Annotated in this window: 49 protein-coding genes (1 of these 49 running past the window's edge); 33 read left to right on the forward strand and 16 right to left on the reverse strand. The window is 59.6% G+C overall.

Annotated elements, in window-relative coordinates:
* Nucleotides 1-163 precede the first annotated feature (163 nt).
* On the reverse strand, nt 164-931 hold the full coding sequence (locus tag AC05K6_RS08890; protein WP_476728353.1) for a hypothetical protein: 768 nt from the start codon (nt 929-931) through the stop codon (nt 164-166).
* 151 nt (nt 932-1082) lie between these two features.
* Here AC05K6_RS08890 and AC05K6_RS08895 point away from each other — a divergent pair, with 151 nt between their 5' ends.
* The 3 genes from AC05K6_RS08895 (at nt 1083) to rpmA (ending at nt 5290) form a co-directional block, all read left to right on the forward strand.
* Nucleotides 1083-4367, forward strand: a complete 3285-nt coding sequence (locus AC05K6_RS08895; RefSeq protein ID WP_476728354.1) for an Rne/Rng family ribonuclease — start codon at nt 1083-1085, stop codon at nt 4365-4367.
* Between the two features lie 308 nt (nt 4368-4675).
* Entirely contained in the window at nt 4676-4978 is a 303-nt protein-coding gene (rplU, locus tag AC05K6_RS08900; protein WP_273353719.1) for a 50S ribosomal protein L21, read from the forward strand.
* Nucleotides 4979-5023: 45 nt separating this feature from the next.
* On the forward strand, nt 5024-5290 hold the full coding sequence (rpmA, locus tag AC05K6_RS08905; protein WP_005296479.1) for a 50S ribosomal protein L27: 267 nt from the start codon (nt 5024-5026) through the stop codon (nt 5288-5290).
* Nucleotides 5291-5473: 183 nt separating this feature from the next.
* Here the strand turns inward: rpmA and AC05K6_RS08910 are convergent, their stop codons facing one another.
* The 3 genes from AC05K6_RS08910 to AC05K6_RS08920 are packed head-to-tail and all read right to left on the reverse strand — an operon-like array spanning nt 5474 to nt 8615.
* Nucleotides 5474-6259, reverse strand: coding sequence for an ABC transporter ATP-binding protein (locus AC05K6_RS08910; RefSeq protein ID WP_448307349.1), 786 nt, complete (start codon nt 6257-6259; stop codon nt 5474-5476).
* A gap of 3 nt (nt 6260-6262) precedes the next feature.
* On the reverse strand, nt 6263-7429 hold the full coding sequence (locus AC05K6_RS08915) for a FecCD family ABC transporter permease (RefSeq protein WP_476728355.1): 1167 nt from the start codon (nt 7427-7429) through the stop codon (nt 6263-6265).
* A 4-nt stretch (nt 7430-7433) separates the two neighbouring features.
* A complete protein-coding gene (locus tag AC05K6_RS08920; protein ID WP_476728356.1) occupies nt 7434-8615 on the reverse strand; it encodes an ABC transporter substrate-binding protein in 1182 nt (393 codons plus the stop codon).
* Between the two features lie 200 nt (nt 8616-8815).
* Between AC05K6_RS08920 and obgE the strand changes: the two genes are divergently transcribed.
* From obgE to AC05K6_RS08935, 3 genes are read left to right on the forward strand one after another with little or no spacing between them, the layout of a single operon-like run.
* Nucleotides 8816-10327, forward strand: a complete 1512-nt coding sequence (obgE, locus tag AC05K6_RS08925) for a GTPase ObgE (RefSeq protein WP_476728357.1) — start codon at nt 8816-8818, stop codon at nt 10325-10327.
* A gap of 55 nt (nt 10328-10382) precedes the next feature.
* Nucleotides 10383-11726: a glutamate 5-kinase gene (gene proB / locus AC05K6_RS08930; protein WP_476728358.1), complete on the forward strand. Its 1344-nt coding sequence runs from the start codon at nt 10383-10385 to the stop codon at nt 11724-11726.
* A gap of 19 nt (nt 11727-11745) precedes the next feature.
* Complete coding sequence (locus AC05K6_RS08935) at nt 11746-13050, forward strand: glutamate-5-semialdehyde dehydrogenase (protein ID WP_476728359.1); 1305 nt, start codon at nt 11746-11748, stop codon at nt 13048-13050.
* Between the two features lie 57 nt (nt 13051-13107).
* Here the strand turns inward: AC05K6_RS08935 and AC05K6_RS08940 are convergent, their stop codons facing one another.
* Nucleotides 13108-13950: a YwiC-like family protein gene (locus AC05K6_RS08940; protein WP_448307338.1), complete on the reverse strand. Its 843-nt coding sequence runs from the start codon at nt 13948-13950 to the stop codon at nt 13108-13110.
* Between the two features lie 132 nt (nt 13951-14082).
* Between AC05K6_RS08940 and nadD the strand changes: the two genes are divergently transcribed.
* The 7 genes from nadD to holA all read left to right on the forward strand — a co-directional run bounded on the left by nadD (nt 14083) and on the right by holA (nt 21133).
* Nucleotides 14083-14721, forward strand: coding sequence for a nicotinate-nucleotide adenylyltransferase (gene nadD, locus AC05K6_RS08945; protein WP_293791467.1), 639 nt, complete (start codon nt 14083-14085; stop codon nt 14719-14721).
* 54 nt (nt 14722-14775) lie between these two features.
* Nucleotides 14776-15249 carry a ribosome silencing factor gene (gene rsfS / locus AC05K6_RS08950; RefSeq protein ID WP_293791415.1) on the forward strand — a complete coding sequence of 158 codons (474 nt, stop codon included), beginning with the start codon at nt 14776-14778 and terminating at the stop codon, nt 15247-15249.
* A 14-nt stretch (nt 15250-15263) separates the two neighbouring features.
* Nucleotides 15264-16073 carry a histidine phosphatase family protein gene (locus AC05K6_RS08955; protein WP_293791414.1) on the forward strand — a complete coding sequence of 270 codons (810 nt, stop codon included), beginning with the start codon at nt 15264-15266 and terminating at the stop codon, nt 16071-16073.
* A 3-nt stretch (nt 16074-16076) separates the two neighbouring features.
* On the forward strand, nt 16077-17069 hold the full coding sequence (locus AC05K6_RS08960) for a DegV family protein (protein WP_476728360.1): 993 nt from the start codon (nt 16077-16079) through the stop codon (nt 17067-17069).
* A gap of 134 nt (nt 17070-17203) precedes the next feature.
* Entirely contained in the window at nt 17204-18124 is a 921-nt protein-coding gene (locus AC05K6_RS08965) for a ComEA family DNA-binding protein (protein WP_293791412.1), read from the forward strand.
* Between the two features lie 133 nt (nt 18125-18257).
* Nucleotides 18258-20108 carry a ComEC/Rec2 family competence protein gene (locus AC05K6_RS08970; protein ID WP_476728361.1) on the forward strand — a complete coding sequence of 617 codons (1851 nt, stop codon included), beginning with the start codon at nt 18258-18260 and terminating at the stop codon, nt 20106-20108.
* Nucleotides 20109-20143: 35 nt separating this feature from the next.
* Nucleotides 20144-21133, forward strand: a complete 990-nt coding sequence (holA, locus tag AC05K6_RS08975) for a DNA polymerase III subunit delta (RefSeq protein WP_476728362.1) — start codon at nt 20144-20146, stop codon at nt 21131-21133.
* Nucleotides 21134-21151: 18 nt separating this feature from the next.
* Here the strand turns inward: holA and AC05K6_RS08980 are convergent, their stop codons facing one another.
* The 3 genes from AC05K6_RS08980 to AC05K6_RS08990 all read right to left on the reverse strand — a co-directional run bounded on the left by AC05K6_RS08980 (nt 21152) and on the right by AC05K6_RS08990 (nt 23461).
* Nucleotides 21152-22189, reverse strand: coding sequence for an ADP-ribosylglycohydrolase family protein (locus AC05K6_RS08980; protein ID WP_476728363.1), 1038 nt, complete (start codon nt 22187-22189; stop codon nt 21152-21154).
* Nucleotides 22190-22390: 201 nt separating this feature from the next.
* A complete protein-coding gene (gene rpsT, locus AC05K6_RS08985) occupies nt 22391-22654 on the reverse strand; it encodes a 30S ribosomal protein S20 (protein ID WP_005296442.1) in 264 nt (87 codons plus the stop codon).
* Between the two features lie 231 nt (nt 22655-22885).
* Nucleotides 22886-23461 (reverse strand): type II toxin-antitoxin system PemK/MazF family toxin, encoded by a 576-nt coding sequence (locus AC05K6_RS08990; RefSeq protein WP_476728376.1) that lies wholly within the window; start codon nt 23459-23461, stop codon nt 22886-22888.
* Nucleotides 23462-23601: 140 nt separating this feature from the next.
* Here AC05K6_RS08990 and lepA point away from each other — a divergent pair, with 140 nt between their 5' ends.
* Nucleotides 23602-25452, forward strand: a complete 1851-nt coding sequence (gene lepA / locus AC05K6_RS08995) for a translation elongation factor 4 (RefSeq protein ID WP_293791407.1) — start codon at nt 23602-23604, stop codon at nt 25450-25452.
* A 2-nt stretch (nt 25453-25454) separates the two neighbouring features.
* Here the strand turns inward: lepA and AC05K6_RS09000 are convergent, their stop codons facing one another.
* A complete protein-coding gene (locus AC05K6_RS09000; protein ID WP_473964046.1) occupies nt 25455-27194 on the reverse strand; it encodes an FUSC family protein in 1740 nt (579 codons plus the stop codon).
* A 112-nt stretch (nt 27195-27306) separates the two neighbouring features.
* On the opposite strand from AC05K6_RS09000, the gene AC05K6_RS09005 reads away from it, so the two are divergent.
* Nucleotides 27307-27864 (forward strand): hypothetical protein, encoded by a 558-nt coding sequence (locus tag AC05K6_RS09005; RefSeq protein WP_473964047.1) that lies wholly within the window; start codon nt 27307-27309, stop codon nt 27862-27864.
* Nucleotides 27865-27920: 56 nt separating this feature from the next.
* On the opposite strand, the gene AC05K6_RS09010 is transcribed toward AC05K6_RS09005, so the two are convergent.
* Both AC05K6_RS09010 and AC05K6_RS09015 read right to left on the reverse strand, forming a co-directional pair.
* Nucleotides 27921-28850 (reverse strand): NADP-dependent oxidoreductase, encoded by a 930-nt coding sequence (locus AC05K6_RS09010; protein ID WP_473964048.1) that lies wholly within the window; start codon nt 28848-28850, stop codon nt 27921-27923.
* A gap of 37 nt (nt 28851-28887) precedes the next feature.
* Nucleotides 28888-29853 carry a bile acid:sodium symporter family protein gene (locus AC05K6_RS09015; protein ID WP_473964049.1) on the reverse strand — a complete coding sequence of 322 codons (966 nt, stop codon included), beginning with the start codon at nt 29851-29853 and terminating at the stop codon, nt 28888-28890.
* Between the two features lie 135 nt (nt 29854-29988).
* Here AC05K6_RS09015 and AC05K6_RS09020 point away from each other — a divergent pair, with 135 nt between their 5' ends.
* The 6 genes from AC05K6_RS09020 to AC05K6_RS09045 all read left to right on the forward strand — a co-directional run bounded on the left by AC05K6_RS09020 (nt 29989) and on the right by AC05K6_RS09045 (nt 36252).
* The gene (locus AC05K6_RS09020; RefSeq protein ID WP_293791402.1) at nt 29989-30645 is read left to right on the forward strand and encodes a metallophosphoesterase; all 657 of its coding nucleotides are present in this window, start codon (nt 29989-29991) and stop codon (nt 30643-30645) included.
* A 130-nt stretch (nt 30646-30775) separates the two neighbouring features.
* Entirely contained in the window at nt 30776-31732 is a 957-nt protein-coding gene (locus AC05K6_RS09025) for a hypothetical protein (protein WP_293791401.1), read from the forward strand.
* A 96-nt stretch (nt 31733-31828) separates the two neighbouring features.
* Nucleotides 31829-32728 carry a hypothetical protein gene (locus AC05K6_RS09030; protein WP_293791400.1) on the forward strand — a complete coding sequence of 300 codons (900 nt, stop codon included), beginning with the start codon at nt 31829-31831 and terminating at the stop codon, nt 32726-32728.
* Nucleotides 32729-33100: 372 nt separating this feature from the next.
* Nucleotides 33101-35008, forward strand: coding sequence for a BCCT family transporter (locus AC05K6_RS09035; protein WP_473964050.1), 1908 nt, complete (start codon nt 33101-33103; stop codon nt 35006-35008).
* 100 nt (nt 35009-35108) lie between these two features.
* Nucleotides 35109-35963, forward strand: coding sequence for a 3-hydroxybutyryl-CoA dehydrogenase (locus tag AC05K6_RS09040; RefSeq protein WP_293791398.1), 855 nt, complete (start codon nt 35109-35111; stop codon nt 35961-35963).
* A gap of 91 nt (nt 35964-36054) precedes the next feature.
* On the forward strand, nt 36055-36252 hold the full coding sequence (locus AC05K6_RS09045; RefSeq protein WP_448307478.1) for a CsbD family protein: 198 nt from the start codon (nt 36055-36057) through the stop codon (nt 36250-36252).
* Between the two features lie 98 nt (nt 36253-36350).
* Here AC05K6_RS09045 and AC05K6_RS09050 read toward each other — a convergent pair whose 3' ends face one another.
* From AC05K6_RS09050 to AC05K6_RS09065, 4 genes are all read right to left on the reverse strand, one after another.
* The gene (locus AC05K6_RS09050; protein WP_476728364.1) at nt 36351-37739 is read right to left on the reverse strand and encodes an aminotransferase class III-fold pyridoxal phosphate-dependent enzyme; all 1389 of its coding nucleotides are present in this window, start codon (nt 37737-37739) and stop codon (nt 36351-36353) included.
* Nucleotides 37740-37748: 9 nt separating this feature from the next.
* Nucleotides 37749-39656: an ABC transporter ATP-binding protein gene (locus tag AC05K6_RS09055; RefSeq protein ID WP_476728365.1), complete on the reverse strand. Its 1908-nt coding sequence runs from the start codon at nt 39654-39656 to the stop codon at nt 37749-37751.
* An 11-nt stretch (nt 39657-39667) separates the two neighbouring features.
* Nucleotides 39668-40834: a MalY/PatB family protein gene (locus AC05K6_RS09060; protein ID WP_476728377.1), complete on the reverse strand. Its 1167-nt coding sequence runs from the start codon at nt 40832-40834 to the stop codon at nt 39668-39670.
* A 168-nt stretch (nt 40835-41002) separates the two neighbouring features.
* Nucleotides 41003-42430 (reverse strand): carboxylesterase family protein, encoded by a 1428-nt coding sequence (locus AC05K6_RS09065; RefSeq protein ID WP_476728366.1) that lies wholly within the window; start codon nt 42428-42430, stop codon nt 41003-41005.
* On the opposite strand from AC05K6_RS09065, the gene AC05K6_RS09070 reads away from it, so the two are divergent.
* Together AC05K6_RS09070 and AC05K6_RS09075 are read left to right on the forward strand one after the other, a co-directional pair.
* The gene (locus AC05K6_RS09070; protein WP_476728367.1) at nt 42429-44609 is read left to right on the forward strand and encodes a M3 family metallopeptidase; all 2181 of its coding nucleotides are present in this window, start codon (nt 42429-42431) and stop codon (nt 44607-44609) included. The genes AC05K6_RS09065 and AC05K6_RS09070 overlap by 2 nt on opposite strands.
* 9 nt (nt 44610-44618) lie before the next feature.
* On the forward strand, nt 44619-44876 hold the full coding sequence (locus tag AC05K6_RS09075; RefSeq protein ID WP_476728368.1) for a hypothetical protein: 258 nt from the start codon (nt 44619-44621) through the stop codon (nt 44874-44876).
* A gap of 89 nt (nt 44877-44965) precedes the next feature.
* Here AC05K6_RS09075 and AC05K6_RS09080 read toward each other — a convergent pair whose 3' ends face one another.
* Complete coding sequence (locus AC05K6_RS09080; RefSeq protein WP_448307293.1) at nt 44966-47134, reverse strand: 4-alpha-glucanotransferase; 2169 nt, start codon at nt 47132-47134, stop codon at nt 44966-44968.
* A 323-nt stretch (nt 47135-47457) separates the two neighbouring features.
* Between AC05K6_RS09080 and AC05K6_RS09085 the strand changes: the two genes are divergently transcribed.
* The 10 genes from AC05K6_RS09085 to era form a co-directional block, all read left to right on the forward strand.
* Nucleotides 47458-49296, forward strand: coding sequence for an AMP-dependent synthetase/ligase (locus tag AC05K6_RS09085; RefSeq protein WP_293791390.1), 1839 nt, complete (start codon nt 47458-47460; stop codon nt 49294-49296).
* A 122-nt stretch (nt 49297-49418) separates the two neighbouring features.
* Nucleotides 49419-50225: a hypothetical protein gene (locus AC05K6_RS09090; RefSeq protein ID WP_448307290.1), complete on the forward strand. Its 807-nt coding sequence runs from the start codon at nt 49419-49421 to the stop codon at nt 50223-50225.
* A 50-nt stretch (nt 50226-50275) separates the two neighbouring features.
* A complete protein-coding gene (gene hemW / locus AC05K6_RS09095; protein ID WP_476728369.1) occupies nt 50276-51499 on the forward strand; it encodes a radical SAM family heme chaperone HemW in 1224 nt (407 codons plus the stop codon).
* Nucleotides 51500-51532: 33 nt separating this feature from the next.
* A complete protein-coding gene (gene hrcA / locus AC05K6_RS09100; RefSeq protein ID WP_476728370.1) occupies nt 51533-52558 on the forward strand; it encodes a heat-inducible transcriptional repressor HrcA in 1026 nt (341 codons plus the stop codon).
* Nucleotides 52559-52627: 69 nt separating this feature from the next.
* Nucleotides 52628-53770 (forward strand): molecular chaperone DnaJ, encoded by a 1143-nt coding sequence (gene dnaJ / locus AC05K6_RS09105; RefSeq protein ID WP_293791386.1) that lies wholly within the window; start codon nt 52628-52630, stop codon nt 53768-53770.
* Nucleotides 53771-53773: 3 nt separating this feature from the next.
* On the forward strand, nt 53774-54586 hold the full coding sequence (locus AC05K6_RS09110; protein ID WP_476728371.1) for a 16S rRNA (uracil(1498)-N(3))-methyltransferase: 813 nt from the start codon (nt 53774-53776) through the stop codon (nt 54584-54586).
* Between the two features lie 11 nt (nt 54587-54597).
* Nucleotides 54598-55593 carry a PhoH family protein gene (locus tag AC05K6_RS09115; protein WP_448307284.1) on the forward strand — a complete coding sequence of 332 codons (996 nt, stop codon included), beginning with the start codon at nt 54598-54600 and terminating at the stop codon, nt 55591-55593.
* A 35-nt stretch (nt 55594-55628) separates the two neighbouring features.
* Nucleotides 55629-56177 (forward strand): rRNA maturation RNase YbeY, encoded by a 549-nt coding sequence (ybeY, locus tag AC05K6_RS09120; protein ID WP_293791383.1) that lies wholly within the window; start codon nt 55629-55631, stop codon nt 56175-56177.
* Between the two features lie 22 nt (nt 56178-56199).
* Complete coding sequence (locus tag AC05K6_RS09125) at nt 56200-57591, forward strand: hemolysin family protein (protein WP_476728372.1); 1392 nt, start codon at nt 56200-56202, stop codon at nt 57589-57591.
* 64 nt (nt 57592-57655) lie between these two features.
* Nucleotides 57656-57671 carry the start of a GTPase Era gene (era, locus tag AC05K6_RS09130; RefSeq protein WP_476728378.1) on the forward strand. Its footprint extends 941 nt past the window's final position, so 16 of the gene's 957 nt are visible here — the first part of the coding sequence; it begins with the start codon at nt 57656-57658; its stop codon lies off the right edge, out of view.

Raw genomic sequence — 57671 nt, forward strand, 5'->3', positions numbered from 1 at the left:
ATCCTTTAATCCAACCGGTGTGCGGTTAGCACAAATGTGGCCGGAGGTGCGGGATGGTGTGGGTAATAGCTTTCGGGGAGCTATTCTTTGGTGATTTGTGGTGTGTGGTCTGGGGTTATGGTGGCATACGGACACACTTTTCTTTACTTAACCCTAGATTGTTTTAGCTTGCCTGGTAGCGCTTTTGAAACTCCCGCGAACCTTCCTCAGTCAGCGTTAGCCAATTCTGCGTCCCGTCGGTAGAGCGGAGTTCGCGGATCTTTACTGCGTTGCCCTGCTTAACCAGCTTGTTTAGCGCAGTGTCTACGTCGCTAGCAGTCCAACCGTAGTGCGCGAGATCGCGTTTCAGCGTATCGCTGAGGATCTGCAGCCCACCGGGCACACAGCGGCGGCAGTACAGGAACGCCTGCAACCATTCGGCGGGCTTCTCGACCCGGATTCCCTGGTCTAGCTTCTCTGGGATGGTGTAGTGGGCTGGGCGCCAGGCGTCAAAAGTAATGATCCAGTACGTCAACCCCACTGTGAGGAGCGCGACAACTCCGGCATAGGCCAGCCCAATGTGGTCGGAAAAAAGCGGTGCGAACTGCGCTGCACCGAAAAAGATGGCAAGGACCACAATGAGGCGGCCTTCCTCTTTCCAGCTGAACGGGGTGCGGGCGGCTTCTGCGTCCGTCTTTAGAGGGGAGTAGTCGTTGCCGCGGACGCCGTTGCGTCGCAGATAGCGCCACCAAAGAATTCCGGCGACGATAGCAGACACCGCTATGCCCGCCGCTGGTAGCGGGCCGGAAACGGGCGAGCACAGAATAAACATCATGATGCCGAATGCGACTGCAACGGCCAATTGCGCACCCTTGCTTGGGCGAGTGCTGCTGGCAACGTCTAGAAGTACTGTGCTGTCGAAAGGTACAGAAGGCTGTGCAGGGGTGGCCATAGCGTAAAGCGTAACAGTCCGGCTTTGCTTCGCTCGTGCTTGTTCACTGCATGAGCGGGTGGATGTGAGACAATGGGGATGGATCGAATGCCCACAACGACGATGCGGCACAACGATCAGGCAAACTTTGAAGACTTTATAAGGAGATTTCGTGGCGACTACTAGCCCGGAAATTGCAGTGCAGGCTGCGAAAATTGATCGAGAAAGTGTGGGGGAGAAGGTTCGCGTCCACACCGTTGCCAAGCAGTTGGGGATCCGGGCGACGGACTTCCTGACTGTACTTGCGGATCACGGTATTGAGGGGAAAAAGACCGCTTCGACGTTGACGAAGGCACAGGTCTTTTCTGTTCTGGACGCCCTTAGCTCCAGCGGACAGTCCTCTCAGCCGGATGAGAAGGTTGCGGAAACGGAGGTTTCTGAAGCCTCCGAAGAGCCGAAGGGACCTGCCAAGAAGACCACGGCCAAAAAAGCTACCAAGGACGCAGCCAAGAAAACCGCCAAGAAGACTGCAAAAAAGTCGGTTGCGAAGAAGGCCGCCAAAAAGTCGACCGAAAAGCAGGCGGAAGAGGTCGCTGAGCAGAAGCCTGCAAAGAAGAGCACGAAGAAGACCGCTAAGAGGACCACGAAGAAGTCTGTAAATAAGCCAGCTGAAAAGGCAGTTGAGAAGCCTAACCCCGTTCAGCAGGAAAGCCCGGATGCTGTGGCGGATACCGCGCCGGAAGAAGCGGCAGTAGTTGCGGCTAGTGCAGCAGCTGAAGATAAGTCGGAAAACCGCGATGAAGACGCAGGAAAGAAGTCGTCCAAGCGCCCCGCGAAGCGCACAGCAAAGCGCACTGCCAAGCGCGTAGTGAAGAAGTCGACGCAGAGAAAGGCGGAGGAGCCGGCGAAGACTGCGGAGCCTGAGCAGGTAGAGCCTGAGGTGTCCGTAGGAGACGCTAAGGCGCCAGTGCCCGAAGGGGACGATAAGGCGCCAGTGTCCGCAGAGAATACCGAGCAGCCGACTCGTCGCCGTCGAGTCCGGCGCGTCGTTCGTCGCGTGGGAAGCGTGCGCCAAGCGGAGATGCGGGCGTCGAAAAACAAGAACGATGCGAAGCGAGACGGCAAGAAGCAAAACAAGGCCGAAGAGGTAGCAAAGGTCACTGCACCTGAGGATCTGCACCCCGCCGAGCGCTCCACCGAAGACATGGTGGACGAGCCGGTGAAGCTCAAGGGCTCCACGCGTCTTGAGTCGCAGCGACGCTGGCGCGCGAAGAACCGTGACAAGAACTACAAGGCCATCACCCGGGCGGAATTCCTGGCACGACGCGAGTCGGTCGAGCGCACGATGATCGTCCGCGATTCGCAGCGCACCGACCACAAGGGCATGATGACGCAGGTCGGCGTGGTAGAAGACGGCCAGCTGGTTGAACACTTCGTGGCGGATGCTACACACCAGTCGTTGATCGGCAATGTGTACCTCGGTCGTGTGCAAAACGTCCTGGGCAGCATGGAAGCTGCCTTCGTGGATATTGGTACAGGGCGTAATGCCGTGCTGTATGCGGGCGAGATGGATTGGCGCTCGCCGCACCTGCATTCTAAGAACCGCAAGATCGATCAAGCTCTGCGTCCGGGAGACCAGATTCTGGTCCAGGTGCTGAAGGACCCAATCGGGCATAAGGGTGCACGTCTGACCAACCGCATTAGTTTTGCGGGCCGCTACCTGGTGTTCTTCCCAGCGGGTACCACTGCCGGAATTTCGCGCAAGCTGCCTGTTGGCGAGCGCAAGCGCCTCAAGGACATTTTGGGTGAGGTTATCGCCGGTGATGGCGGCGCGATCATCCGCACTGCCGCGGAAAATGCGACCGAAGAGCAGATCACTGAGGACGTTCAGCGTTTGCAGAAGCGCTGGGAGGAAATCCGCAACCTGGAGAATAAGGAGCGCGAGTCCAAGGGCGCGAAGCCTGTGACGCTCTATGAAGAGCCGAACATGCTTATCCAAGTGGTACGCGATGTCTTCAATGCAGACTTCTCCGAGCTCGTCATCGACGGCGACAAGTCTTGGAAGGCCGTGCGCGACTATCTGGGACGAACTTCCCCGGAGCTGATGGAGCGAGTTCACAAGTGGAACCGTGGGCAGCATGACGGTCAGGACGCCTTCGCACCGCTGGACCTGGATCAGCAGCTGGAAAAGGCAATGGCCCGCAAGGTGTGGCTGCCGTCGGGCGGCTATCTGGTAATCGACCACACCGAGGCGATGACGGTCATTGACGTCAACACGGGATCGTTTGTCGGTTCGGGCGGAAATCTGGAGGCCACCGTCACCGAGAACAACTTGGAGGCGGCTGAGGAAATTGTGCGCCAGCTGCGCCTGCGCGACATCGGCGGCATGATCGTGGTGGACTTCATCGACATGCTCCTGCAGCAAAACCAGGATCTGGTGCTGCGTCGCTTGTCTGAGTTCCTGGGACGCGACCGTACTCGTCACAAGCTGGGGGAGGTGACGTCGCTGGGGCTGGTGCAGCTGACCCGTAAGCGTCTGGGCACCGGCCTGCTGGAGACGTTCGCTACCCCATGTGAGGCCTGTGATGGTCGCGGGTTCATCATGCACCCGGATCCTGTGGAGCAGAAGGATCCGGAGCCGCGCCGGGATCACGGGCACCGCAAGGAGCGCCAACAGGCCAAGAACCAAGGTAAGCACCAAGACAAACACCAGGACAAGCAGCAAAGCAAGCACCAAGACAACGCGAAAAAGCAGCAAAAGCAAGATCGACAAGATCGCAAACAGCGCCAGCAGCAGGAACAGCACGAGCAGCAGGTTCCGCAAGAAGCTCAAGAGTCGCAGGAGCCACAGGATCAGCGTGAGACCGTCTCGCAGAGCACTCGCCGGCGAGTACGCCGTCGCGTAGTTCGCCGTGGCCAGCCTCGAAGCGCTGGTCGTACTGGAAGCACCGGCGATATTGAGAGCATTGTGGCTGGTGCTCGGAAGCGTTCTGCCCAGGCGGATCCAGACGAGCCTTCGGCTGCCGACAATGCTGCGCCTAACACCGCGCCTAACTCTGCGCACAATGCTGCGCCTGATAGCTCGGCCAGTGAAAGTTCAGCAAAGGACAGTGGGACTACCGACCGTGCATCTGCGTCGGGTCGTCGTCGCCGTCGTCGTGTAGTGCGCTCGCGCCAGGCAACTGCCCAGAACGCCCGCGTAGCTCGTACTGATCGCGCTGCTCGTTCTTCTGTGGATGACGCCGACAAATCCGCTAGCCGACCTTCCAACTATGAGGAAGCCAAGCGCGAGTTCGACGAATCTCCACGCCGTAAGCGCCGGACACGTGGCAACTCTAAGTCTGATGTTGCTCCACGGCCGGAGGACTTCGGCGTCGAGAAAGAAAGCACCGAAAGTGCCTCGAAGAACACCCGTTCGCGGGGGCGCCGCCGTCGAGTGGTGCGTAAGAAGAATTAGTTTCGAGCGAAAGCAAAGGGATTTGGTTTTTACCCCTCTGACCGGGTAGTCTTAACCAGTCGCTGTTCGTTCCGCCGGTGACCAGCTTTAACGCGCGCGTCGTCGGGGACTATGCGAATGTACTCGCTATCCAGCTTGGTGCGTTCGCATGGTGTGCTCCGATTTTCGGGGGAACGGACGCAGCTAAGCAAAAGTAACAGTCAGGATGCTTCCTTTAAGGGTGAAGGGATCCATCGCGTGCACGATGGCCTTCGGCTTAAGAAGGAGGCTGCCTGAGCCGATAAGAGAAATTAAAGGGGTAGCCCTACATGTACGCGATCGTCAAGACCGGCGGAAAGCAGTACAAGGTTGCCGAAGGTGACCTCGTCAAGGTCGAGAAGATCGAGGGTGAGCCGGGTTCGTCCGTGGCTCTCACCCCGGTTCTCGTCGTCGATGGCGCAAACGTCACCACCGGTGACAAGCTGGCATCTGTCAACGTCAACGCTGAGATCGTAGAGCACGTCCGCGGACCGAAGATCCGTGGTATGCACTACCGCAACAAGACCGGTTACAAGCGCCGTTTCGGCCACCGTCAGACCCTCACGGTTCTGAAGGTCACCGGTATCAAGTAAACTACCGAGACACTTCAATAATCTTCCTTAAGGAGGGAGAGACAAATGGCACACAAGAAGGGTGCATCTAGCTCCAACAACGGCCGTGACTCCGAGTCCAAGCGTCTCGGTGTAAAGCGCTTCGGCGGCCAGCAGGTCAAGGCCGGCGAGATCCTGATCCGTCAGCGTGGTACCTCTTTCCACCCGGGTGAGAACGTCGGTCGCGGTGGCGACGACACTCTGTTCGCTCTGAAGGCCGGCGCCGTACAGTTCGCTACCAAGCGTCGTCGTCGCGTGGTGAACATCGTCGAGAACGAGGCAGTCGAGGCCTAGACCTGACGCGCCTAAGGCAAAAGCCTTATAACGCCAAAGAAGTCCAGTGGACGCACAAGATGCGTGCACTGGACTTTTTGCATCCGTAATCAGGCCGTTGAGGAAAGAACAGTGCAATGAAAAAGCCCCGTTGCACCGGGGCTTTTGGGGGTAGATATGGGGAGCCTGCTAGGCAGGGCGGTATTACTCTTCGACGGGGCAAATGACGGGCGTGCTGTCATCATCCAGCACCTTCGCCCGCAGCCCGTATACTTCCTCTAGCAAACCTGGGGTAAGCACCTCGGAAGGCCGGCCCTGCGCCATGAGACGTCCCTGGTGGAGCACGATCAGACGATCACAGTAGCGTGCGGCGAGGTTGAGGTCGTGAATCGCAATCAGAGCCACGGAATCATTCCGGCTTACTTCACGGCGGATGAGCTTCAACAGCTCCACCTGGTGCCGCAGGTCCAATGCGGACGTTGGCTCGTCAAGAAGAAGCACCTCTGGCTCACGCACCAGCATCTGCCCAACGGCAACCAGCTGCCGCTGACCGCCAGAGAGCTCATGAACATGGCGTGATGCCAGGTGTGTAATGCCGAGGCGCTCCATCACCGAGGCTGCGAGCTCCTGGGCACGAGCGGCAGAGCTGCTTCCAGCGCCGCTGTGTGCAAACGCGCGCGACGAACGGCGAGTGGCCACGAGGATCGACTCGAAAGCCGTCAGGGTAGCGCTGGACAGCAAGTCCTGCGGCACATAGCCGATCGCCTCGCGCCGCGCGCCGCCAGTGAGTTCTTTGCCGTCGACGGTGATGCTACAGGTGCCTTGTGACGCCTTCTGTATCCCTGCGATCGTTTTCACCAGGGTGGACTTGCCAGCGGCGTTAGGCCCCAAGAGGCCCGTAATCGTTCTCGGCTCGAAGCCGGAAGCCGATACTCCCTTCAGCACAGGGCGTTTGCCATAACGGACATGAATGTCGTCGAGAGTGAGCATGGATTAAGACCCCCAGAGAGTGCGTCGGCGAGCAAAGATCAGCACGAGGAAGAAGGGCACGCCAACCAGGGAAGTGATGATCCCGATCGGTACGGCAACACCCGGAACGATCGTAATGGAGACTGCGTGGGCGGCTGCCAGCAGTAGAGCACCGGCGGCCATAGAGGCAGGAGCGAAGTAACGTTGATCCTCGCCTACAAGCATGCGTGCTACGTGTGGGCCAACCAGGCCGATGAAGCCGATCACGCCAGCAAAAGCCACCGCGCTGGCTGCCAACAGTGAAGACACGACCAGGGTGGAGACGCGCAGGCGCTGGACGTTGATTCCCAGTGCAGCCGCTCGGTCGTCGCCCAACCGCAATGCGGTGAGCTTCCACGAGTTAAAGATTGTGAACGGGATTGCAATTGCCAGGGATCCCAGGATGATCGCGTTAGAGGTCCAGGTAGCGCGCTGCAAAGAGCCCATTGTCCAAAAAACGATCTGCTGCAAAGCCTCAGTGGTCGCGCGGTACTGCATTAAGGAGAGCAGTGCCTGGAACAGGAAAACAAGGGCAATGCCTAAGAGGATCATCGATTCGGCGCTGGCTCCGCGCCAGACGGCGGCGCCAGCTACGACGAAGACCGCGATCAGCGAAGTTACCCACGCCACGGCGGCGAGGTTGAATTGCGGGTTTGCCAGTACGGTCCAGCCCATAACGATCGATGCCGCACCACCAAAAGCCGCCGCCGCGGAGATTCCCAGGGTGAACGGCTCGGCAAGCGGGTTATCCAGAATGGTCTGCATATGTGCCCCAGAAAGCGACAGTGAAGCTCCGATGAGCACTGCCATAACTGCAGCTGGCAGTCGTAGGTTCCACAGCACTGTGCGGGTGGTCTCGTCTACGCCATCGGGATTAAAAAGCCCATTCCACAGCTCGGAGAGGCTGAGGTCGATAGGGCCAACAATGGTGGCGATGGCAAAAGCCACGAGCGCTGCGATCGTCAACGCGACGATCGCTAGAATCTTGCGCCGTGACTGACGGCGATAGTGCTGGATAACCTCGCTGGCTGCGGGGGAAGCGCCGGATTCCGCATCGTCGTTTGCATTTGCAACCGGGGTTACGTCTGACGATTCGGTGGCTTGGGCGGCTTGCGCTGCCGTTTCTTCTTCTGAGGTAACAAGGTGAGACATGGCGTTAGCTCTTGATTGACGTGAAGAACGTTCCGGAATATTCAAACGGGAGCCACTCCTTGTGGAAGTCAGCGAAGTCGCGCTGTGGATCGAGATCCTTGAAGGTCTCCGGCTGGAGCCACTTGGCGAATTGCTCGAGAGCGAACACGTTCAGCGGGGAATCGTAGAACTGGTGATAAACCCCGTGTAGCTTGCCTTCCTTAGGAGCCTTTAGAGCTGTGAAGCCTGGAGTTTCCAGAAGACCTTGGAGCGTCTTCTCGGAGACGTTGGGCTTAGCTTTGTAGCCGAGCTCCACGTGGGGGAGGACCTCCGGCTTCTCCGGGTCCTTAGCCCAGTCGCCGCCGGTGGCGATGATCTGCTCGGGCTGTTCAGAAATGATCTTCTCTGCGGTCAGGTCACCAGATTCGGACTCCAGCAGGCTGTCGCCCAGGTTTTCGCCACCGGCGGCGTTCACGAGGTCGCCGAGGTTGGATTCCTTCACCGTGGCGCAGCAATCCTTCATTCCTGCCGCCTGCCACACCAGTGTCTTTGGTTTGTTCTTTGCGGCGCTGGCGCGGTCGGTGATGTCCTTGACCTTGGCGCTGTAGAAGTCGTTGAACTCCTTGGCCTTGTCTTCCTTGCCAAAGAGCTGACCGTAGAGATCCATAGTCTTCGTGGTGTTCTCCAGTGGCTTTTGGCGGAAGTCGGTGAACACATACTTCAGGCCGGCCTGGTCCATTTTTGTCAGCAGGCCGGATTCTTCGGCAGCTTTCTTGTGATCCAGGGTGAGCACGGTGACATCTGGTTTGTGGGATAGCAGACTTTCTACGCTCACGTCGCCCTGTGCGATATTGCCCACCGTCGGTAGATCCTTTAAATCTTTATGTGTTGCAGCAAGTTTCTCCTCATAGGAGGAGGCAGCCTTGTGCAGGTCGGAGCCGATCGCCACGACTTTTTCCATGGGATCCTCCTTATTGAGGATGGAGGTGGCGAACAGGCCGCGGCCTTCTGCGAGAAGGATTCTTTCTGGTTTGTGGTCGAAGCTGACCTGGCGGCCAGTGACGTCAGTGACCGTGACTGATCCACCAGCTCCATTCGCGTCAGAGTTAGAATCAACTACTCCTGACGCACCGCAGGCTGCGAGTCCCAGTGCGAGGGTAGCTCCAATGACTCCTGCGCAGAGCTTGCGCAGAGGAGAAAAACGCATAGTGAGTCCTTTACGTGGGGGTGAGTAGGCCAACAAGAACATAAAGTTAGCCAACCCTTACTGAATGCAAGGGTAGGATAACTATAGGTCATGATCGTGTCAAGGAAAAATAGAAAGCCGCGGAGACTGTTCTTTAGGTTGATGTTGAAATCCCCTATAGACTCGGAGCTCGAAGATTTAATTGGGGTGAAAGGAACGTCATGCCACAATTCGTTGATCGCGTAGTGCTGCACCTGCAGGCCGGTGACGGCGGCCATGGCTGTGCCTCCGTTCACCGTGAAAAGTTCGTGCCCCTTGGAGGCCCCGATGGCGGCAACGGTGGCCACGGCGGGGACATCATTTTGGAAGTCTCTCCCCAGGTCCATACCCTCCTGGACTTTCACTTCCACCCCCATATCAAGGCTCCGCGCGGAAACAACGGCGCCGGTGATCATCGACACGGCGCCCGCGGTGAAGATCTTGTGCTTCAGGTTCCCGAAGGAACAGTCGTACTGAACTCAGACGGGGAAGCAATTGCGGACCTGACTGGCAGGGGAACGCGGATGATCGTCGCCGCGGGTGGGCACGGTGGACTGGGAAACGCGGCGTTGGCGTCCAAAAGCAGAAAAGCCCCAGGATTCGCGCTACTCGGTGAGCCTGGCGAGACCAAAGACATCACCCTAGAGCTTAAGTCCATGGCCGACGTCGGACTGGTGGGTTTTCCCTCGGCGGGTAAGAGTTCACTGATTTCCGTGCTCTCCGCAGCTAAGCCAAAGATCGCGGACTACCCATTTACGACTCTGGTTCCCAACCTGGGTGTGGTGAACCTCGGCCACGAGGTTTTCACCATCGCCGACGTTCCGGGCCTTATCCCCGGCGCCAGCGAAGGCAAGGGACTGGGGCTGGACTTCTTGCGCCACATCGAGCGCACCGCGGTTCTGGCTCATGTTGTCGACGCCGCCTCGCTCGAAGCAGACCGCAATCCCGTAGCTGACATCAAGGCGCTGGAAAAAGAACTGGCGAACTATCAGGAGGAGCTGGCGAGCGACTCCGGGTTGGGTGACCTGCGTGAGCGTCCCCGCGTCATCATCCTCAACAAGATGGACGTGCCAGATGCTTCGGACATGGCCGACCTACAGGAAGAAGAGCTTAAAGAGTTCGGTTGGCCGATCTTCCGCATTTCCACCGTTGCGCATCAAGGACTTGATGCACTGAAGTATGCGCTGATGGATATTGTGAAGGCCCATCGCAAGGCGCATCCCGTGGAGGAGAAGCCGGCACAGGTCATTACCCCGAAGGGGCTGCGAAAGCGCAGCGGTGGACGCTTTGCCGAGTTCGAGGTCGAAGTCGATCCATCCGCCGAAGATGCCTACATTGTGCGCGGCGAGAAGATTGAGCGGTGGATCCGCCAAACCGACTTCGAAAACGACGAAGCCGTCGGCTACCTAGCCGACCGTTTGGCGAAGGCAGGAGTGGAGCAGGAACTCTACAAGGCTGGCGCCGATGCCGGCAGCGAGGTCACGATCGGCGAGATCACGTTCGAATGGGATCCGCAGACCGCCGCTGGTGTGGACGTTATGCGCAGTGGGCGTGGCACCGATGCACGCCTTGAGCAGACCACCCGCGCTACTCCGGAAGAGCGCAAGCGTGCTTCCCAGGCCCGTCGTGGCCTCATCGATGAGAATGATTTTGGTGATGGGGAAGTCGCAGAGCGCGAGCGTTGGCAGGGGTAGTCGCCTTGCGCTAATCCGCACAAGGTGCGAGCGGGGGGCTGGCATACTGGGTTGTATGTCATCCTCCGATTCCGACTTTGAAGCCGAAAAAGAGTTCAGTTCAGCCCAGTCCGCGTTTAGTTACGCCGGACCGGGGGAGGTGACCCCCGAACCCGTGGCGCCTGTGCCCACCTACGGTCAGAGGCCGGTGCACGAACCGGGGCCGGTGGTTCCTGCGACGTCGATCGAGTTTCCCGAGCCAGAGGCCGATGAAGATGACCCGGCGATGGGCCACAATTCCGATGTCCGTAGCGACATCGCTCATGCCCGCCGCCTCGTGGTAAAGATTGGCTCCTCCTCGCTGACCGATGATGAGGGTCGGGTTGACCCGAATCAGATCGACATGATCGCCGATGCACTGGAAGCGCGAATGGCGCGCGATACGGACGTCATTGTCGTATCCTCTGGCGCGGTGGCCTGCGGAATGGGGCCGCTGGAACTCTCACAACGCCCCACCGACTTGGCTACAAAACAGGCAGCCGCATCCGTCGGCCAAGTGCTGCTGGCTCAGGAATGGGCGCGAAGCTTCGCCCGTTACGGCCGAACTATCGGCCAGGTTCTTCTTACTGCTTCCGACGCCGCAGAGCGCGACCGTGCCCGTAATGCCCAGCGCACCATTGACCGCTTGCGCCAGCTCAAGGCTGTGCCGATTGTCAACGAGAACGATACGGTTGCGACGTCCGAAATGCGCTTCGGCGATAACGACCGCCTGGCTGCGCTCGTGAGCCACTTGGCCTTCGCGGATGCCTGCGTTCTGCTATCCGATGTGGATGGCCTTTATGATCGCAACCCAGCCGAGCCAGGCGCGCAGTTTATCGCTGAAGTGAGGACTTCCAAGGATCTTAAAGGCGTAGCGGCTGGCGATGGTGGGCGACTGGGAACCGGCGGTATGACCGCGAAGGTATCTGCAGCTCGCCTTGCCTCCCGCGCAGGCGTGCCTGTGTTGCTAACCTCGACGGAAAACATCGGTGCCGCACTGGATACTGCAGAGGTTGGAACTTGCTTCTGGCCGGATCAGGATCGCCTGAGTGCCTGGAAGTTCTGGGTGCTCTACGCAGCGGATTCCCATGGTCAGCTACACCTGGACGCCGGCGCGGTACGTGCCGTAACAGAGCGCCACAAGTCCCTGCTTTCCGTGGGAATTACCAAGGTCGATGGTGACTTCTCGCAGCGGGATGTGGTGGATCTGGTCGGCCCGGACGGCAAGATCGTTGGCCGTGGCGAAGTTGCCTACGATTCCGCCATGCTGCACGACTTGATCGGCCAGTCAACCTCCGACCTGCCGGAGTTCGCCCGCAGGCCGGTGGTACACGCCGACTACATGTCCCATTATTCGAACCGAGCGCAGCTCAAGGGCTAGTTCGCTAGCATGGGTTGGTATGACAAACTCCAACGACGCTAAAGAGAACACTCTGTCCCCGGAACGTCAGGCAGAACGTGACGAAGTTCTAGCCAAGGCCAAGAAGGCCAAGGAGGTTAGCTCCCAGCTGCTGCTCAATACCCAGCAGAAGAACGATCTGCTGGCCGCAGCTGCTGACGCGCTGGAGGCCAACGCGGCGGATATCATCGCCGCCAACGAGAAGGACATCGAAGCCGGCAAGGAGCGCGGCTTTGCCGACTCCCTGCTGGATCGTCTGACTCTGGATACCGAGCGTATTGCCGGCATCGCCGGAGGATTGCGACAGGTCATCGGCTTGTCCGACCCGGTGGGCGAGATCGTCCGCGGACACACCCGCCCCAACGGCCTGCGTATGAAGCAGGTGCGCGTACCTCTCGGCGTGATGGGCATGGTCTACGAGGCTCGCCCCAACGTCACCGTTGATGCTTTCGGCCTGGCCATCAAGTCCGGTAACGTGCCACTGCTGCGCGGCTCCAAGTCTGCTCGCCACACCAATGAAAAGCTGGTGCAGATCCTGCAGGACGTCGCAGAGGCCCACGACCTGCCTCGCGAGCTGGTGCAGCTGCTGCCGTGTGACACTCACGATTCGGTGCAGGATCTCATTACCGCTCGGGGTCTGGTGGATCTCGTCATTCCGCGTGGTGGAGCCGGGCTAATTAACGCGGTTGTGCTGGGTGCGACAGTCCCGACCATTGAAACCGGCACCGGAAACTGCCACTTCTACATCGACTCCTCGGCGGATATCGAGGAGGCGACGAAGCTCGTCATCAACGGCAAGACCCGTCGCTGCTCCGTGTGCAACGCCACCGAGGTTCTGCTGCTGGATTCCGCCCTGCCGGATCCGGATAAGATCTATGTTCTGGAAGAGCTGCAGAAGGCAGGCGTAACCCTGCACGGCGAGAAGAAGCAGCTGGATCCGTTGATCAACGATGTTGTCCAGGCCGAGGAGAGCGACTGGACCGACGAATACCTCAGCTTCGATATCGCCGTTGCCATCGTCGATGGTGTAGAGGAAGCCGTAACGCACATCAATCGCTTCGGTACCAGCCACACGGAGGGCATTGCTGCCCGCGATTACAAGACCACCTGCTACTTCGAGCAGTACGTCGACGCAGCTGCTGTTTCTATCAACACTTCTACCGCCTGGACGGATGGAGAGATGTTCGGCTTCGGCGCGGAGATCGGCATTTCCACCCAAAAGCTGCACGCCCGCGGTCCGATGGGGCTGCCGGAACTCACGAGCACCAAGTGGATCATCAACGGCGAAGGCCAGGTACGCCCATAGCCGTCTGGTTGTGACGCCTACTTTTCCGTTTGAGAAGTGGGCGTCACAAAAAGACAGCTACACCACGAGCGTTAAGCTCGCGCCGAGAGCCAGAACCAGACACAGCGGAACCTCCCACATGCCAACCTTCTTAGGCGTCCACTCGCGGGGGTTAGCCTTCGCGATCGGTGGCACAAGCTTGGCGCGTAGGGTAGCTGCGGCCATGAGCAGGATCATCAGCGGTGCGCTGGCCGTATAGCCACCGTCCAACGCCGCTGCGGTGGCAGTGATCAGCGTGACCAGCAACGCGATACGGTGATAGCGCAGGGAAATGCGCTCGAAGGGGGCATTATCGCGCTCGCGGATGATCGTCTTGACGTAGAAGATCGTGCCAGTGAAATAAAGGCCAATGGTCAATGTGGTTACCCAGACCGCCACTGGAGCTTCGCTGAAGAACCACGGCAGGATGGAAAAGCCACTGGCAGAGACTGCAACGATGTACATCAATGCGCTCGCGATCGTGGTGGCTATGCCGGACATGAGGCTGCGGGGGCGCCGTCGAAAAACCTCCATGAGGGCAATGGCGATCAACGGCACGAAGGCAACTGTCCACCACAGCAGCCGTGGCTGCAGATAGAGAACGATTGCGGCGAACGTGGCCGTCAGCGCGCCGTAGGTCAGAGTCGGCCACAGATAAGCACGACGTCGCGTCGGGTTGCGAGTCTTGAACCACAAACCAAAGGCGAAATAGGTGAAGTACCCGAAGATCCAGGCCAGTGGCATGAAAGTTAGCGCCAACCACTGGACGGGATTGCCATAGGACGGTGCAATGACGTCAGCGGTGATTAGCCCCGTGACAATAGGAAGGAAAAGCATTGCCCACGCGCCGTGCTGGTTCGGAACCCAAGGATTGGTTCTCATCGCTAGATCGGACACTCCTTGCGCTTTGACCTATAATTTTGGGCAATCGTTCGCCCGTACCCCTCCAGATTAGAATCTTCCGAACGGAAAGAAAAAGACCTGGTGAAGGAAGTTGAGAAGGTAGAAACAACAGTGCAAAAGACCACCACACAGCCCACCCGGGTCGGCATCATGGGTGGCACGTTCGACCCGATCCACAATGGGCACCTGGTTGCTGGTAGCGAGGTTGCGGACCTTTTCGACCTGGATGTGGTGGTTTTTGTACCGACCGGACAGCCATGGCAGAAAAGGCACAAGCGGGTATCTGCGGCCGAGGACCGATACCTCATGACCGTCATTGCGACGGCCTCCAACCCGCGCTTCCTGGTATCCCGTGTGGATATCGACCGTGGCGGGGATACGTACACCGTGGACACCCTTGCTGATATTCGCGCCCAATACCCTGAAGCCGAGCTGTTCTTTATTACCGGTGCAGATGCGCTGCAGAAGATCGTCACATGGCGGGACTGGGAGAAGATCTTCGATCTAGCGCACTTCGTGGGAGTGACTCGCCCCGGCTACGAACTACCCAAGGGTGATGACGATAGCGATGACCCGCTGTCGAAGGAAGTATCGGCGGGGCGCCTGTCCTTGGTCGAGATTCCTGCGATGGCCATTAGCTCCACCGACGTGCGGGAGCGGGCTACCAGTGGACGCCCAGTGTGGTACTTGGTGCCCGATGGCGTGGTGCAGTACATCGCCAAGCACGGCATGTACGTTTCCAGCGAATAGCTGGTGGGTTGCTAAACTGGATTTGTTTTTAACCAATAATGAAGGGCTGATTTTTTGACTGCCACCGCAGAATCTATCGCGCTCGCCGGAGTGGCGGCGCGCGCAGCGGCTGAGAAGCTGGGGGAGGACATCCTGGTTCTCGATGTCTCGGATCGCTTGGCCATCACCGACGTATTCGTCATCGTCAGTGGCGATAATGAGCGCATGGTTAACTCCATCGTCGACGAGGTGGAGTACGAAGTGGGCCAGGACGGGCCAAAGCCGACTCGCCGCGAAGGTCGCGGCGAAGGGCATTGGGTGTTGTTGGATTATGGCAATGTTGTAGTGCATGTGCAGCGCAAGCAAGAGCGCGAATTCTACGCACTGGATCGTCTGTGGCGAGACGCCCCACAGATCGAGGTGGAAGGCGTGGAGCAGCTGGATCGCGGCGGCAACTGGGATGCCGACGTAGACGTGGACGTGCTGGAAGCCACTAGCATTGACGACCTTCCGTTGGCCGGGCCTGCCCCGGACGCGGACGAACTCTAAGCGCCAGGCCGTTCATGCGTGAGCGCAGGGTCTACTTGGTCCGTCACGGGCAGACGGAATATAACGCCACGGGGCGTATGCAGGGACAGCTGGACACCGATCTTTCTCAAGTGGGAGTACAGCAGGCCAAGGTGACGGCGCAGATGCTAGGGGACAAGCGGATTGCGCGGGTCATCTCCAGCGACTTGCGCCGCGCCTACGATACTGCGCTGATCCTTGCTGAGCCTTTCGGTTGCGAGGTTACGACCGACGTGCGTTTGCGGGAGACGGATCTGGGGCAATGGCAGGGCGCCTCGCGCGAGGACGTTGACCGTGAGTTTCCAGGGCAACGGGCTTATTGGCGCCATGATCCACAGTGGGCACCGCCGGGAGGCGAGACGCGCTTGGAGGTTGCGGAGCGAGCAAATGCCGTGATCGAGGAGATCATGGCTACAGACACGTTTGATGAAGGCGATGTGATGATCGTTGCCCATGGTGGGACGATCGGTGCTTTGACCGCACGCCTGCTGGATCTGCCGGTGCGTTACTACCCGGTATTCACTGGCCTGGGAAATGCTTGCTGGTCACAGTTGCTGGCTCGCCCGCGTTTTACCGGCGAGGCCAAGGGCACTACTCCGGTGGCCGTCGACGGTTCAACGGTGCCTCTGGTTGCTTCCACCCGTGAGGACTGGTGGGTGCTTCCGCAGTGGCATCTGGAGGGGTGGAACCTTGGCGTAGCCACCGACGCAAGCCCGGATGAGGGGGCGCTGCCAGGTGGTTCTTCTAGTTCTTTGGGTAGCGACGCCACCACTTCCTCTGTGCGCGATTCCAGCGAAGGTAGGTAGGAAGTGACTGTCCAGATTGTCACTGATTCCTCTTGCTGTCTGCCGGAGGATGTAGCTAAAAAGGCCGGCATAACGGTCCTGGATCTTCATGTTGAGGGCGAGGGTGAAGAACAAACCACCTCGAGTCTCAGCTCCTTGGAGCTGACCGCGAGCTATGCCCGGCTTTTGGAGCGCGGCGGGGATGAAGGCGTGCTGGCGCTGCACCTTTCCAAGCAGCTTTCCGCAACCTATGCCAATGCTTGCGTTGCTGCAGGAGTGTTCGACGGTCAGGTACGGGTTCTGGATACGAAGAATATCGGCATGGTGTTGGGCTTTGCCGCTTTAAATGCCGCCGAGGCTGCGCAACAGGGGGCGGATCTGGATGCTGTGGTGGCGGTGGCCGAGGAGTCACTGCAGAATTCTTCGCTGTGGTTATACGTCCATCAATTGGACGTGCTCCGCAAGGGGGGACGACTGTCGGTGGGGCAGGCGCTCCTGACCTCTACGCTCGCGATTAAGCCGATCCTGCAGCTGGCCGAGGGAAAATTGACGCTGGCAGCTAAAACCCGCACCCAGGCCAAGGCCATGGATCGGGTGGTGAATTTCGTTCGCCGACTAGTGATAGACGAGGCAGTACAGGCCAGTGGGAACCCTCGGGCCGTTCACATCGCCGTGCACCATAGCGATGCCGAGGAGCAGGCCGTGGATCTATCGGCGCGGATCGGGGAGATGGTGGAGGATCTCAACCAGCTCAAGGCACCAACTGAGCAACCAGAGCCGCGCCCGCATGGTCTGCGCAGGCAGGTTCGCGTAGAGACCTGGAAGTCGTTACCGCAGGTAGAGGTGCGCATTGTTAACATCCCCGAAGTGCTGCAGTTGCACGTGGGGCAAGGCGCACTGGGGGTGGCGGCGACCATGCAGGGAAAGGCCGAACTAACTGAGTCTGCTGAGGCTAACGAGCCGACAGACAAGACGAACACTGACAAGAAGAGCACAGACAAGAAGAAAGCGGACTGACCCCTTAGCGAAAGCGTAGTGCGTCGGTCACTGTTTTCCACAGGCTGCACGTTTTCCACAGCCCTCTGGGCTTTTGCTGTTGGCAAGCTGTCATGCAAGGCCACGATGCCTAACTCGTATGGTGTGCTCGGCGCATGTCTACACGACGAATGCGGCAGAGTTCCGTAGAAAAAGTACGCGCACGCGCTGAAGCGTTGGCCCAGCCAATGCCTGAGCATGAACTCTCCAATGTCGATTTGGACACCCATGCAGTCATTGGCGGAAGAGCCTCCCGGGCACTGATCGGTCTCGTTGTAGTGGCGGTACTGATTTGCGTGACGCTGTTCGCCTGCCAGCGCGGGGGTGAGAATGGTGCGTCGGAAGCGAGCGGAACCGAACTTCTTGCAGGCACTAGTGGGCCGGCTGTTGGTGCTTCAGGAACCTCACCCGCCCCTGTGGTACAAGGTGTTGAACAGTCGGAACATGTCCCCGGTGGCATGGGCGATGGCCAAGGAAGCGCTGGGGGAGCTGGAGCAGATGACAAGGGCGACGAACAGGATGTTGTAGTCAGCGTGCAGGGGATGGTGCGCCGTCCTGGCCTGCTGAGGTTGAAGTCCAGTACGCGCGTAGGGGAAGCGATTGAGGCCGCCGGTGGAGGACTGCCAAAGTCGGTGGTGTTAGGCATCAACCTCGCTGAACCCGTCGGCGATGGTATGCAGATCGTGGTGGATGATCGCGGTTCGCGAGTGGTCTACGCAGGCGGAGCCGTCTCCGCACCGGGAGGCGCCGGGGCGAAGGGCGCTAGCGCCGGTAATGCGGGCACTGCTGGAAATACGGGGAACGCAGGGGGTAGAGGTGGCACAGCGGGCGCGGAGGGTGCAGAGGGCAAGGTGAACCTCAACACCGCGGATTCCACACAGCTGGAAACAATCAGCGGTATCGGCCCAGCAACAGCCGAGGCCATCATCGCCTGGCGCGATTCCAATGGCCCTTTTACCAGCGTGGAGCAGCTTTTGGAGGTCCGAGGGATCGGACCTGCGAAGTTCGAGGCAATGCGCGATGCCGTTACCCTCTAGAAAGTCGACATCCCCGGCGTTCCGTCGATCCCAGGGATCCGCAGGCGCTGAGCTGTTTCTGCCGAGGTCAGCTACTCCAGATCCTTTCACTCCAGAGCCATTCACTCCGGAGGCGGTCACCAAAGCTCGGGGTATGGATTTGCGGCTCGTGCCGGTTGCCCTTGCGTGCTGGCTGATGGCCGCCGCGATCATCCTGACCCGCAGCTCTTGGCCTCTCGCGTTTGGCAGCGTAGTCACGGTCATGAGCGTTGCAGGGTGGCTTTATCTTCGCAGGAGCTTGCGCGGGCGACCGTGGCGGATGCTCCCGCGAAGCGTTGCTGTTGTCGGTGCCACCGCCAGCACAGTCGGGCTGGGTACGTGGTTGCGGATCCTACTTATTGACGCCCAACTGCAACTGCGAAACCTCTCCTCAGGCACAGGCAGTGTGCGGGAGAGCGTGTCTGTGGCCGGATTACCGAAACAGGTGGCGGAGGGAACGGTGATGGTTCCCGTGAACGTGCATGGCCTAGGCGAGGTGCCGCTCTTCCTACGCCCGGATTTGGCTGAGGCGGGTAACGGAACACTCAGCGATTTCACTGAGCTGCAACCCGGAATGAGCTTCGACATCGCAGCCACCGCACGCCCCAGCCAAGGCGCGGAGATGCTTCCCATCACCCTCTCGGCCACGCGTGCACCGGAGAATATCACTGGTCCGGAAGGGCTGTGGCGCATCACCAGCTGGTTGCGCTCCAGCTTTCATGGATTGTGCGCTGATTTGCCGTGGGATACCGGAAAGATTCTGCCTGGCATGGTGATGGGGGATGTCAGCATGCAAGATTCCACATTGCGCAATCAATTCACCGTCACTGGGCTAAGTCACCTCAGCGCGGTTTCTGGCTCCAATGTCGCAGTGGTTACTGGCGCCGCCCTGGTTCTAGCAACGGCATGTAAAGCGGGACGGCTTACTCGGCTGGCGGGAGCTGGGGTGGCCCTGGTGGCTTTCGTGCTGCTGGTCGGGCCGGAAGCAAGTGTTCTGCGGGCGGCCATTATGGGCAGTGTTGGGCTGGTCGCCGTAGCCTCCGCCCGGTGGACGGATGTGATCGCCTCTCTCTGCGCGGCGGTGATTCTGCTGATGGTGATCTTTCCGGAGATGTCAATCAGCTATGCCTTCGTGCTGTCTGGTGCAGCGACGACGGGAATTGTTGTGGTGTTGCCATGGTGGTCAAAAGCCGTACTGGCACGTATGACACTGATTCCGTGGTTATCCATAAACGGCCATCCCACACAGTTGCAGGCAATGCTGGTGCGCATGGTGTTGGTGGCCATCGCTGCGGATCTTGTGACCATACCGATCATCATTCACATGACAGGCAAAGTTTCGCTGGTAGCCGTGGCATGCAATTTGGCGGTGACAGCGGCGGTTCCCATCATTACTGTGCTGGGTCTGGCGGCCGCGCTCGTGGCCGCGATCTACCCGCCGGTGACGGCACCGTTGGCCACGATCATCATTGCCCCAGCCGTGCCTTGTGCAGCCTGGATTCTACGGGTGGCAAGCATTGGCTCCAGTGTCCCGATGCTCGCCACCCCAGGTGGATGGACGTGGGCAGGTGTGGCTACCGGATTGCTTGCATTGCTGTTGCTCAGCGTGCGTTTCTTTCGGCACTGGCGCAGACTTCGGTGGTGCTGGGCAACGGTGCTATGGGGCCTAGTGATATTGGGGGCATGGGGACGAGGAGGCGTCCTAAAGCTAGAAAAGCCAGAAACACCCGCAGCGCTTGTAAGTGGGCCGATAGAACTTGGCGACAAAATCGTGATTCGGGTGCGCGATGATGCGCAGGCACTGCGGCAACAGCAAGAAATAGAGGTGGCAGTGGGGAGAGCCGGCGGGACAGGAAAGGTCGCGGTGATAGTAACGCAGTGTGGCAAACCCCACGACAGACCAAGTTTTATGCCCAATGGGGTACCGGTGTACTACCCATGCACAGACAACCTAGAGATCCGTTAGGGATCCATGGGCGGGGATCTGGCAAGATCGAACCTATGAATGTGCCCGCCGCTGCGCCCGCCCCTGAGCACCCCGCACCCATCAACATGATCGTCGGGGGCGACGACTTCCTCGCCGAACGGCGCAGGCAAGGCATTGTAGAACAGGCACGGGCAGCCAGCGGGGATCCGAACTTACCAGTAGAGATGCGTAAAGCCTCGGAACTCAGTGCCACTGAGCTGGCCGAACTGCTCAGCCCCAGTCTGTTCGCCGAAGACCGCATCGTGGTGGTCACCGGCGTAGAGGACACGGGTAAGGAGATCATCGGACTGCTTGAGCAGGCCATTAAAGACCCGGCAGATGGCGTGGTGTTGATCATCGTGCACACCGGCAAGGGACGCAACAAGAAACTCGTGGACAGCTGGCCGAAGCTTGGTGCCGTGGTATTCCAAGCCGGGGAGCTAAAAGGCCGCGAGCAGCTGGCATTTATCGACCAGGAATTCCGCTCTCAGGGTGCGCGCGTGACCCGCGAAACATGTGAACTTTTGCTGGACGTGGTTGGAAGTGACCTGCGGCAGTTGGCCAGCGCCATCAGTCAGCTCATCGCTGATACCGACGGGCAGGTCGATGCAACCGCAGTGAAGCGGTACTACCAAGGGAAAGCCGAGGTCAGTGGGTTTGAGGTTGCCGATTATGCCATTGCCGGAAACGTCCGAGCCGCCGTGGCTTTGGCGCGCCGGGCGCTTCAGCTGGGAGTGGCTCCGGTCCTTCTTGCGAGCGCGCTAAGCTCCAACGTGGCGGATATTGCGAAGGTAGCGGGTGTCGGAAATATTAACTCCCGCCGCGATGCGGCGAAGTTTGGCATGGCACCGTGGAAGTTGGACAAGACTATCCGCACTGCGCGGCGCTGGACCACCCCCATGATCGCCCAGGCGGTGCAAATCACAGCAAACCTGGATGCAGGTGTGAAAGGCCATAGCGCCGACCCCGACTATGCCGTGGAGGACGCCGTGCGCCAGATCGCACACATTGCAGGGCGACGTTAGCGCAGGTGTGCCTGGGGATTAGCGCAGGTTAAAGCCCTTCCACAAGCCACAGTGAACCGCGTCATCATAGCGGGTTTCAAAATGGTACTCGCGCGAACTCTCCCAGTCGTCCACTCCGCCTTCCAGGTGGGAGCCGATTAGCGCACCAGTCAGCGACGTGCGGGTATTGCGGTTTCCCGGCCAGTTAACTGCCACATGCAGGAAATCATGCGGGGCGTACTGTTCTCGGTGATCCAAGTACAACTGCGTCAGCAGCAGGGCAGAAGCCGTGCAGGAACCTGCGTCCCACCCCTGGCCGAGGATTTGCACAAACTTCCTGCGGTGCCGGTACAGCTCCTCAAAATCTCCCTGCTCCAGGAACGGATGCAGATGCTCACACACAGCATCCACGCGGGAAATCAACTCGCTTAGCGGCACATCAGGACCGGTTAGATCCGTAATAAGTGCCGTATCCAGATCCTTGAGGATGTCGGATTTTTCCTCGTTTGTCAGCAGATTGTCGTTGTCGAAGTTTTCATCACCGGCCAGACCCCCGGCCACGTCCAAGAGATTGGTGCCTTTTCGGGCAGACATCAGGCAGGCCATTACTGCACACGCAGCGCGAGCCACACCCGAATCATGGGTAATCACGCCCTGGAGCACCGACCAGCCGACGCTCTGATCCGACGGGGCTAGCAGTGCGCTTGCGGCCACACGCATCACGGCACCTGCGCCTCCGGAGTGCGAAGCCACATCGTCCCAGTGCTCGGCACCGAGTTGGCTTAGACGATCCAGCGATTCGGTCGTCGAAGCGCCGGGGGAGCGATCGTAGTCCGGGTCGGCGTGATAGTTGATGAACTGCTGACCGATGGCCTGCATGCCTTCCTCACGATCCAGGTTGTCCCGGTCGATGTCCAGCATCGCGGCGCAGAGAGCCAGCGTCATTTGCGTATCGTCGGTGATAACCAGCTGCTCCGGCAGGGGGGTGCGGTCTGGCTGCGGTGGGTTTTGGTACGGATAGCCCCATGCATCGCCCAAAGCGGTGCCGAGCAGGGCTGAGCGGAAGCGATCCTTCATCCCTTTGTCGAACTCCTTCGAAAACTAAAACTTAAGGCTCACAATCCTGGATAGCTAGATCACTAGCTTAGGGCATAGTGAAAACCCGCACCCAGGCAAGGTGGTTGCTGTTGCTGCTTTGTGACGCAACATCTCAACCCCGTGTAGAAGGTGCGGGTTATTTTTACGCAAAGAGCGGGTGGAAACCTTTGAAAAGGATCCTTAAGCCATCTTGTTGAAGCGAGCGGCCATGCCGGACTTCTTGTTAGCCGCGTTGTTGCGGTGGATGGTGCCCTTGGTGACAGCCTTGTCGTAGAAGCGGGAAGCGACGCGCAGCTGTGCCTCTGCGGCCTCCTTGTCGCCAGCCTCAACGGCGGCGTTGAACTTGCGAGTCTCGGTGCGCAGACGGGAGCGGATAGCCTGGTTGCGCTTACGAGCGATCTCGTTGGTGAGAACGCGCTTCTTCTGCTGCTTGATGTTTGCCATGGTGGCGTGCCTCTTCTTTCAAAAAGTCTTCGGTAAAAAATTTTCTGTTCATCAGGGAAACGGGCTCCCTCAACGGCCTCGCGATCTCTAACATCCCACCCAAGGTCCTGCGGGATGCGGCGTGGCCTGCAGTGCAGACGCTAGGCGCCCAGTAGCGGAGTTACTCTGGATAGCACCGTGAACTCGAAAAATGTTAGCAGTTGGTGATTGGAAAAGACAAAATCCCGCCAGTTAGCTCCAGCCATAAACTTGCCGCAGCTCATTGGCGACACGTTCAAAGCGTCGGGCAGGCAGGGGAATGCCCCGGCGTTGGATTAGTGTTTCCGGCACTTCCAGCACCTTATCCATACGAACCCAGCTATCCCTATCTGCATCCGAGCTCCACGGGCCGGTGCCTACGGGGATCCAGTTGGCTTGGTTACCGTAGTCGTCTCGGGAGGAAATCAGAAGGGTGAGTAGTCGGTGGTGGTTGCGTCCTACCACCAGCACCGCACGCAGCTCCGGGACCATGCCCTTCTTTGGTCGAATATTTGCCCAGACGACTTCGCCTGCGTCGGCCTGACCGTCCATATCCGGGACATAAGTTACTGCACGGGCAAGGTCCCGGCTGGGGGTTTTGATGGTCTCTTCGCGCGAATTCATCGCCGCCGCGAACTGTCCACCCATGCCCAGGTGGGTATGGAGCTCCCCGATGCCACGTTTCAGCGCCTTCTTGCGCGTGAAGTGGTGAATATAAAACTGTTGGAAGAATTCTGCGATGGCTCCGAAGAGGTTGTGTGATTTCCCACGTGGGGGCGTCACTTTCATATCACTTGCTTCCGAACCAGACATGGATAAAAGATTACCTGAACAAAACACTTCCAGGTAGCCAGGTGGCAGCTAAACCCCGTCTGCTACTTCTGGGTAGATACATAGTAGGGTTACGCGTAAGCGAAAGAGGAGGGCAAATGGCAGCCAAGCAGAAGAATTACGCCACACAGACGTTTACGGATCCCGAGAGGATTCGTAACTTCTGCATCATTGCCCACATTGACCATGGCAAGTCGACCCTGGCCGACCGTATCCTGCAGATGTCCGGCGTGGTCGAAGATCGCGATATGCGCGACCAGTACCTGGACAACATGGATATTGAGCGCGAGCGTGGCATCACTATCAAGGCACAGAACGTACGCCTGCCGTGGGTGCCGAAGACCGGTGCGCACGCGGGCGAAGAGCTAGTGATGCACCTGATCGATACGCCCGGCCACGTGGACTTTACCTATGAGGTCTCCCGCGCCCTCGAAGCGTGTGAGGGATGCATCCTGCTGGTCGATGCGGCCCAGGGTATCGAGGCACAGACGCTGGCGAACCTGTACCTGGCGATGGAAAACGATCTGGAAATCATTCCGGTTCTGAACAAGATTGACCTGCCAGCAGCAGATCCAGAAAAGTACTCCCTGGAACTTGCCCACATCATCGGTTGCGAGCCGGAAGAAGTGCTGCGCGTATCCGGCAAGACTGGCGAGGGCGTGCCGGAGCTCCTGGACAAGGTATGTGAGCTGGTGCCACCGCCAGTGGGTGATGCCGATGCCCCGGCCCGTGCCATGATCTTCGACAGTGTGTACGACATCTACCGCGGTGTGGTGACGTATGTACGCATGATGGACGGTCGGCTGGAATCGCGCCAGAAAATCCAGATGATGAGTACTGGCGCGACCCACGAGACGCTAGAGATCGGCGTGGTTTCCCCGGAGCCGACGAAGACCAAGGGCCTGGGCGTGGGCGAGGTCGGTTACATCATCACTGGTGTGAAGGACGTCCGTCAGTCCAAGGTCGGTGACACGATTACCTGGGCCACCAACGGTGCCGAGGTGCCGCTGAAGGGTTACCAGGAGCCAACCCCGATGGTGTACTCCGGTCTGTTCCCGATCAGCGCCGATCAGTACCCGGATCTGCGCGAAGCCATCGAAAAACTGCAGCTCAACGATGCATCCCTAACCTTTGAGCCAGAGACGTCGGTAGCCCTGGGATTTGGTTTCCGCTGTGGCTTCCTCGGGCTGCTGCACATGGAAATCACCCGCACACGCCTGGAACGCGAGTTCGGCCTGGATCTGATCTCCACTGCGCCGTCAGTGGTCTACCGCGTGGTGAAGGAAGACGGCAAGGAAGTGTACGTTCGCAACCCCTCGGATTGGCCGGGTGGCAAGATGCGCGAGGTATATGAGCCGATCGTGAAGATGACCGTGATCGTGCCCTCGGAGTTCTTGGGCTCCACCATGGAACTGTGTCAGTCGAAGCGCGGCCAAATGGGCGGCATGGACTACCTGTCCGAGGACCGCGTGGAGCTGCGTTACACCATGCCGCTGGGCGAGATTATCTTTGATTTCTTTGACCAGCTGAAGTCCCGCACGAAGGGCTATGCCTCGCTGAACTATGAAGAAGCCGGCGAGCAGCTGGCCGACCTGGTGAAGGTGGACATCCTGCTGCAAGGCGACCCCGTGGATGCGTTCAGCGCAATCGTGCACCGCGACAACGCGCACTGGTACGGCAACAAGATGACGGTGAAGCTGAAGGAACTGATCCCGCGCCAGCAGTTTGAAGTGCCGGTGCAGGCCGCCATCGGTTCCAAGATTATCGCCCGCGAGAACATCCGTGCCCTGCGCAAGGACGTGCTGTCCAAGTGCTATGGCGGCGATGTGTCGCGTAAGCGCAAGCTGCTGGAAAAGCAAAAGGAAGGCAAGAAGCGCATGAAGGCCATCGGTTCGGTCTCTGTGCCGCAGGAGGCCTTCGTTGCTGCGCTGTCTACCGACGCCGACTAGGCTCAGTCCAGCTGCCGTACCGCCGCGGCCAGGCGGTTCAGCTCGTTGAGGGAGAGATCTTCGTCCCCATGCGCATTGCAATAATCCAACAGGGTGTACCCGGTGAGCTGTAGCTGGTTGTGCTTAGCCCACAATTGCCGCGCATAGGTGGAGTTGTTGTTAATCATCTTCATCATGTGCTTGCGTTCGCTGAGCAGCTCGAATTGCAGATCACGGCGTGCGTAGAGCGCGCGATCTGGCGGGGTGATCAGCAACGCGCCCAGCAGTGCACCCATTGCCGCTTCGCAATGGCCTACCAGGCGGCGGTGATAGTGGGCGTCAGATGTAGTGCGCCAGAGCCACAGGAAGATAAACGAGCAGATAACCGCAACGCACACTTCGGCGAGGCGATCGACGACCACGTCGCCGAGCGGGCGTTCCATTGAGTTGCCCATCATCAGTGCCATGGGGGTGGTGAAGATGACGGTGAAGGCATAGTTCTTGGCAATGAAGAACTCGGCGGCGAATTGGCAGATGGCCAGCAGGAAGAGCAGCAATAGGCCGTCGATGTGGAAGGCGTGGGCGATGGAGAACAGCCCAATGCCCAGCACGGAGCCGAGCAGGCGATGCAGTCCGCGGATGGTGCCGGGGACCTTCTCGGGTCCCCATTGCAGGATCAATAGGGCAGTGATTACACCCCAGTCAGGGCGGTCTAGCCCCAGCCAGATTGTGGCGGCGCAGGAGGTGAGGCTGGCGAGCACAACCTTTTCCATGCTGAGCTCTGCCTGGCTATGGATGTTTAGCGACCGGCCGAAGCGGTATTTCACAGATGGCTGGTGGTGTGGGATGGCAATGCGGGTGGGGTCGACCATGCCGTTGGTATCGGAGAAGTCTTCGTCCGTATCTACGTAGCCGGTCCGGGCGCTGATGGCCATGAGCTGTTGACGGGCACGTTGGACTTGTACCACCAGGTCACGTTGTGATTCCCGGATCACCTTGCCCGCGGAGACAATGCCTGCGCCCATCAGTGCCGACCAGGCCTCGGAAAGGGAAGTGCGGGCAAGGTAGTAGTTGCCAGGGGTCGGGTCTTGGTCGAAATCCGCCACCGCGCTGTTGAGCGTACGGATGGCCTGCTGCTCTGGGCCGTGAGGATTGAATAGGGCAGGGAACATGCCCACGATCACGGCGACGAACGCACCAAACAAACTCCAGCCGCCAATGGCCAGGGGGTTTAGGTCGCTGCGGGCAATCATCGTCGCGCCGCCGGAGACCATGACAATGAAGAATCCGCCCGGTGGTGGCAGGCGCAGTGCGTTCTGAGTGTAGGTGAACACGCCCGAAAGGAAGGTGCAGTACAGGCCCGCGATCATCAGCCACCAGTGTGAGCCACCGGAATCCAGGTGCTCCCACATCATCTTGCCCAGCCAAGCAGCGATGGTGGGGCAGGCAGCTAGCAGCGTGGCGGAGAAAAGCATCACCTTTAGGCGTGTGCGATAGGGCAGATTACCGCCGTAGATCACGGTAAATGCACCGCCAGCGACCAGCAGCATTGCATCGCTTAACCCTAGTGACCAGGCGATCGTGCCGGGAATCAGCAGTGACAGTGCCGCTCGCAGTCCACCAGCCCAGCCCGCCGCCTTCGAGTTGAAGGTGGTAAACAGCTCCCACGCACTTGGGCGATGGGGGATGGGGAATTCCGCGGGGTTCTGTGGGGGCTTTGGGTTGAGCGGGGTGGGTTGCTTGTGGGGGCTGGTTTGATTCACTGCGGTGGTGGTTTTCCTTGTCTGAGGCTGCGAATAAAGACATTCACAGTGTAAACCCCGTAATCGAACGATGAGCTGTGGGATGTCCAGAGCGGTGTTTACACTTAATTGCATGAGCTACAAAGAGCCGCAACGCTATGGCGAGTGGGATAGCCGGGGTAGCCGGGAGAACAAGGATTACCTCGCTGGCTGGATGCCGGATGCTGATCCACACGATGGGCAGGTTGCGCGTACTTCTGATGAGCAGGACCTGGAAGCTCGTCGTATTCGGTTGTCAAGGTACCGTCCGAACGCTGCAAAGAAGATTGCGGCGTGGCTGGCTTTGATCCTGGGAGTGATGATGCTCTTCGGGATCCTCTTCGGCTCCTTGGAGGAAGCCAGTGGGGGTCTAAGAGTAATCTTCGCCGTGTTGTACTTCCTCATATTCGCTGGCCCGGCGCTGTACTGGATGTATGCGAACAAACGCGATACGGAGGCGGTGCGGGAATGGGCCGCTACGGAAGGGAACTACCGAGAGGTGTGGGAATCCTTCGACCCTGCAACAAAGTCCGCTTTCGCCCGGCCGGCTCAGGCCGAAGAGTTGCCTCTGTTGCCGAAACGTCCTTGGCTGTGGATTTGGATTGCGGAGTTCGTACTTATCACCGCCGTGGGCACACTGACCCCCGCTTAGCTGTCGCCAGAATTGTTGGGTGGTGGGGGGGATTTCTTGGAAGCCTAGCGCTTCCGCTAGTCGTCCACCGTCAGTACGACCTTTCCTAGTGCGTGGCCTGACTCGACCTCCTCGTAGGCTTCGGCTGCGGCACTGAAAGGTAGCTCTTTGCCGATCACGGGACGCATCGCGCCTTCGGCTACCAGGCGAGCGAGTTCCGCGAAGCGTTCCTCGGTACGAATCCGAGTGATGCCGCTTCCGCCTAGACGGGCAGCAAGCTGCTTGTCCGCGGCGCTGCGGATTGCGCCCTCCGGCGCAAGATGCACCAGCCCTTCCAGGACATCGCCACCGACCAGGTCCAGAATGCCGTCCACTGGCGGGACGGTGACGTGGGAACCGGTCTTGCCCAGCTCTGCGGTATCCATAAAACGCGCGCCCAGACGCTCTACCAACATCTTCTTGCGGGCGCTGGCGATGCCGATGACCTCGATGTCGAAATGTTGCGCCAGTTGAAGGGCGTGCGTGCCCACGCCACCGCCTGCGCCAATTACCAGAAGGCGAGCTCCCTCGTCCGGCCAGGTACCCAATTCGTGAAGCTCGGCCAGGGCATCGTAGGCGGTTCCAGCAGCCGCGGGCAGGCAGGCCGCGTCGGCGGACTCTACACCGCTGGGGATAGCTGCGGTCGAGGTGGCGTCCAAAAGAACAAGAGAATCACTGGCAGTGCCAGTGCCGGAGAAAGCAGACCCAAAGACGCGATCGCCCGGCGAAAAATCGGTGGAGGGGTCGGCTTCTACGACTGTGCCCGCGGCCTCACGGCCCATGGCCATGGGGAAGGTGACGGGGAAGAAGCCCTGGCGTTGGCCATTACGCACTTTAATATCGCCGGGATTGAGGCTGATTGCGGTGGGGCGGATCAAAACGCTGCCGGGCTGCCAGGTGTAGTCGGCGACATCGAGGAAACGAGTGACCTCGGGGCCGCCAAAGGAATCGAAGCCGAAAATACGCATGAGCCCCATCGTAGGGGCTCAGGGGAGAGTGAGGGGCCTAGTTTTTGGCCAAGCGGCGCATGAGGAAAGCAAATAGTGCGCCGGAAATGTTGTGCCACACGGCGGCGACAGCGCCGGGGATGGCGGCTTCCGGGCTCCAATACTTCCCCGACATTCCGGAGGCCAGGCCTGCGGACTGTGTGGCGACCTCGATGGCGGTGGTGCGGCAGACAGTGGGGGATTCGCCGGTGGCGCGGGCAGCGAAGTAGCCCAGGACATAGCCGATGAGGTTGTGGATGATGACGGCGACAAGCACGGTGACGCCGATGTTCATCAGGGTGTCCGAAGACTTAGCGACGGCAGGGAAGACGACTCCGCCGATAGCGACAATGGACAACCACGGCAGAACCGGCAGCAGAAACGTGACGATGCGATCGAAAATCACACGGATGACCAGGCCGCCGATGACGGGCAGCAGCACGGTCTGAACCAGACTCCACGCCATGGACTTACCATCCACCGGAGTTTCCTCACCCGCGAGTAGCAGCATGATAACCGGGGTGACCAGCGGGGACAGGATAGTGGAGACGGAGGTCATGGTCACGGACAGTGCAACGTCGCCCTTAGCCAAATAGGCGACCACGTTGGAGGTGGTGCCGCCGGGTACGGATCCCAGCATCAGCAGGCCAATCGCCAGCATTGGGTTCAGCCCCAGCAGCTTGGCTACGGCCACAGCACCCAGCGGCATGATGACGAACTGGGCGATCACACCGATGACGATTGGCATGGGACGTTTCGCAACCAGCGCGAAGTCAGGCAGCCTCAGGGTCAGTCCCATGCACAGCATGATGATGGCGATCATCGTGGAGATGTGCGCTGCCAGGGGAGTGAAGGTGCCCGGGCTGGCCAGTGCTAGGCCTGCGCCGATCAAGATAAACGCGGGGAAAGCCCATACGGCAATGGTTGCGGAGCGTTCCTCGGATGAGTTGGTTGTGTTGCTTCTCTGCTTCTCTTTGACCGTCATACATCCACTATATGGGATAGAAGTCTCAAAATATGAAATTTGCTGGTATTGGTGGCTATAAGAGGCAAGCAAGCGGACGGGTTACAGTGGTTATACACAGATACCGAGACCTTGCATCGCCCCGAAGGAGTGACCATGAGCCAACCCCGCACTTGGTTTACCAGCGACCTACACCTTGGCCATCCGTTCGTCGCTGGGCTGCGTGGCTTCGGCGAGAAAGAGGAAGAAGTCGCCCGGCATGACGACACGATCCTCGCCAATCTCACAGCCGCACTGCGCTCTGGCGATACGCTCTGGGTACTCGGAGATATTTCCTCCGGGTGGGGTCCACAGGAGGAAAGGGCGCTAGACCTGCTACGGGACGCTTTTTCTGACCTGGACATAACTGCTCACCTCATCGCGGGCAATCACGACACATGCCATCCGCTGCATGCCAACAGTGCCCGACGTCAGCGGAGGTTCCTTGAGGTGTTCGATTCCGTTCAGCCCTATCAGTGTGTGGTGCCATGGGACCCGGACGGCGACGGAGTGGCGGACAACGAGGACCTTGCCAAGAAGGCAGACACCGAGGTTGCCTGGTTGTGCCATTTCCCGCGCCCCGGCCAGGATCACGAGGGGATGGAATCCCGCTACGACTATCTACGACTCGATGTGCCATATGTAATTCACGGGCATCTGCATTCCGCTACTCCAATTACTGGCCCTGGGCAGGTTGACGTTGGCGTCGATGCATGGAATCTGCAGCCCGCCCCCTACGAGGAGGTAATGGAGCTGCTTTACCGCGACGCATAGCCTTTAACCCGTGCATAAGTCGTCGCTTATGTATATTCATATTGTGTTTTCTCGCCTAGGCGTCCTAGGTGGATTTTTATGACGCCCACTCGTCAGCGCACGACGAAATGAACAATCGGGACTAGAGGTTATGACATTCAACTTTTCCCAGTACACCTATCGGCCACGGCATGCGGCCAAGGATTCTCGCTCTCACCTAACTAAAGGGGTTGCTACCGCCGCCCTCACGGCAACCGTGAGCATGGCAGGAATCGCCGCTCCAGCTAACGCTGCCCCCGCTGGCCCGCCCGCGGGTTCTCAGATGCCGGCTCTGCCGCCGCTTCCACCGGCGCCAAAGCTGCCGCCGGTTCCGCAGGCTGTGGAAGATGCCCTGAACAAGCTGGGCATGTCGGCCAATCAGATCCCAGGTTCCTCGGCTCCGCACCGCCCGGCACCAGCTCCGCACCGCCCCGCGCCAGGCCCGAACCGCGGTTACCAGGTGCGCACGATCCACAACGTTCCAGCTCGCACCTCATTGGCTGTTGTCACTAACAACGGCATCGCAAAGACTCCGAACGCAGACCAGGCACGACCGGGCCTATCTATTGTGAAGCTGTATATGGCTGACTACGTACTGCGCTACGGCGATCACAGCAACTCGGATCGCTACCTGGCTGAGCGTATGATCCGCTTCTCTGACGATGGAGCTGCTTCCAAGATCAACCGGAAGTACCCCCGAGCCATTAGCACTATCGCCCGTGAATACGGCCTACGTAATACCCGAGCGGCCGCACACTGGGGTAATTCCTACACGTCTGCTACTGATACCGCGAACTTCCTCCACAAGCTTCGCATCCGCCACCCGCGATCTTTGGTACTGCACTGGATGCGCACCGCCAGCCCGGTAGCAGCAGATGGCACTCGCCAAGACTGGGGCACGGTGCACCTGCCGGGCGTCAATGGCACAAAATGGGGATGGTCCGATTACGGTCCGCAGACCCGGGCCTCAGCATCGTTCGGTAATGGCTATACCGTCGCTTCTTTCTCCTGGGGCGACCGTGCAGTACAGAACGCAGATACTCGCGCAGCGGCGCGTTACCTACGCTAGTCTTAAGGCTCGAAGCCTAGAGGCCGTATAGATCGGCCTGAGAGAGCTCTTGTCTCGGGCTGATCGCAAACGGTTGACGAAAGGTTTTTAAGAAGAATGGCACCACAGGACAACAATCCTTTTAATAGTGGCGGTGGCGGAACGAACGGGAACAACCCGAATGACCGTACCGAATACATGGGCGCAGCAAACGCATCTCCGTACTCTGCGCCCAACGGTGGCAGTACCGCAGATAGCAACGGGGCAAATGCGCCTGAGCCGCCGCAGTATCGGCGCCAGGATGACCAGAGCACTCAGGTGTTTGGATCCTCTGGAACCAACAATGGGCAGGGTGGCCAGTACGCAGGTTCGTTCGGCACGCAGAATGGCGCTGGGGCACAGGGGAGTGCCCAGGCAGGCGCGCCGGGCAATACATTTGGAAATGATCCTTACGGTAACCAGGGATATAACCCCCAGGTCGGCAGTGGCCAGCAGAGTTACGGCCAGCAAGGGTATGGCCAGCAAGGCTATGTCCAGCAGGGTTATGGTCAGCAAGGTTACGGACAGAGTGCCTACGGGCAGCCAGGCCAGCAGGGATTTGGCCCGGCTGCGCAGCCATTTGGCCAGCCTTATGGACAGGGCAACCCCAACCCACAGGGCGGCAACGGTGGCGTAGCCAAAATCGTGATCGGCCTCTTAGTCCTCATAGCTCTCGTGGTTGGCGGTGTGCTGATTTATAACGCAGTCTCCGGCGACGATGAAGGGGGAGAGAAAAAGCCAAGCACATCGGAGTCCCAGCCCACGAACACGACAGGGGAGGGCGACAACGGTGACTCCGATTCGCCAGAGCAGAAGACATCAGCGCCTAACCTTCCGTTGCCGACCGAATACAGTCCGACGTACGGCACTGATCTTTCGGAATTTGAGGACATGCTGGACGACAACTTAAGTGACCTCGAGGATCTGATGAGCAGCCTCAGCGAGAATCCCATCGAGCCTTCGGGAATCCCGAGCTAGCTCCAGCCCGTCTAGTAACTGGCAAACGATCGGCAAAAACGAACACAAGAAACCCCCAGGCGAACTTACAACCTGGGGGTTTCTTGCTGACGTTTCAAGAGGAGAATGACCGTTCGTATTTGGATCCTTTCTGTCGACCACTGACAACTAATCTAAACAGCCTTCCTGGAAACTACCTGTGTGTGATCTGCAAGCTCTCTACGCATTGTTTATTGTTTCGCCGACAGGCTCGAGAGCATAAAAACGCTCTTTGAAGGCCTCTCTTTTCGGCTAAAGGTACGTTGCGAGCAAATGAGTCTGGTCAAGACGCTAGGGTTGAGGCTCGAGCTTCCTCTACATACGACAGAAAAGAAAATGGGGTGTGATCCCGCAATGGAAGGCGCAAAGTCTACTTCTACGGCTGCAGGTTCGGCAGGCAGCACAAGCAAGGATTCCGACGCAGCCAAAGTGGCGAATGCAGAAAAGGTCAAAGTTGATCCACTGATCTTCTGGGTCGCCTGTGGCTTCATCGTGGGCTTCGTGGCCTACGCCATCATCTTCAAGGACAAGGCTGCTGCGAGCCTGTCGACGGGGTCGAACTGGTTGTTGGAAAACTTCAACTGGCTCTACATCGGCAGCATCTCGCTGGCTTTCCTCTTCCTCATGGTGCTGTTCGTTTCGCGCTTCGGTCGCATGAGACTTGGCGTTGAGGGAGAAGAACCAGCCTTCCGAACCCTCTCGTGGTTCGCCATGCTCTTCGCCGGTGGCCTCGGTGCTGTGCTGATGTTCTACGGTGTGGCTGAACCCATGAACCACGTTGTCAACGTGCCCATGCAGGATGCTGAACCGATGAGCTCCGAAGCTATCGGTGAGGCGATGGGCTTCACTCTGTATCACTTTGGCCTGCACATGTGGGTTATCTTCGCCCTGCCCGGCCTTGCCCTGGGGTATTTCATCTACAAGCGTCACCTACCGCCGCGTGTATCCAGTATCTTCGCACCGATCCTCGGCGCCCGTATCTACTCTTGGCCCGGAAAGCTAATCGACGCCCTGTCTATCATCGGTACCGTTTTCGGCATCGCGGTGTCGGTCGGCCTCGGTACGTTGCAGATTAACTCTGGTCTGTCCAAGGTTTTCGGCGCACAGACTGTCGCATGGGTACAGATTCTTATTCTGGTGGTCATTGTTGTGGCGTCGTCAATCTCAGTATCCACCGGTCTGTCTAAGGGCATTAAGTGGCTGTCGAATATCAATATTCTCGCTGCGACTCTGCTGATGGTTTTTGTGCTTTTGACCGGCCCGACGCTGCTGCTTTTGCGCGGCACGATGGATGCCACCAGCCTGTATGCGGAATATCTGCCGAAGATCATGTTCTGGTCCGATTCTCAGCAGGTGAATCCTGGCTGGCAGGGTAAGTGGACGGTCTTCTACTGGGCATGGACGATTTGCTGGTCCCCGTTCGTGGGCATGTTCGTTGCCCGCATCTCCCGTGGTCGCACTGTCCGCGAGTTCATCGGTGGCGTTTTGCTGCTTCCGACGGCCTTCACGATTCTTTGGTTCGCTGTCTTCGGTTACTCGGGTCTGGATATTGAAAAGAAGGAGCCGGGCGTACTGACCAACCCCATTGTGGAACAGGGTGACCCAGCTACGGCATTGTTTGTCTTCTTGGAACACTTCCCGTGGACGCTGGCCACCAGCATCCTGGCGCTCTTCGTGATCACCATCTTCTTCGTCACTTCCATCGACTCTGCAGCACTGATCAACGACATGTTCGCTGCCGGTGAAGAGGGCAAGACTCCGCTGATCTACCGACTGCTGTGGTGCATCATGATCGGTGCAGTCGCAGGCTCCATCCTGATCATGGCGCCCGATGCGGGAATCGATGCGCTCCAGCAGACCGTTATCATCATTGGCTTCCCATTCGTACTCTTTAACTTCGTCATGATGTACTCGCTCGTTAAAGGCATGAATGACGATGCCGCGGCACGCCCCGAACCGCCGTCACGCCAGTGGGGTAAGACTGACTCGGCGGAGAAGCTGGCCGAGCACGAGTCGCGTCCTGCCCCTGGTTACGACAACGAGGGTAAGGAGCATGCACGCTTCGAATATGATGCGGAAGGAAACCTCATTATCCCTGGCAATGTGCGTATCGAAGGTGACCTGGGAGTTGTGGGCGATGTGGATCACGATGCGGAAAGCTCTCCCGCCCGCCCGATGTACGACCAGGAAGGCGAGTTGATTACGGAAGAGCCAGTTGCTGACGATGACGCAGCGGAGGATAAGGGCGTCAATAGGCAGTAGGCAATAAGAACAGAGCCGAGGAATGGCATTGGGCACATCCGTACGAGCAACATCGGTAGGCTGGATCAAGTACGAATAAACCTATAAAAAAGGAGTGACCATGGTTCAGCGTGTAGGTGTTATCGGTGCAGGTCTGATGGGATCTGGCATTGCAGAGGTCGCCGCCAAGGCCGGCAGCGACGTGCTGGTGTGGGAGGCTAAGCAGGAGTTTGCCGATGCGGGTAAGGCACGCATCGAAAAGTCCCTGGAGAAGGCCGTGAGCCGTGGCAAGCTATCCGAGGAGGATCGTGACGCTGCGCTGAGCCGCCTGACCTTTACCACTAAGCTAGAGGACTTCGCAGACCGCGAGCTGGTCATGGAAGCGATCATTGAAAACGAAGACATCAAGAAGGATGTCTTCGCAAAGCTGGACGAGATCGTCGAGGACAAGAAGGCACCACTGTGCTCCAACACGTCCTCTCTGCCGATCCAGACGATCGCCAGTGCCACCAAGAACCCGGGCCGCGTACTGGGTCTGCACTTCTTCAACCCCGTTCCGGTGCTGCCACTGGTGGAGGTCATCCCAGCGCTGACCACCGACGAGGACGCTGTTGAGATCGCGCAGACCTACGCCACCGAGAAGCTGGGCAAGCAGGCCATCCGCGCGAAGGATCGCTCTGGCTTCATCGTGAACTTCCTGCTGGTTCCGTACATGCTCTCCGCCGTGCGCATGGTGGAAAACGGTGTGGCAACCCCGGAGGATATCGATACCGGCATGAAGCTGGGCGCCAACCACCCGATGGGCCCGCTGACCCTGGCCGACATGGTGGGCTTGGATACCTGCGCCTTCATCGCTGACGTCATGTACAAGGAGTTCGGCGACCCGAGCTACGCCTGCCCGCCGCTACTGCGCCGTATGGTCACCGCGGGCCACACCGGACGCAAGTCGGGCAAGGGCTTTTACGAGTACAATTAATCGCACAGCGCTTGATAGGTAAACAAGGGCTACAACTTTCGCCCTACCTAGCCAAGCGAAACCCGACGAAAGGAAAGGTCAACATATGTCTATCGACGATCTGAAGAACAAGGCAGAAGGCGCCGCAGGCAAGGCCAAGGAGGCTGCTGGCGAGGCTACCGACAACAACGACCTGGCCAACGAGGGTCGTGCGGATCAGACCAAGTCCGACATCAAGGACAAGGCCAACGAGCTGAAGGACAAGGCTTCGGACGCTGTCAACAAGGTTCTGGGCGACGCTCAGAAGTAAAAAGCTAAAGGCTAAAAGCCTAAAGTCCCGGCTGAAAAACTTTCAGCCGGGACTTTTGCTATGCCCCTTTAAAGTCAGGGGCAGAAGTGATGGGGTGCTTATAGCGCCTGGTCAACGACGGACGCAGCACGATCGACAACCTCCAGCGCCCAGTCCAGCTGCTCCTCGGTGGTAATCAGCGGTGGCGCGAAGTGAAGGCGGTGCCCGGAAACCATCGGCCAGATGCCAGCCTTCTTGAGCTCCGCGCCGAATGCACCCATAGCCTCGGCACCCATCGGGGTCTTGGCCTCTTGGTCGCTAACGAACTCGATGGCCCAGAAGAAGCCCTTGCCGCGGACATTGCCCACGCTTGGGTGGTTTTCCGCGATCTTTTCCATGGCTGGGGCGATAACGCGCTCGCCCAGGTCGGCGACCTGCTCGAAGATTTTCTCCTCGCGGTACACCTTCTGCGCGGCCAGGCCAGGAGCCGCCGCCAGTGGGTGGCCAGAATAGGTCAGCCCGCCCGGGTAAGGCTTTTCTGCAAAACGCTGGTAAACGGCCTCGTTCATCATCACGCCACCAAGCGGTGCCATGCCGGAGTTCACGCCCTTGGCGAAGGTAACAAGATCCGGCTGCAGGTCCGAGCCGCCGTGCTCGTAGGCGAACATCTTGCCGGTACGGCCGAAGCCGACCATGACCTCGTCTGCGATGTACAGCGCGCCGTGGCGGTCGCAGATCTCGCGCACGCCCTGCAGGAAGCCCTCCGGCGGGACGATGATGCCACTAGAGCCCACAACGGACTCGATCAAAACGGCAGCTACGTTGTCCTCGTAGACCAGCGTCTCTTCCAGCGACTGAAGAGCACGAGCGCATTCTTCCTCCTGTGTGGTGGAGTAGAAGGCGCTGCGGTACAGGAATGGACCCCAGAAGTGCTTCACGTCGCCGTCGGTCGTGGGGTTGCCGTGGCGGCGTGCTTCGCCGGTGGCCATAATCGCGGAGCCGGTGGCGCCGTGGTAGCTGCGGTAAGCCGTCAGGATCTTGGACTTGCCGGTGGTAAGACGAGCCATGCGGATGGCGTGCTCGATGGCGTCGGCGCCACCGTTGGTGAAGAACACGTGGGAGAACTCGCCCTGCGCCTGATCCACGATCTCCTTTGCCAGTTCACTGCGCACATCATTCGAGAACGCGGGGTTCTGGTTGGTGATACGGCTGGCTTGGTGCTGAATTGCCTCTACCAACTTCGGGTGCGCGTGACCCAGGTTGGCGCTCACGAGCTGGCTGCCCAGATCCAGGTAGCCGTTGCCCTGGTAATCGTAAATCCACGGGCCTTCGGCATAGCTAAGCGGCTGCGGGTTGATCTTTTCCTGCGCCGACCAGCTGTGGAAAACGTAGTTACTGTCGTTGTCGCGTACCTGTTGTTCTGCGGCTTGTGCTTCTTCGGTGCCGACGCCCACACGTGCGCCGTCGAAGGTAGTGAACTCGGTGATGTTAGGGGGGAATTCAGTCATTCTCCCAGGCTACTCCTCCGTGTCGTCGTCTTCAGACGCAAAGTCACTGAAACCGAAGCGCTTCAACCGTGCCCGGTCGGCGGCGGAGGAGGAGCTGGTGAGCTGCAGCAGCTCGTTGTAGATGCCACCACTGATCGCAAGTTCCGCGGGGGAGCCGACTTCGCAGACATGTCCCTTGTCTAGGGTGACGATCTTGTCAACGTCGGCAATTGTGGACAGGCGGTGGGCGATAACGATGGTGGTGCGTCCGACCATCAGCTCGTTCAGCCCGGCCTGCACCACGCGCTCGGCCTTGGTATCAAGCGCGGAGGTAGCTTCGTCGAGGATCAGCACCGGAGCGTCTTTTAGCATGGCTCGGGCAACGGCAATGCGCTGCTTTTGGCCTCCGGAAAGACGCAAGCCACGCTCTCCAATGAGAGTGTCGTACCCGTCCTTGAAGTGCATGATGAAGTCATGGGCGAAGGCGCGCTTGGCCACGTCCTCGATCTCCTGATCCGTGGCGTCGGGCTTTGCATAAGCGATGTTTTCCCGCACCGTGCCAGAAAACAGGGCAGGCTCCTGGAACACCACACCGACGGAGCTGCGCAGTTCGGCTGCCGTCATGTTGGCGACGTCCTTGCGGCAGACCCGGAGCTGTCCCTCGGTGGGGCGGTAGAGGCCTAGTAGGAGGTTAACGAGGGTGGATTTGCCTCCGCCGGATTCACCGACAAGTGCGACCTGATCACCCTTGTTTGCCTGGAAGCTGACCTGGTGGATGACAGGCTCGCCCTTGATGTATTCGAAGCTGACGTGATCGAAGTCGATTACCGGGCCATCTGCTGGAGCGGAAAGCTGCGGATGCACCGCATGATCCACGTCCTCCTGGGAGACCAGCATTGGTCCACCTGGGCGGGCGGCTTCCAGCAGGGGAGCAGTAGCCGAGGGCTCCTCCAGCTCCTCCATTGTTTTGAAGTACTCGCGAGAACCGGCGGCAGCGCGCTGGGCAGTATCGACCATCCAGCTCATCATTCCGGCAGGCTGGCGAGCCATCACTACGTATTGCAGCAGCAGCACCATGTCGCCGAGGCTGAAGTTGCCGTGGAGAGTGCGCCAGAACAGCATCAGATAGATGGCGAAGAAGATGATGTTCATCCCGCCCATGCGCAGAATGTCCATAAAGTGCCACCAGCGTGATTGTTCGCGGGTGAGCTGGATCGTATCGGCGAAGTGTTTTTGGAATAGCCGCAGCTCGCGCAGCTCGGAGACGAAGGACTTCACCACCTTCACCTGGCCGATGACCTCGGCGAAGCGCCCTTGGGCGACGTCGATGTGCTCGTTCTTTTCCTTTTCCCACACCATCCACTTCTTGGAGGTCAGCATCGTCAGATACAGATAAAGGGGGAAAATAAACGCCAGCAGCAAGGCCAGTGGCCAGTAATAGAGTGCGGTGATTACCAGGATCATGCTGACGGTGATCAGCATGGAAAAGAAGTTGTTGGCGAAGGATTTAATGAAATCCGTCAGACCCAGGATGGAGCGATCCAGCCGGGAGATGATTGTGCCCGTCACCTGCTTGTCGTAGTAGCCCTGAGGTAAGGCCAGCAGCTTGGCGTAATAACGGTTGGAAAGGATCTGCCGCATTCGCATCGCCATAACATCACCGAACCAGCCGCCGATGTTGTGGATGATGGTGTTGGCCAGCTCTACAGCCAGCAGACCGACGGCCAACCAGATGACGGTTTTTGTCGCATTCTCAATGGCAGCGTCGGAAGCCCCGCCGCCCCCGACGGTATCGACGATGGTGTCGGTGGCAAGCTTCACCAAGAAAGGTGTAGCCAAGGCCAGACCTGCGGTGACGATGCTGGTGATCATCACCACGATGTAGAAAGGCCAGAGTTCCTTCGTTGAGCGCAGGATGCGGCTAAAAGCTTTAATCACACCTTGCCAAGTTAATTGTTCACGTTGGCCTTAGCTAATTCAGCTAATTCGGTCTCAGCGAAATTCCCGATGCGGTCTAGAGCCTCGTTCAGGATTTCCCGGGAAGTACCGAAATTGATGCGCACATGGCCTGCACCTTGCGTGCCGAACATGGAGCCCTCGTTGAAGGCCACCCGCGCCCCTTCCAGCAGCTTCTTGCCTGGTTTTTCATTCAGTCCTGGAACATCGCGGAGGTCTACCCAGAGGAGGAAGCTGGCCTCGGGGCGGATGAACTTCGCGCCGGGAAGTACCTCTGGCAGTCGGCGCTCAAGCAGATCGAGGTTGCCCTGCAGATACTCCAGTTCGCTGGCCAGCCAAGCCTCGCCGTCTGTGTAAGCAGCCTCGGCGGCCACCTGCCCCAGGGTGGAAGCAGAGCCAGTACGCAGCGGGCTGACCTTAGCCATCACTTCGCGGTCGTCCGGGTTTGTAAAGATCATCTGGGCGCAGTGCAGGCCCGCGGTATTCCAGCCTTTCGACGTTGCCAGTACCGTCACCGTTACCCGTGCGGCGGTATCACTCAGCGACGCGAGGGGAGTGTGTTTGTGCGGTGCATAAACAACCGGTGCATGGATTTCGTCGGAGATCAGCCTCACGTCGTATTTGTCCGCCAGTTCCACCAGCTTCTCCAACTCTTCGGGGCGCCATGCGCGCCCCAGCGGGTTATACGGATTGCACACGATCAGCGCGCCCACGCCCGCAGGGTTCGCGGTGCTGGCAAAGGCCTTTTCCAGTGCGGCGAGGTCAAATGCCCACTCTTCAGTTCCCTGTTTCTCTACCTTGGTCATCGCGACCTCGACCTTCGGTCGGTTTACGGCACTTGGCACGTCGAAGAACGGGTGATAACTCGGCACGGGGACGATTACATCGGAGCCCTGTGGCGTCAATTCGTCAATGGCCGCTGCCACGCCTTTAACGACATCGGGTACTAGTCGCACCCATGCCGGGGCGATCTGCCAACCGAAGCGGCGATCCAGGAAGCCCGCTAGAGCCTTCTGTACCGAACCATTGCGGCGCTCGTAGCCGAAGTACTCGCGATCCACGCCCGCCTGGATGGTCTGCTTGACGGCGGGACAGGTGTCGAAATCGGTTTCGGCGACCCACAGGGGCAGTACGTCCTCGTCGTAGACGGTCCACTTCATTGTGCCGCGGGCGCGGAGAGTGTCGACGTCGTGGAAGGTGACGTCGTTGGGGGAGTGTGGGGAGCCCTGAGAGCCATTCTGGGGATCGGTGTTTGAGGAGGAAGCGTTCATGGCTATCCACCCTAGCACTCTAGACCGAGCTGTCTAGTATGGTTCTTGTTTTGCTAGCTAATTGTTCGGGTAGAGCTCCGGATAATCCTCACGGATATCCCGGTAAGCATCTTCGGCTACCTCACAGGTCACCTCACCGCGAGCAGACGCATCCGTATCGAAGCGCCGCACGTTTCGCTTCTTCCCATAGGTCTCCCACTCCGGATCCTCTCCGCGGGCGAAGCGCGCGACGATCCCGTGAAACTCCGTTGCCAGCGGTTGCAAGCGCTCGGGCGCGGATTCGCCGCAGAAATGCTTCACGGCTTTCGGGGAGACGTTGAGGGCGTCAAAAACCAAAGGCAGATCCGCGCAATGCCATGCCGATTGGCTCCCGTGAAACTCATAGGCCCAGGTCGTGTCGCGCTTCGCCTCCATGATCGCTACGGCCCAGCGCTTAATCATCGAATCCCCGATGGCCATGCCCATCGGATGCGGTGACGCCCATCGCGCCCGTGCCTGCAACGCTCGCTCAAAATAAAGAGCCACGAGCTTGGCAGCTTGCCGCACCAGCGGGTTCTTGGAACGCAACCTTCTGTCGACCGTACGGGCAGTGGGCATTTGCACAAACTCCTCGCGCAAGGTGCCGATCAAAAGGGGGATATCGCGCATCGCCTCGGGGCGGAAGGGGTATGGTCCCACAGCGCAGTCCGTGCCGTAGATCCGGGCATATCTACGGTATGCACGCTGCAATTGGGCAGAGGAAAGCCCGCCGAGGTGTTTCCTGGTCAGCGGGCCCCCGAGAACCGCTCGCGCCACATGTTCGCGGCGTGGCCAACCTACCCGTGGAAAGCCTGGGCTTAGGATCACGGCTCGATGCACTAGGTTGGTCGTGCGGGAGTTGCATAAGGTCCACGCTGCCAGTGCTCCGCCGGCGGACTGTCCCATCAAGGTCACTTGATTTGGATCACCCCCGAATGCAGAGATGTTGCTACGCACCCACTGCAAGGCGGCGACGATGTCCTCTGCCCCGCGGTAGTACTCCGGTTCGGTATTCGGGTCCGCAAAACCATCCACGTCGGCCGGGTGATCCTCGTCCAGTAGTGGCAAAAAGCCCTCCAGCCGGTAGCGGTAGTTCACGCTGACGAAAACACAACCATCCTCGGCAAAGCGAATTCCCTGGTACCACGGGTCATCAGCGTGCCCTTGCTCATAGCGACCACCGTGGATAAACACGATGACGGGCATGTTCGCGGTGGAACCAGGGGCGCTAGCCGGACAGGAGATAGATAGGGATTGGCGGGTTGAGGTGGTGGAGGAATGGGCGTCTAAAAAAGAAAAAGAAGGGGCAGTACCCGGTGGGGCGAAACGATCGCTTGCTGCATAGGGGATGGCTTGGAAGCGCAAGACGGAACCGACCCCGGAGTCAATGGCATAGCCGCGCACGGTGCCTTGATTGATGGCCACATCAACGTAATCCATGGCCTCCAGGTTAGAGTGGGAGACCATGGATTACCTCCAAAACGCTTCCGAACTGCCATATGAATTGCCGGACTTTGCAGCCATCAACCTCGCCGAGCTGGTGCCTGCCTTCCGAACCGCGCTGGACGACCATGCGGCGGAAATCGCAGCTATAGCGGATAACCCCGAGGAACCCACGTGGGAAAACACCGCGGAGGCATGGGAGGCATCTGGTCAGATGCTGCAGCGCGTGCTGGCCATCGCATTTAACTACGCTGGTACGAATGCCACCGACGAAGTGCGCGAGATCGAAGCGACGATAAGCCCCGAGTTGGCACGGCACTTCAGCGAAATCTGGCTGAACCGGAAGCTATGGGAGCGTATGTGCGCTTTGCCGACGCAGCCAGAAGGTAGCGAAGAAGAGGCTCTGCTGCGCGAGTTGAAAAAGCGCTTTATCCGCGGCGGCGCAGAACTAGACGACGAACAGCGCGCAACTCTGCGGGACATTGATACAAAGCTGGCCGAGCTGACCACTTCCTTTGGCGCGCAGCTCCAGACCGCCACTGAGTCAGCGGCGGTGCTGCTGACAGATGAGGCCGAAGTTGCGGGACTCAGCGCGGCGGATAAGGAGTACTTTGCCAAGGCTGCTGCCGAACGCGGGGAAGAGGGCTGGCTAATTCGCCTGGGGCTGCCGAGTGTCCAGCCAGTGCTGGAATCTCTCGATAACCCAGCAGCGCGCGCAAAGGTGCACGAAGCATCACTGAATCGCGCAGCCGGTGGCGGTAACGAAGAGACGCTACTGCAGATTGTTCGCCTGCGCGCCCAGCGTGCCGAACTATTGGGGTTCGCCAACCACGCAGAGTTCGTCGCCGCAGCAGAAACCGCAGGAAGCCTGGCCGCGGTCGAGGAGTTGCTCAACCAAGTGACGCCCGCTGCTGTGGCGAATGCTCAGGGTGAGTTCAAGCGAGCCGCAGACAAGATGGCTGTAGACACCATGGCCATCAGCGAAGCGGAAGGCGCGGCACACAGCGCGAACACAACGGGGCTCGGCGGAGCCGACTGGCCGTATTGGGATGCCAAGCTGCGCGCCGAGGAACTCGCCGTGGACGAAGCGGAGCTGAAGAAATACTTCCCGCTGGAGCAGGTGCTGGTGGACGGGGCCTTCTTCGCAGCCAAGCGTCTCTACGGCATCGACGTGCGCGAACGCCCCGACCTGGCCGGTTACGCGCCGGGTGTGCAGGTGTGGGAGGTTACAGAGGGCACAGAAGACACAACGGACACAGACGCGCCTGTTGGCATCGGCTTGTTGCTCACTGACATGTACGCCCGTCCCACGAAACGCGGCGGCGCGTGGATGAACTCTTTTGTTGAGCAGTCCAACCTGCTTGGCCAGGCTCCGGTGGTGGTCAATGTTATGAACATTGCCGAGCCCGCCGAAGGCGAGCAAGCACTGCTGACTCTGGACGAGGTGCAAACCGTGTTCCACGAGTTCGGCCACGCCCTGCACGGGTTGCTGTCCGACGTGCGTTACCCCACCCTCTCTGGCACGAACGTGCCCCGCGACTTTGTGGAATTTCCCAGCCAGATCAACGAGAACTGGGCTCTGGAGCCTGCCGTGCTGCGCAACTACGCCCGCCACGTGGACACCGGGGAGGTCATCAGCGACGAGTTCGTCGCTGCCATCCGCGCACAGGCCAAGTGGGGGCAGGGCATGGCCACGACCGAGTTCCTGGCTGCCTGCTGGCTGGATCTGGCTTGGCACAAGCTCTCCGCAGCGGAGGCGGAAAAGCTTGCCGCCACCGATGATGCATCTGCACAGGTTGAATCCTTCGAGGCCGAAGCGTTGGAAAATGCTGGGGTGGATGTCAACGGAGCCCTTGCCCCGCGCTATCGTTCCACCTACTTCAACCACATTTTCGCTGGTGGCTACTCGGCAGACTATTGGAGCTACCTCTGGGCTGAGGTGCTGGACGCGGATGGTTTCCAAGCGTTCATCGACACCGGCGCCGCGGTCGGGGAGTCCAACGCTGGGGATCACGGCGCTGGGGATGCCGACACCACCACCGACCTCGATGCAGACGATGTCCGCTTCGCGGGCGAACGCTTCCGTCGCATCATTCTTTCGCGCGGTGCCAGCATCGACTTCGAGGATGCATTCTGGATGTTCCGTGGCCAGCAGCGAAGTGTGCAGCCGCTTCTGCAGCGCCGCGGACTGAGCCAGGGGTAGGCGTCACAAATGATGGAATGGCTGATCAACGCGCCGGTATGGATCCAAACACCGCTGGTTTTCCTGGCGCTATTCGTTGTTTGCGCGGTGCTGGCCTTAATATGGCAGATGATTGCGCTGCGGATTTTCCCCTCCAACGCGGAGGAAGATCGCGTGCACGGTGCGCTTTCCCCCCGCGAATTGTGGGCAAGCCGCAGTAGCGCGCCACTGCCGACCGAGGCAGGTAGCACGACAGACGAAGAACACACTCGCAGGCAGGAGGATTAACCAGCTATGAAACACCACTCCAAGGTGCGCCAGGCTCTGGCATTGCTGCTGGTTCTACTGCTCGTAGCCTGGCTAGCAACCAGCTTCTTTTAGTCTTCACCGCGCGTAGCGGCCAGTACCTCGCGCGCCAGCGGCATGTCCGCCAGATCCTCCACCAGCACCGGATTGCCCTGCCCATCACACAGCGGCACACGCCAATTCGGGTAAAGATCCTGCGTAGTGCCCGGCTGGTTTTGTGCACGCACATCGCCGACCAAGTCCACCAAGGCCGCGTAACGCAACAGCGAAGGCGTCTGTGCAATATAGCGGTGCATGGCGCGCAGGATATAGGACACATCCGGGCGGCGTTCCCGACCGTGCCGGGGATCGTCCAACTCCTGGCGCAGCTCGTTCAGGAAGTACTCCTCGCACTCCATGCCATGGAAGGCACCGTGGCGGGCGATGGTACCCAGTACGTCGACCTGCCATGCCGCATCCTCCGCAAACTCGTCGTCCGAGCTGCGGGTTAGCACACCTAATTCCTCGCGCAGGTCGATGTGTCCGCCGCGCAGATAGCTGGCGGTGGGCGGCAGGTCGTGTGTAGTCACGGAGGTCAGGCAGGTACGGCGGTAAGCGTCTGGTGACTTCGCCCCGTTGGCGTCGCCTTCAAACCACACGATCGAAGTGCCCATCACGCCACGGCTGGCCAGGTAGTCCTGTACCCATGGCTCAAAAGTTCCCAGATCCTCACCCACGACTACAGCACCGGCGCGGTGGGCTTCCAAAACCAGCGCTCCGACCAGCGCCTCATGGTCGTAGGTGACGTAGGTACCCAGGGTGGGCGATTCCATCCGTGGGATCCACCACAGGCGGAAAAGCCCCAGAACGTGGTCGATGCGGATACCGCCGGCAGTGCGCAGGATGGTGCGCAGCATGTCGCGCCAGGGGCGGTAGCCTTCCTCCGCCAGCTTCCACGGATGCCACGGTGGCTGGGACCAGTCCTGGCCTTGTTGGTTGTAGCCATCCGGCGGCGCACCCACGCTAGCGCCCGGCGCCAGCACGTCCGCCAGAATCTGAGCGTCCGCGCCACCGGGGTGCACGCCCACGGCCAGATCGGCCATCAGGCCAATGCTCATATTTTCGGTGAGGGCATTTTGCGCGTGCAGCTCCTGCTCCTGGCAAAGCATCTGCATCCAGGCGAAGAACTCGCTGGTTAGGGCTGGATCATTAGCGGCGCGCTCGCACCAGTTCGCAAAGCCGACTATTCCTTCACCTTCTCGTTCGATGAAGCTGCGTAGTTGTTCAGCACGGTCGTCGCCGATGCCTGCGGTGTACAGCAGGTGCAGGGCCTTGATTTTGGACGCCACTACGGGGTCTCGCTCCAATAGATCAGCGGAGTGGTTGCGCTTCTTCAGCGGGGCGGCAAGCTCCGCAATTGTTGCGTGCAGCTCGGGGTGTGCAGCGTACTCCGGCGTGTTTTCTACCCGGATGTAGATCGGGTTGGTGTAGCGGCGAGTGGTAGGCAGGTAGGGGGAATCCTCCACCGGGGGAGCAGCCTCCGCCGCGTGCATGGGGTTCACCAGCACAAAGTCCGCTCCGCCGAGTTTCTGCAGGGATTCCCCCAAAGCTTCCAGAGTGCCGTAGTCGCCGACGCCCCACGCATCCTTGTCGCGCAGAGAATATAGCTGTGCCATGACACCTGTTCGCGGCGCGTCAGGCAGTTCCAGGGATTGAGGCGAAACCAGCAAGGTGGAGCGTGCCTGAGTGGATTCAGCCTGGGCGGTGATTTCGTGCCAGCCTGCGGGGAGGGCAGGCATCTGGAAGGTGGCGGTGCCGAAAGTTGTCGGGTTGGCCTCACTGCCCACTGTGATGGGATCTACCCACTCGTTGAGCTGTTCGAGGTCAATGCTCTCGCCCTCTTCGGTGTGGATTTGAACCTGTAGGGATTCGCCGTCGATGCAGTGGACATGTAGGGTGCGGGGCCGGTCTGCAATGGCGGTGATGGTGGGGGCGATCATGCGGCTATAGCGGGAGCGCAGTAGATCCTCAGTGGCGGCTTGAACTGCACTTTCGGTGAGATCCGAGGCATTCTCGGGCAGATTCAGACCTAATTCGCGCAGAGCGAAGAGAACCGTGCTGCTCGCCACCTCCACTCGCTGGCCGTTTTGGCCGATGTACCAGGTGGCTACGCCGCATTCGGCGGCCAATTCGTTGAGAATTGCATTGACGTCGGAGGCGTTTGTTCCGCCGGGTTCCACAGAGCTAGTCACATCTGCCATTGTGCAGGGTAAGAGGCGCTTCTTCCACTCTTTTTCGTAAGAACACCTAGAGGCACCTGGAGGCACCAACTGGAGGCACTAAAGGGGAAACAAGCGCGTTCGCTTATATGCGCCCCTAACTGCGCCTGTAGGTAAACCCGTCGTTGTGCCTGTAGTGTGACGGGGTATTTTTATAAAGGTTCAGCGTGATACACACCACTCATATATGGTTGTAGAAGTATTAATCACGTAGAGCGCGTGGGTTCTCCACCTCGAGATTATGCCCGCGTTTCGCGTAAAAACCCAGGTCAGGCAACTGTCAGGATATGAGCAAAGGGAGCAGCATGACGGAGTACACCTCTGAGGCCCTATATACGATCGACGAGCACGAGACCTGCCTCTCGGCAGTGCGTGATCTTGGAACACAGTCCCCAGATGGGGTGCTCTTCAAGCGTCCGCTGAACTTCGAATGGGTAGACGTTACCGTTGCCGACTTCCTGGATGATGTTTACTCCGTAGCCAAGGGTCTGGTTGCCAACGGCGTAGAAGTTGGCGATCGCGTGGTCATCATGTCCGACACCCGCTATGAGTGGACCGTTTTGGACTACGCCATCTGGGCCGCCGGTGCGATCACCGTGCCGATCTACCCCTCGTCTTCCACCTCCCAGTGTGAGTGGATTGTAGGGAACTCCGGCGCCAAGTTCGCCATTGCAGAAAAGTCCGGCCACTTCACTCGCCTGTCCACTTTCGTCAAGGATGGCGACCGTCCAGAAGGCGATACCTCCGCGCACCTTAACCGCGTGCTGGAGATCAACAGCGGTGCCATCGACATCCTCGTGAACGACGGTAAGGAAGCCGGCATCCAACAGGACGTGTTGGAGGAGCGCATTGCCAACACTCGCGATTCGGATGTCGCCTCCATCGTTTACACCTCCGGCACCACGGGTCGCCCAAAAGGCTGCAAGCTGACCCACCACAATTGGCTGGCAGAAGCCCGCGCTATCCTGACCCACCCGGTGGGTCGTGCCGCCGCATTCGGTTACCGCAAGCTGACCTTCCTGCCGCTGGCTCACGTGTTCTCTCGCGCTATGGCACACGCTGCCACCGTCGGCGGGGCAACCCAGACGCACTGGAGCGACATGAGCACCCTCGTTGCGGAGTTCCAGCGCACCAAGCCGAACCTGATCTGCTCTGTGCCGCGCATCTTTGAAAAGGTGCACGCGGGAGTGAAGTCCAAGGCCACTGAAGGTGGTGGCGTCAAGGCCAAGATCTTCAACTTCGCAGAACGCGCCGCAGTCGACTACTCGCATGCTCTCGACACCGACGAGGGGCCGACGCTAAAGCAGAAGATCAACCGCGCAATTGGCGACAAGCTGGTCTACTCCAAGGTTCGCGAGGCCATGGGCGGCGAGCTGGACTACGCCATTTCCGGCGGTTCTGCGCTCAACCCGGAACTCATGCACTTCTTCCGTGGCGTAGGCCTGAACGTTTACGAGGGCTACGGCCTGACCGAGTGCACTGCCGCTGCCTGCACCAACTTCGCCCCGGACAACATCATCGGCACCGTCGGCCGCCCGCTCGGTGGCATCACAGTGAAGATTGCCGAGGATGGCGAGGTTTTGCTGAAGGGTGACATGGTCTTCGCCGGTTACTGGGAAAACGAGGAGGCCACCGCCGAGTCCTTCGACGAGGATGGCTTCTACCGCACCGGTGACCTCGGCAAGCTGCTGCCCACCGGCCACCTAAAGATCACGGGTCGCAAGAAGGAGATCATCGTCACCGCCGGCGGCAAGAATGTCTCGCCCGGCCCGATGGAGGATATCCTGCGCTCCGCTCCGCTGATCTCCCAGGCCATGGTTGTCGGCGACGACCAGAAGTTCGTTGGCGCCTTGATTTCCTTGGACGAGGAAGCCGTCAAGAAGTGGAAGGAAAACAACGGCATTGCCGAAAACGTTTCAATCCGCGAGCTGGCAAAGAACCCGGTCCTGCGCTCCGAAATCCAGGACGCGATCAACGAGGCTAACTCCACCGTCTCCCACGCAGAAGGCATTAAGAAGTTCCGCATCGTCCACCGTGACTTCACCGAGGACAAGGACGAAGTGACCCCGTCGCTGAAGCTAAAGCGTTTCGTAGTTGCCAAGAACTTCGCCGACGATATCGCATGGATCTACAACTCAAAATAAGTTAAGAAATCCGCCCTAAGACACCGGCCACGCCTCCGCGCGCGGTCGGTGTTCGTGTTTTAAAGTTGTCTGCGGTATTAACCGAAACATGGGCTTTGACGGGCTCGGGGAGAGGAGAACGCGTGCACTACGATGCTGCCCTGCGCGTTCGCGAGCTCACCCAAAATATCTATGACATCGGTGACGAGATCGCCGACCACATCAACCATGTCTCCCAGGCCATAGCCGATTGGGATGCCGACCTGGTCGAGGATTGTCTCCTTGAATTGGAAGAGATCGTCGCGGAAGGGCGCGCCGAAGTCCGCCCTGGTCTCTCCGAACTCAACGGTCTGCGTCAGGCTTTCGTCTCTGGCGTGCGGGCGGGCAGCATGTCGGGCATCACGCGCTCCCGCACCCCGCGTACCCTCGCCAGCACTACTAGTGGAGACTATCCGCACCCCGGGCGCACGCTGAGCTTCATGCACAAAAAGCCCGGTACGTCTGCTGCGTCGGCTCGTCGTTCTTTTGATGACGCCACCACCTCCGCCGCCTCCCACTCCAGTGCCGCGCAACGTTCCTTTGGGACGGAGGATGCCGAGGTATCTGCCGACCAGGCTCCAGCGACGATGGCCTCTACCGCTTCCTGGCGCATGTGGCTGCGCGAACGAGCCGAGCACATCCGCGCGGATCTGCGTGAGGTGGAAGAGTGGGTGATCAACCAGACCCAGTGTGCTTTGGAATCGCAGTCCGTTTTGCTTCCTCAGGTGTATGTAAAGGCGGAACAGCGCACGATCGAACTGGCAGCCAAGTGGCGTGAAGTGATTGCTCGCCAACCGGAGTTGGCTGCGGGGATGCGCGGTGAAGCTCCGCCGGAGTTTTTGGAAGAACGCGCGCGAATCGAGGAGATCGTTGGCCGTCTACAGCGCCGCAAGCGCGGCACTGCTGTGTAGTTTTACCTGACCACGTGACCACTGGTGCGAGCCAAGTAGACTCGCACAACATGCACGGCCTTTATATTCACGTTCCTTTTTGCTCCACCCGCTGTGGCTACTGCGACTTCAATACCTACACGCCACAGGAACTCGGCGCGGCTGATGGCAATACCATCCCCGGCTATTTGAATGCGTTGGAACGCGAGCTAGAGATCGCCGCTGAAGTGTGGGATTATCCCGGCGAGGTACAGACCGTATTCTTCGGTGGTGGCACGCCATCCATGCTGGGGCACGAGGGTCTGACCCGCGCACTGGACGCGGCTCGTCGCACGATCGGATTGGCGGCGGATGCTGAGGTCACTACAGAAGCCAACCCGGAATCCACCAGTCCGGAGTTCTTCGTGCAGCTGCGGGAGGCTGGCTTCAACCGCATTTCCTTAGGCATGCAGTCCGCCGTAGGACATGTACTGAAAGTGCTGGAACGCCAACACACCCCAGGGCGGCCTATTGTGGCCACACGGGAGGCTAAACAGGCGGGCTTTGAGCACATCAACCTGGACGTTATCTATGGCACTCCCACGGAGACGGATGAGGACTTAAGCCGTACCCTCGACGCGGTGCTGGAGGCTGATGTTGACCACGTTTCCGCCTATTCCCTCATTGTCGAAGACGGCACGGCCATGGCCCGGAAGGTGCGCCGTGGTGAGTTGCCCGCCCCGGGCGAGGACACCCTTGCGGATCGTTATGACGCCATCGATTCCCGTCTGCGGCAGGCCGGCTTTTCCTGGTACGAGGTTTCGAACTGGGCGAAGCCAGGCGGGGAGTGCCAGCACAACCTGATCTATTGGCGTTCCGGACAGTGGTGGGGTGCAGGCCCCGGCGCCCACGGATGTGTGCAGCTGCGCGGGGAGAAGCACAGCGAATCTGGCTTGGTGAGGCTAGTGAATGCGAAACGTCCGGCGACCTATTGGGAAGGGTTGCTGGCTGAGAACGAGGGGGCGTCAACAACAAAGGACGGCCTGCCCGTGCCCGGGTCGGTAGTGACCACCGAGCGCCTAAGCAACGCAGATCTGCGTACCGAACAGGTGATGCTGCGGCTCCGCCTGGCCGAGGGACTGGCGCTGACCGAACTGGCGGGGAGCCAGGGAAACGCCGAGCTGGAACAGGTAATCGAGCGCTATACGGGCCTGGGCCTGCTAGATAAACGCGGTGAGCGCCTAATATTGACGGATAAAGGGCGCTACCTAGCCGATGGAATCGTCACGGATATCGTGCTGGCGCTCGGGCTATAAACGCCACACAAGCTCACAGAAGGGGTGAAGAACATGTCCAGCGGAACGGAACACAGAAGAAACCAGGTGCTGCGGGCGATTGTTAGCGACTTCATCGCCTCGCACGAGCCGGTGGGTTCGAAGATGCTGGTGGATAGGCACCAGTTGGGGGTTTCCTCCGCCACGATCCGCAACGATATGGCGGTGCTGGAAGCTGAGGGGTATATCACGCAACAGCATGCCTCCTCCGGGCGCATCCCCACTGTGAAGGGGTACCGTCGTTTCGTCGACGGCATCCATGAGGTCAAGCCGTTGAGCACGCCCGAGAGGCGTGCCATCCTGGATTTCTTGGAACACGGTGTGGACCTGGAGGATGTGCTGCGCCGCAGTGTGCAGCTACTTTCGCAGCTCACCCGCCAGGTGGCGGTGGTGCAGATGCCGGATCTACGGCGCGGGCGGGTAAAGCACTGCGAGTTGGTGAAATTGGGTAGCCACCGCATTCTGCTGGTGCTGATTACCGACACGGGCCGCGTGGATCAGCGCAATGTCGACCTGGGCCAACCGATAAGCGATGACGACCTGCCACGCTTACGCGATCTGGTGAACTCCGCGATGGTGGGGCGCACCCTCGACGATGCATGCACAAACATTGCCGCCCTAGCCAGCGAAGCCAAGGGCAACAGTATGCCGGAAGAGCTGCGGGACGTGGCGCTCGTGGTGACGACCGTGCTGGTGGAGACGCTGCTGGAGCGTCCGAACGACCGCCTGATTTTGGCGGGTACCCCGAACCTTATGCGCACGTCCGAACTGAGCCCCGTGGTGGAGGCTCTGGAGGAGCAGGTCGTGGTGCTTAAACTGCTGAACAGTGTGCGCGACCTCCAGGTTCAGGTGAGTATCGGTGAGGAAAACGAAGATGAAGAACTGCGTGGCGCTTCGGTCATTTCCGCCGGGTATGGCAACGCCAACGCGGTGCTCGGTGGCATGGGCGTGGTGGGGCCGACACATTTGGACTACTCGGGCACGATTTCCTCGGTGACAGCAGTGGCGCACTACGTCTCGCGGATTTTGAGCGAGGAGTAGGAATAGTAGACTGGTGCAGTTGGTTTAGAACAAAAGACTCAGTAAACACGCGAAAAGGACCCGCTCAACGTGGCTCGAGATTATTACGGAATCCTCGGTGTGGATCGCGACGCTACGGACGCCGAAATTAAAAAGGCGTACCGTCGCCTGGCGCGCAAGTACCACCCGGACGTTAACCCTTCGGAGGAGGCCGCGGAGAAGTTCCGTGAGATCTCCCTTGCCCAGGAGGTATTGACGGACCCGCAGAAGCGTCAGATCGTGGATGCGGGCGGTGACCCGGAGGAGCAAGGCTTTGGCCAGCCAGGTGCCGGCGGATTCGGCGGTTTCGGGGGCGGTGGCCTGGGGGACATCTTCGACGCATTCTTCGGCGGGGGTGGCCAGCGCGGGCCACGCGAGTCCCGCGTACGCCGCGGCAACGACGCTTTGGTGCGTATCGAGGCCACGTTGGAGGAAATCTACTCTGGCATTGATCGCGACATCACTGTGGAGACCGCTGTGCTGTGCGATGTCTGCGATGGCACTGGTTCGGCCTCCAAGTCCGCGCCGGTGACTTGCCCCACCTGCCAGGGCGCAGGCGAGGTGATGGAACTACAGAACTCTATGCTGGGGCGCGTGCAGGTTCGTCGCGCGTGCCACCGTTGCGCCGGCACAGGCGAAATCATCAAGGATCCGTGCGAAAACTGTGCGGGGGACGGCCGCGTGCGCGACCGCCAGACCCTCAAGGTTTCCATTCCCGCTGGTATTTCCGACGGCATGCGCCTTCGCATGAGCGGCAAGGGCGAAGTAGGACCGGGCGGCGGCCCTGCTGGCGATCTCTACGTGGAGGTGCACACTTCTGAGCACCCGTACTTCATCCGCGAGTCCGATGACCTGCACGTCAACCTGCAGGTGCCAGCTGTGGAAGCTGCACTGGGTACGTCGGTAGAGGTCAAGCTGCTGGATGACTCCATTACCACCGTTGATATCGCAGCCGGCACCCAACCGGATGCCACCATCCGCCTATCGGACAAGGGCATGCCCCACCTGCGCCGCGAGGGCCACGGGTCGCTGATCGCCCACGTGGAGGTCATGATCCCCACCGACCTGAACCACAAGCAGCGCGACCTGCTGGAAAAGCTGCGCGAAGCGAGCAACCAGCACGCCGGTGTGACCACCAAGGACGCATCAGACAGCGGGTTCTTCTCCCGCCTGCGCTCGAAGTTTGGCCGCTAACCCATGACGGACCCGGTGTTTATCCACCCCACCCCGGAGCCCGTCGCCACGGGCGATCGCTTTCGCCTGACTGGTGCGGAGGCAAAGCACGCCTCCGTTAAACGCCTGGAGGTGGGCGAGGGGTTGGTCGTCACCGATGGCACCACCCGTGCAGTTCAGGGTTCTTTTCTTGGTGACGCCACCGTGGAGGTCACCGGCATTCTCGACCTTCCCGCCCCACACCCGCGGGTGACGGTGGTGCAGGCAATTCCCAAATCCGACCGGGCGGAGTTGGCGGTGGATTTGATGGTGCAGGCGGGCGCGGATCGAATTGTGCCGTGGGCAGCCCGGCGGGCGATTGCCAAGTGGGACGGCAAGGAGGCCAAGGCGCACGCAAAGTGGGAGAATGCAGCGCGCGCAGCGGCGAAGCAGTCCCGTCGCTTGCAGATTCCAGAGGTCACCGGCCTGGTGCGCAGCCCGCAGGAGCTGGCACAACTGCTGGGACTGACTGAGTCTGCCGTCGACTCTGCCGTGGATTCTGCAGCCACGACGCGGGTGTTGGTGCTGCATGAAGAGGCCACCGAACCGCTGCCAGCTGTGGTGCAGGCAGCGATGGCTGAAACCGGCGCCGCTGGAATTGGAATCACAGAGACCGGCTCAGTAACAGAGCTGGCTCTGGTTGTCGGTCCGGAAGGTGGTATTAGCCCGGAGGAGCTTAAAGAGTTTGCAGACTTGGGTGCGGTGCCGGTTCGCCTGGGTCCAGAGGTTCTGCGCACCGCAACAGCCGCAGCAGTAGCCCTGGGCGCCATCGGCGCTGTCACTGAGCGTTGGCGGTAGGATCTATACACATGACTCCTACAAACTCCGTGAGGTCGCCACGCCCCCGCGTAGCCAGCTCCACAGTGGAGCTAGACCCGGATTCTGTCGTAGGCGTCGCTGGCCCGGCAGATGAGAATCTGCGGGTGCTGGAGCACGCCTTTGAAGCAGACATCCTCACCCGCGGCAATCGCGTGACCATCCGGGGCGAGGCCTCCGAGGTCTCCCAAGCCCGCCGAGTGCTGCAGGAGATGATCAACCTGGTGGAACGCGGCCACGTTGTGGATCCTGCGGCCACCAAGCGCGCGATCACGCTGGTGGAAAAACAGGCTCCGGCGCTGGTTTCCAGCGGTGACATGGCTCCCATTGTCTCCTACCGTGGCAAGGCGGTGCGCCCGAAAACTCCCGGACAGCGGGAGTATGTGGAAGCCATTGATGAGGACTCCATCGTTTTCGGCATCGGCCCGGCCGGTACCGGTAAGACGTATCTGGCGATGGCCAAGGCGGTGCAGGCCCTGCAGGCCAAGGACGTTAATCGCATTATCTTGACCCGCCCGGCCGTGGAGGCAGGGGAGAAGCTAGGTTTTCTGCCCGGTACGCTGAGCGACAAAATCGACCCATACTTGCGCCCACTGCACGATGCTCTGCGGGAGATGGTGGATCCCGAGACGATCCCGCGGTTGATGGAAACAGGCGTGATTGAGGTGGCACCACTGGCCTACATGCGTGGTCGCACCCTCAATGATTCCTTCGTGGTCTTGGACGAAGCTCAGAACACCACCCCGGCGCAGATGAAAATGTTTCTCACCCGCTTGGGCTTTGGCTCCAAGATGGTTATCACCGGCGACCTCAGCCAGGTGGATCTGCCGAATCGCCAGGAGTCTGGTTTGAAGGTTGCCCGCCAGGTGCTCACCGGGGTGGATGGCGTATCGATCATTAACCTGGATTCCGACGACGTGGTGCGCCACCGGTTGGTTTCCAAGATCGTGGAGGCTTACGGCACCTACGAGATGGAAAATGAAATCTAGCAGCGGGACACACAAGCACCGAGAGGCAAGCATCCATGAGCATCGAAGTTTTTAATGAATCCGGCCGGGGCGAGGTCAACGAGGAAGAGCTGATTGACGTTGCTCGCTACGCACTGTGGACTCTCGACGTCCACCCAGCTGCCGAGCTATCCATCCACATAGTTGATCTTGAAACCATCGAGGATCTGCACGTCCGTTGGATGGACCTGCCCGGTCCTACCGATGTGATGAGCTTTCCTATGGACGAATTGACGCCAGGTTGGGGTCGCAAAGATGCCGCGGAACCCTCCCCGGCGATGCTGGGGGACATCATGCTGTGCCCCGACTTCGCTGAGGGACAAGCCACCCGCGCGGGTCACTCCTTGGCCCACGAGCTGGACCTCCTCACCGTCCACGGTGTGCTGCACCTGCTGGGCTTCGACCACGTCACTCCCGACGAGGAACAGAAAATGTTCGCGCTGCAGAACGAGATTCTGGCGAATTGGTACGACTCCCAGGAAGAACGCGGGGTGCATTTCGCTCCGAAACCGACGGGTGCTGGGGCGTTCCCCAGCGCAGCGGACCGCGACGATACACAGAAATAGGAAGTTCTAGAAACTCTTAGTGATGATCGACATCCCCTTATCCATCCCCTTCGCAATCCTCGCGCTTTTCCTCGGCGGTGTGCTGTCGCTGGTGGAAACCGCTGTTTCTTCTATTTCCCCCGCACGGGTGGAAAACCTGGTGAAGGAGGATCGCGCGGGGGCGCCCAGGCTGGAGCGAGTGTTGGAGGGGCGTGCCGGGCATATCAACCTGCTCGTACTGTTGCGCACCATCTGTGAGGTTTCTGGTGCGGTGCTGGCAGCCTCGGCGTGTGTGACGCTCATGGGATCGCGCAACTGGGCTTTCGCCACGGCCATTCTGATTGTCACGTTGCTGACATTCATCCTGATCGGCGTGCTTTCCCGCACCCTTGGCCGTCAGAACCCGTACACCATCAGCCTGGCCACCGCTCCGATCTTGTTGGGCGTATCCAAGCTGCTGGGGCCCATCGCCAAGCTGTTGGTGCGGACCGGTAATGTGCTGACGCCCGGTCGGGGCTTCCGCGATGGCCCCTTCGTCTCGGAAATCGAGCTGCGCGAGATGGTGGACATTGCGTCGGAACGCGGCGTGGTGGAGCTCGACGAACGGCGCATGATCCAATCCGTCTTTGATCTCGCCGACACTTCGGCGCGTTCCGTGATGGTGCCGCGACCGGAGATGGTCTGGATCGAAGCGGATAAAACGGCTGGCCAGGCCACTAGTTTGTGCGTGCGCACCGGGCTTTCCCGTCTGCCGGTGGTGGGCGAGGACGTGGATGACATTGTGGGCGTCATTTACCTCAAAGACCTCATCGCAGAGACCTATCACATGTCCGATGGCGGTAATTCCAAGCTAGTGAAGGACTGCATGCGACCGGCAGTATTCGTGCCCGATTCCAAGAAGTTGGATGATCTGCTGGAGGACATGCAGCGCGATCAGGTGCATATCGCCATGCTGATCGACGAGTACGGTGCGGTAGCCGGGTTGATCTCTATTGAGGACATTTTGGAAGAGATCGTCGGCGAAATCACCGACGAGTACGACCTGACGGAGCAAGCTCCCATCGAACCGTTGGAGGACGGCAGCTACCGGGTACAGGCGCGCCTTTCCTTAGAGGAGCTGGAGGAACTCTTCGAGGATGTGGAGTTCAGCGAGGAACAGCACGGGGAAGTGGAAACGGTCTATGGACTCGGCGCATTTGAGCTGGGCAGGGTGCCGATTCCTGGGGCGGAAATTTCCACCGCGGGTTTGCATTTCCGTTATGAGGGTGGGCGCAATCGCCGAGGACGTGTGAAGATCCGCTCTGCAGTGGTTTACCGCGAACAGCCGGATGGAGCGGAGGGCCGCGTTGGTGAAGCTGGGGAGGGAATGGCTGTGGCGGCGTCGCACCTCAACGCGTCCCATGACGACAGCGTTAGCGATAAAGACCAGGGATAAGGGATACTTGATGACCATGAACGATCCTTATATCCCCGAAGACCCCTTCGACCCGGCTGCGGGCATGCCGGAAGGCGCTG

This window comes from Corynebacterium sp. TUM25020, assembly GCF_056388495.1.

What these genes read in the sequence shown, in the direction of transcription:
- AC05K6_RS09010 (WP_473964048.1), bottom strand. Translation starts at nt 28,850, where the DNA reads ATGCGTATTTTCGGCTTCGATTCCTTTGGCGGCCCCGAGGTCACTCGT.
- hrcA (WP_476728370.1), top strand. Translation starts at nt 51,533, where the DNA reads ATGTCCAGCGGAACGGAACACAGAAGAAACCAGGTGCTGCGGGCGATT.
- AC05K6_RS09125 (WP_476728372.1), top strand. Translation starts at nt 56,200, where the DNA reads ATGATCGACATCCCCTTATCCATCCCCTTCGCAATCCTCGCGCTTTTC.
- obgE (WP_476728357.1), top strand. Translation starts at nt 8,816, where the DNA reads ATGCCACAATTCGTTGATCGCGTAGTGCTGCACCTGCAGGCCGGTGAC.
- AC05K6_RS09015 (WP_473964049.1), bottom strand. Translation starts at nt 29,853, where the DNA reads ATGACGGTCAAAGAGAAGCAGAGAAGCAACACAACCAACTCATCCGAG.
- AC05K6_RS09065 (WP_476728366.1), bottom strand. Translation starts at nt 42,430, where the DNA reads ATGGTCTCCCACTCTAACCTGGAGGCCATGGATTACGTTGATGTGGCC.
- rpmA (WP_005296479.1), top strand. Translation starts at nt 5,024, where the DNA reads ATGGCACACAAGAAGGGTGCATCTAGCTCCAACAACGGCCGTGACTCC.
- AC05K6_RS09115 (WP_448307284.1), top strand. Translation starts at nt 54,598, where the DNA reads ATGACTCCTACAAACTCCGTGAGGTCGCCACGCCCCCGCGTAGCCAGC.
- AC05K6_RS09035 (WP_473964050.1), top strand. Translation starts at nt 33,101, where the DNA reads ATGGAAGGCGCAAAGTCTACTTCTACGGCTGCAGGTTCGGCAGGCAGC.
- AC05K6_RS09020 (WP_293791402.1), top strand. Translation starts at nt 29,989, where the DNA reads ATGAGCCAACCCCGCACTTGGTTTACCAGCGACCTACACCTTGGCCAT.
- AC05K6_RS09060 (WP_476728377.1), bottom strand. Translation starts at nt 40,834, where the DNA reads ATGAAGTGGACCGTCTACGACGAGGACGTACTGCCCCTGTGGGTCGCC.
- lepA (WP_293791407.1), top strand. Translation starts at nt 23,602, where the DNA reads ATGGCAGCCAAGCAGAAGAATTACGCCACACAGACGTTTACGGATCCC.
- AC05K6_RS09080 (WP_448307293.1), bottom strand. Translation starts at nt 47,134, where the DNA reads ATGGCAGATGTGACTAGCTCTGTGGAACCCGGCGGAACAAACGCCTCC.
- AC05K6_RS08955 (WP_293791414.1), top strand. Translation starts at nt 15,264, where the DNA reads ATGCGTGAGCGCAGGGTCTACTTGGTCCGTCACGGGCAGACGGAATAT.
- AC05K6_RS08935 (WP_476728359.1), top strand. Translation starts at nt 11,746, where the DNA reads ATGACAAACTCCAACGACGCTAAAGAGAACACTCTGTCCCCGGAACGT.
- AC05K6_RS08980 (WP_476728363.1), bottom strand. Translation starts at nt 22,189, where the DNA reads ATGAAGGATCGCTTCCGCTCAGCCCTGCTCGGCACCGCTTTGGGCGAT.
- AC05K6_RS09040 (WP_293791398.1), top strand. Translation starts at nt 35,109, where the DNA reads ATGGTTCAGCGTGTAGGTGTTATCGGTGCAGGTCTGATGGGATCTGGC.
- AC05K6_RS08990 (WP_476728376.1), bottom strand. Translation starts at nt 23,461, where the DNA reads ATGAAAGTGACGCCCCCACGTGGGAAATCACACAACCTCTTCGGAGCC.
- AC05K6_RS08890 (WP_476728353.1), bottom strand. Translation starts at nt 931, where the DNA reads ATGGCCACCCCTGCACAGCCTTCTGTACCTTTCGACAGCACAGTACTT.
- AC05K6_RS08940 (WP_448307338.1), bottom strand. Translation starts at nt 13,950, where the DNA reads ATGAGAACCAATCCTTGGGTTCCGAACCAGCACGGCGCGTGGGCAATG.
- AC05K6_RS08915 (WP_476728355.1), bottom strand. Translation starts at nt 7,429, where the DNA reads ATGTCTCACCTTGTTACCTCAGAAGAAGAAACGGCAGCGCAAGCCGCC.
- ybeY (WP_293791383.1), top strand. Translation starts at nt 55,629, where the DNA reads ATGAGCATCGAAGTTTTTAATGAATCCGGCCGGGGCGAGGTCAACGAG.
- rplU (WP_273353719.1), top strand. Translation starts at nt 4,676, where the DNA reads ATGTACGCGATCGTCAAGACCGGCGGAAAGCAGTACAAGGTTGCCGAA.
- AC05K6_RS09025 (WP_293791401.1), top strand. Translation starts at nt 30,776, where the DNA reads ATGACATTCAACTTTTCCCAGTACACCTATCGGCCACGGCATGCGGCC.
- rpsT (WP_005296442.1), bottom strand. Translation starts at nt 22,654, where the DNA reads ATGGCAAACATCAAGCAGCAGAAGAAGCGCGTTCTCACCAACGAGATC.
- AC05K6_RS08920 (WP_476728356.1), bottom strand. Translation starts at nt 8,615, where the DNA reads ATGCGTTTTTCTCCTCTGCGCAAGCTCTGCGCAGGAGTCATTGGAGCT.
- AC05K6_RS09110 (WP_476728371.1), top strand. Translation starts at nt 53,774, where the DNA reads ATGACGGACCCGGTGTTTATCCACCCCACCCCGGAGCCCGTCGCCACG.
- AC05K6_RS08910 (WP_448307349.1), bottom strand. Translation starts at nt 6,259, where the DNA reads ATGCTCACTCTCGACGACATTCATGTCCGTTATGGCAAACGCCCTGTG.
- AC05K6_RS09050 (WP_476728364.1), bottom strand. Translation starts at nt 37,739, where the DNA reads ATGACTGAATTCCCCCCTAACATCACCGAGTTCACTACCTTCGACGGC.
- AC05K6_RS09005 (WP_473964047.1), top strand. Translation starts at nt 27,307, where the DNA reads ATGAGCTACAAAGAGCCGCAACGCTATGGCGAGTGGGATAGCCGGGGT.
- AC05K6_RS08970 (WP_476728361.1), top strand. Translation starts at nt 18,258, where the DNA reads ATGGATTTGCGGCTCGTGCCGGTTGCCCTTGCGTGCTGGCTGATGGCC.
- AC05K6_RS08965 (WP_293791412.1), top strand. Translation starts at nt 17,204, where the DNA reads ATGTCTACACGACGAATGCGGCAGAGTTCCGTAGAAAAAGTACGCGCA.
- hemW (WP_476728369.1), top strand. Translation starts at nt 50,276, where the DNA reads ATGCACGGCCTTTATATTCACGTTCCTTTTTGCTCCACCCGCTGTGGC.
- proB (WP_476728358.1), top strand. Translation starts at nt 10,383, where the DNA reads ATGTCATCCTCCGATTCCGACTTTGAAGCCGAAAAAGAGTTCAGTTCA.
- AC05K6_RS09070 (WP_476728367.1), top strand. Translation starts at nt 42,429, where the DNA reads ATGGATTACCTCCAAAACGCTTCCGAACTGCCATATGAATTGCCGGAC.
- AC05K6_RS09085 (WP_293791390.1), top strand. Translation starts at nt 47,458, where the DNA reads ATGACGGAGTACACCTCTGAGGCCCTATATACGATCGACGAGCACGAG.
- holA (WP_476728362.1), top strand. Translation starts at nt 20,144, where the DNA reads ATGAATGTGCCCGCCGCTGCGCCCGCCCCTGAGCACCCCGCACCCATC.
- AC05K6_RS09075 (WP_476728368.1), top strand. Translation starts at nt 44,619, where the DNA reads ATGATGGAATGGCTGATCAACGCGCCGGTATGGATCCAAACACCGCTG.
- AC05K6_RS09030 (WP_293791400.1), top strand. Translation starts at nt 31,829, where the DNA reads ATGGCACCACAGGACAACAATCCTTTTAATAGTGGCGGTGGCGGAACG.